The following is a 57671-nucleotide window of genomic DNA, read 5'->3' on the forward strand; positions in this document are numbered from 1 at the left end:
TTTTATCCAAATAAAATCCATATTTTAAATACTCCCTCAGCCTTGCATATGATTCCAGATAACATGATCGATATTTTAGTTCTTCCATGTGAAACCATTCATTGTATCTATTGATTTCTTATTTATATTCTCTAAAAGAATTTGATGAATGAAATGTAATTTATTAATAACCTTATCAGATAAAGTAAATGGATAAGCATCTGATAATCCCATACTACGATTTAATGCATTCAGAGAGTAGCTTAATGCAAACCAATTCTTTATTGTTAGTGTAAAGTCGGCACTGCATACCGGACAATCCTTAAACTTTAGTTCTGGATTATTAGGGTGTTGGGATTGGATAGACATTCCCGTGTAAAATGCAGTATCTAAGGTACTTATCATGTGTAAATAATGTGCCCAACTTTCAGCCCAGTCCTCCCAAGGATGGCTGGTTGCGTAGGCACTAATATAATTTTCTTGCCAGTTTTCTTGTGCGCCATTTTCGTAATAGTGTTTTAATGAATCAGCATAGTCAATACGTTCATCACCAAATAATTGCCGAAATTCATCTATCCATTTGCTGTTTTGAACCAAAGTATCAAAATAAAAATGACCACTTTCATGACGAAAATGTCCTAATAATGTGCGGTAGTTTTCTCCCATAGAAATGCGTGTTGTTTCACGATAAACAGTATCTGCCTCAAAAGCATTTAATGTGATTAAACCATTGGCATGTCCAGTAAGTACGGGTTGATCATCTGTGGGTACTAAGAATTGGAAACTTAAGCCTAAATGATCATCAGGATTTTTTTTGGCACGTGGAAATATTTTTAATCGCTGAGTCATATATAAAAAACGTCTTTTTGCCGTTTCTAATTTTGCCCAGTATTCAATATTTTTTTCTTCATGTAAGTCTGGGATGACTGTTGTCAGTTTACAAGATTCACATAAATCAGTATTTTCATGAATATCTATCATCCAGTTACAGACATGATAATCTTGATAATTTTTGCAAGCTTTGAAGTAAAGTCCATTTTCATCCAGTGATTGCCATCCTTTTTCAGTTTTTTTAAAAGTCATCATAGTTTCTAATGCTGGCACATAGCCCACAGGATGTTGACAATTATTACAAATATAATTGTGGAAAAAAATTTGTGCTTGGCAATTTGAGCAATAGAAAATTTTCATGTTTAAATTAAAAAGATTTAAGACAAAGATATTCTAGTAAGTTTTTGCAGTTTTGAAATATTTTCTCATGTAATCTTTTGTCTATTTAAGCAAGATTTGTAGTGATTGCTTGAGCAGTAGCTTAGATAAGTGATTTAACAATATAATTCAGCGTGTAATAATGTGTAAAAATAGCTGATATTTATTCATATATAATTGATAATCATTCCTGATAGTTACTGAATATGGAATAATGATATGTCTTCAAAAATAGTAAAAAATATCCTGTTGTTTAGTTGGATTATGGGTGCTTCATCTTTGGCAATAGCAGAATTTAAACAAGCACCTCTGCCTTATGCAACAAGTGCGTTAGAACCTGCTATTGATCAACAAACCATGGAAATTCATTTTGGTAAACACCATAAAACTTATGTTGACAATTTAAATGGACAAATTAAGACTTATCCTGAATTGGATAAAATTAATTTAATTACTTTACAAAAACAAATTTCTAAATATAACACTACTGTAAGGAATAATGGTGGTGGACACTTTAATCATGATTTTTTCTGGCAAAGTTTGGCACCTATAGGTAAAACAGGCGTACCTAGTCCAGCTTTGCTGAAAAAAATTAATGCGGATTTTGGTTCTTTAGAAGCATTCAAAGAAAAATTCAATCAGGCGGCTACAGGGCGTTTTGGTTCTGGGTGGGCATGGTTGGTTGTGACACCCGAAGGCAAACTGGCTGTGATTTCTACGCCTAATCAGGATAATCCACTGATGGATATTGCTGAAGATAAAGGTGTACCTCTACTGGCTCTGGATGTTTGGGAACACGCTTATTATTTAAAATATCAAAATCGCCGGGCAGATTATACTAAGGCATTTTGGCAGGTTGTAAACTGGAATACAGTAAATCAACGTTTTATTGAGGCAACACAAAAATAATTGGTTCTGTTACTATTTCTGTCAATACATCATTACTAGGCAATATGCTTATAGATGTTACTTTAGCAATATATCGTATGGATAGCTTGCATCCAAGTTTTTTGATTTTTTAATTATTAGGATAATGTGATTCTTAAATATTCTGGGATCATTGGCATTAAATAATAATGATCCCAATTTTTTAGATCTAGTGTCTTTGTTACACGATAATAGTTTTGCTCAACTTCTAAATTTTTTGTATTAAACCGGTTATAAAAATTTAAGTAGACTTCTCTAAAACCGTAATTTTCTTTTTAGATGGCTTAGAAAATCACGGTGATATTTTAAAAGATTATGCACATTTTTGCTGACAATGTGAGCAAAAATCTACGTTTAAAATTAAAGAATATGATGTCATATATAGTTGATGTTGCTGGCAAAATATTTGAATGGTTTGTTGTAAGTGTGGGTCATTGATAGTATCCATTGAGCCACAATGCTTGCAGCAGATGCGAATTGGGCCGTCAATATGAGTCAAGGAATACATGGCTTGCTCAAGATTAATTTTATAGCGTTGAATTAGCCCCGTATTTTGAAATAATTTTAACGTGGAATAAATTGTAGACAAATTAATGCGATTATTGATCATTAATGATGCATTCTCAATGTCATAAGCAGTCATGCCTTGTGGCGAGTTCTTTAGAATTTGAAAAATCATGATACGAGGTAAAGTTACTTTGATTTTGGCTCTTTTCAAAATATCCCGAATATCATTTATTTCTTGACGGTTGACCATTGTTATACCTAAACACCCATTTAAATTTAATAAATTAAGTTGGAATCCCAAATTTTTTTGCATAAAAAAACAGGATAAAAAATATTTCATTGTTCAAAAAGCAATATGTTTTTGCTGGGTAAAAATTGCCTCACTACACATCGCAAAAATCCTTGCTTTTATATAATAAGACGAATGAGATGAGAAAATAGCTCAATATTTTGTGTAATCTTTTGTTATCTTTAAATTTTAAACTTAAGAATTAGTAAGTCAAACCTAGGCTTTTGTATTCGAGGATTTCTTTTATATTATGGTGTTGAAATTATATTTGATATTTGTGTCTTAAAATTTCTGTAATGCGATTGACTGACATTAATATTATAAAGTGATCGTTAGGCTAAAGCTTAGTATTACAAATACAATTGTAATCAATGCCGTTTTACTGCAAATCTGACATGAAAAATCACAATATCTTACATGATTAAAGTAAAGAACGTTTTAAGATGATACCAAGTCTTTAATTATTGAGGATATTTCAATGCTGACTTTACATCATCTGGAAAATTCTCGTTCGTTGCGTATTCTATGGGCATTGGAAGAGTTAGGAGTAGATTATCAGGTCGAGTATTATCGTCGTTCGCCAAGCTTGACTGCACCCCCAGAACTTAAAAAAATTCATCCTTTGGGAAAAGCACCAATTTTGACAGATGGCGATCTAGTATTGGCAGAATCTGCAGTGATTCTGGAATTTTTACAGGAAAATTACGATTTACAACAGCAATTTAAACCATTACAACGGGAACAACAATTACAGTATCGCTACTGGATGCATTATGCAGAAGGTTCCTTAATGCCACTGATAGTTTTCCAATTGGTGATGTCGCAACTTGGCAGTAAAAATACACCATTGATTACCCGGCCATTTACCAAACAGGTTGGTGAACAGGTCAAGCAAAAATTTATTCAACCACGTTTGTTGGAGCATGTGCAATTTATTGAACAACATTTATCACAACACTCATATTTTGCTGGTACGATGTTTAGTTTCGCAGATATCCAGATGACCTTTGCACTTCAGGGTTTAGCCAAATTGAGCCATATACCGGATGATTTACCGTATTTACAGGCCTATTTGCAGCGCCTGACTGAACGACCTGCGTTCAAAATGGCGCAGCATAAAAGTCCAGATGGTGGTAAAGTAGCTTAGGGTGTGAAACTACATCCTTAAAATAAGTTGTAAACGCTGATTACATTCAATTTATTCCGTGTTGTACCATTCGTACAGTATGGGATAAATGAATGTACTGAAACTTTTAACATAGCATTAGAAAATAGATACTGGAATTTCTATGGCTGGAATCATTCAGTCCTTATTGGATACGGACTTATATAAATTCACGATGTTGCAAGTGGTTTTGCACCAATTTCCACAAACACATAGTGTACACTTATTTAAATGTCGCAATACTCATGAAACAGTTTACCCTTTGGCAGAAATTAAAGATGAATTAGATCAGGAAATTGATGATCTATGTCAGCTAAAATTTAAAGAAGAAGAATTACAATATTTAAGAAGCCTACGGTTTATTAAAAGTGATTTTGTTGATTATCTTGAACTTTTTCAATTAAAGCGGCGTTTTGTTGCGACAAGTATTGATGAGCATGGTGAACTTGGCATTCGTATTGAAGGCCCCATGGTTCAGTCATTATTTTTTGAAATTTTTGTTCTAGCAATTGTGAATGAATTATATTTTCGTCGATTAAATGTTGAGGAAGCGCTGGCCGAGGGTGAGAAACGTCTTCAAAAAAAGGCAAAATTATTAAGCTATTATGCCGAACATCAAATTGCTGGTGAACCACCATTTTTAGTTTCTGATTTTGGTACCCGGCGTCGTTATAGTTATACATGGCAACGTCATGTGGTTGAAACCCTTAGATCAGCAGCGCCTAATATTTTTCGTGGAACCAGTAATGTTTATTTAGCCATGCAACTGGGTATTACACCTATTGGCACGATGGCACACGAATTTATGCAGGCATTTCAGGCATTGGATGTGCGGTTACGTGATTTCCAGAAAGCTGCACTTGAAGCTTGGGTTCAGGAATACCGTGGGGATTTGGGGATTGCTTTGACCGATGTGGTGGGGATGGATGCATTCCTGCGGGATTTTGATCTGTATTTTGCCAAATTATTTGACGGTTTACGTCATGATAGTGGAGACCCTTATGAATGGGGGGACAAAGCTTATCAGCATTACAAGAATCTGAAAATTGATAGCCGTAGTAAAATGCTGACTTTTAGTGATGGCCTAACTTTGGAAAAAGCTTGGCAGCTTTATCAATATTTTAAAGATCGTTTTCAAGTCAGTTTTGGTATTGGTACCAATTTAACTAATGATATGGGGCAAACACCATTGAACATTGTCTTAAAGCTGGTTGAATGTAATGGACAATCCGTAGCTAAAATTTCTGATAGTCCTGGCAAGACCATGACGGATAATGATACCTTTTTGGCGTACCTTCGACAGGTGTTTCAAATTCCAGATGATGTGCATGCTTAATGCACATCTTTGCTAAGGATGTCTTAAAAATTAAAAACCACTAAAAAATTGATATGTTATGATCAAAACCATTCAGGAATCCCAAGAGATCATTAGACGTATGAACGCCAGTACTGCTGTACCATTCGGCTTGCTTGTTGAACCTGAGCAGGTTGTACCGTTTATTGATGACCCAGATATTCGTATTATTGATTTAAGTCGTGAGTCAATTTTTGAGCAAATTCATCTTCCACATGCAATTTTGGTCAAGCCCAAAGAATTACTTAAAGAGGAAGAGTTTGCTGCGGGAAAGTTACCAAACACTGAACAATTACAGGCTTTAATTGACCGTCTGGGGTTAACAGAACAACATCATGTTGTGGTGTATGATGATGAAGGCGGTGGTTGGGCAGGACGATTTATCTGGAATTTACATTGTGCAGGTTTTTATCAAACCAGTTTGCTTAATGGTGGGATTCATGCATGGCTGGCTGCTGGCTTAGCTACCAGCACAGAAATAACAGAAATTACACCAGTATTAGCCACATTTCAGGTCAACTGCCAGCAACAGCAACAATTTCGTATAGAATACGAGGAACTATCTACATTGGTTGAACAGCAAGCTGTACAGCTTTGGGACTGTCGTACTGAACAGGAATATACAGGTATTCGTCTGGCTGCACGACGTGGTGGACATATTGCTGGTGCAAAATGGTATGAATGGAGTACTGCCATTAATCGTCAGGATCATTTAAAATTGCATCCTTTAACCCGTACTCAGCAACAACTGGAACAACGTGGTTTTGATTTATCCCGCCCTGTGGTGGTGTATTGTCAATCTCATCACCGCTCAGGGCTTGCATATATTATTGGTCGACTTCTGAATTGGGAAATTCGAGCTTATGATGGTGCATGGAGTGAGTGGGGCAATCGTTCTGATAGTGCGATTATCAATGGAGAACAACCCTTTTGAGCAGCAGCGAAAAACTGATCAGTCAGGCATTTATTCAGGCACAGAAAATCTTACCACAGCATAAACTTAGCCGTTTAGTGGGTAAAATTGCTGCCAGTGAGCAGCCTTTGTTAAGAACAGCCGTAATTTATGCATTTAAACAAAAATATGGTATTGATTTATCAATTGCTGAAGCAGAAGAAATTAGTCGATATCCATCCTTTAATGCTTTTTTTACACGTGCATTAAAAGCAGGCACACGTCCAATTGATCCTGAAGAAACACATGTGGTGAGCCCAGCAGATGGTGCAATCTCCCAGTTAGGTACAATTAGTGCTGGTCAAATTTTTCAGGCAAAAGGACAAAGTTTTTCTGTAGAACAATTGATCGCTGACCCACAATTGGCACAACCATTTGAAGATGGTAAATTTATTACCGTTTATTTATCTCCCAAAGATTATCATCGTGTACACATGCCATTTTCAGGATGTTTGACTGAAACGTTATATGTGCCGGGAGAATTATATTCAGTCAATCAGGTCACTGCGGAAAATATTCCTAATCTATTTGCACGTAATGAACGTATGGTCTGTTTGTTTGATACCGATTTAGGCCGAATGGCGGTGGTGTTGGTGGGTGCCATGATTGTTGCAGGAATTGAAACTGTGGCTACAGGTAAAGTGAAGCCGACAGGCCATATCGAATTACAACAGCATGCTTTGCAATTGGAAAAAGGCGATGAGTTAGGCCGTTTCTATCTGGGATCAACAGCCATCGTGTTGTTTGAAAAAAATAAAGTCGAATGGTCTGCACAGCTTACAGCCAATAGTGAGGTACAAGTGGGCCGTCAGATTGGGCAAACGATCTAGGTAGTTAGATGTAGAGATTATTAACAAAATATTTATCATCCAAGTATTACAGAGTCTACGTTGCATAAAGGTCACGTAGACTTTTTATTCACCATCCATTAAATGGTCTGATGGATTTTCAGGTGGATGTAAACGATGTTTGGGGAAAACTGCTCTGAATATTGAACCTAACTGTTCTTTGGACTCAACTTCCAGATATGCATCATGTTGCGCCAATACGTGTTTTACAATAGCCAAGCCAAGCCCTGTTCCTCCAGTTTCACGACTACGACCACTATCTACCCGATAGAAACGCTCGGTTAGTCGTGGTAAATGCAGTGAATTAATGCCAATACCTGTATCCTGCACCGAAAAAATAGCTTCTTCGCCGCGATCCTGCCACGAAATGGTAACCGTACCATGTGGTGGTGTGTATTTAATCGCATTGGTAATTAAATTACCAAAAGCACTGGCTAGCTCCATATCCGAACCAATTAAATCATTATGGCTTTCAAGATTGAGATTGAGTGTATGACCATATTCAGTATTATAACCTTGAGCATCATCAAACAGTTGATTCATTAATTCAGCCATATCAATAATTTGATTTTTGCTTTGCAGTGATTCACTTTCTAGTCGAGACAGAAGTAATAAATCATTAACTAATGCATTCATCCGGCGAGTTTGTTGTTGCATTTGATCAAAAGCACGTCGCCAGCGTTGCGGCATTTCATCATTTTCATATAATGTTTCTAGATAACCACTCAGTACGGTAAGTGGGGTACGTAATTCATGAGATACATTATCGACAAAATCTTTACGCATTTGTTCTAGCTTACGGATGCGGGTAACATCATAGGCAACCAATAATCGGCTATCATAACCAAATCGTGTAATTTTAATTTGTGTATAACGCCCTGCTGCCAGCGAGGATTCAATCACTAGACCATCTGGAAAATCATTGACATGATTAAAATACTTAATGAATTCAGGATTACGCATGATGGTTTGCACTGGGCGTTTTCGATCACCAAATTTTAGACCTAATAAACGTTCTGCTGCCGGATTCCACCATTCTAAATAATGCTGTTCATCAACCAGTACCACAGCTTCTTCCAATGCCATCAGAGATGATTGTGCCCGATCAATTAGCCCAACCATTTCCGCCTGCATAGTACGCTCACGGCGCTGGGCACGGTAAACGTTGAACAGAAGTGCACCCCACACACCGGAAAGATCAGGCGGTGGTTCATTGGAATGTTGGCTGATCCATTGATTAACTAGATATAAAGAACGCAGTTGTAAGGCAAAGAAGACAATCAATCCCAAGCAAATACATAGGATAAAATAATTAATACCCAAACCAATAAAACCAGCAATAATCAGTATCAGTGCCAGTTTACGGATATCTTCAGAAATATAGGTTTTTAGCGCACTATAACGTTCATGTTGGGAATCGGAATCATCATTGAGGTCATCAGGCAATAAAGAAGAATCACTCATGCAACTGGTTGGCCTACAGCAAGATCAATGCGTGCAGAGAAGCGATAGCCAGTACCTCGAACAGTTTGTACATAGCGATCCGCAGAAAATGGTTCCAGGACTTTACGCAAGCGACGAATATGCACATCAATGGTACGGTCTTCAATATATACATTACCTCCCCAGACTTGATCAAGTAATTGTGCACGCGTATAAGCACGCTCCGGATGTGTCATGAAGAATGCCAGTAAGCGATATTCGGTTGGCCCCATTTCTAGGTCGGTACCTCGAAAGCTCACTCTTTGGCTGACAGGATCAAGGCTAAGGCCATTAATTTCAATTGATTTTTCACCTTTTAATGCATTAGAGCGGCGCAAGACGGCCTTAATACGGGAAACCAGTTCACGAGTGGAAAATGGTTTGGTCATATAATCATCAGCACCTGCATCAAGCCCTTGTACTTTATGATCTTCTTCACCACGCGCTGTGAGCATGATGACAGGAATTTCAGATAAACTTTCATCACGCTTTAAACGACGACATAAATCAATACCGCTGACACCATTCGGTAACATCCAATCGAGTAGAATAAGGGCAGGGCGTTGATCCACGATCATTTGATGGGCTTGTTTGGCATCTCCAGCCTGCTGACATTGAAAACCTGCCATATCCAGCGCAGTATGGATCATTTCCCGAATTGGTAATTCATCATCCACGATGAGAATGTATTCATTTTTCACAATAGAACCCTATGATTTTGGCCAAAGCCTGTTTTGTATACGATAGGACTATTACAAAGTGATAATATTACAATAATATTGCAGCACTTTGCTTTTTTGAAGAATTTTGCAATAAATATGTAATAAAAAAATCATAGATAAGAAATTGTATTTATTTTCAGGAAGTTAAGTTTTTTGAAAATAATTGGAAACTTGTTGACGAGTAGACAACAAGATTTAGAACTGATTAAATTTTGATAAATTGATGATATGAAAAATGAGAAAGGATCAATTTGAGATTGATCCTTCATGCAATCATGAACCTGCCTGTTTGACAATAATGGAGTCTATACCACCATTTTGCAAAGTTTGTTGAGCAATACCTGCAGCTTGTTGACTTGGATAAGGCCCAGAAATAACCCGATACCAGATTTTATTGCCTTCATTTGTCATGATCACATCTGCGGATAGCCCATTTAAGACAATTTCAGCACGTTTGGCATCTGCACTGTCAGGATCCTGATAGCTTTTTATCTGTAAAATATAGCGTGGTGTTACTGGAGTTTTTTCACCAGTCTCATCATTCTCGCCATGATTCGCTATGTTATCCTGACTACCTGGCGCTTCTATAACCGTGACGGGTTGTTGTGTTTGATGTTCCGGTACAGCTTGTTCCGGAATTGGTGTAACCTGTTGCTTTGGTAACATATCATAAAAGCGATAATCTTTGTTGGTTTCTTGCTCAGCATTCAGGTTTGCATTTGGATCGGCTTTAGCGACAGGTTGCCATGGTTGCCATAATGACAAGAAAATTGCCACACAGACACCCATGAGAATCAGTACAAATAACCATAGCCATGAAGGGACAGTTTTATTTGTTTTTGCGGGTTTGGGGCGTTCAGATACGCCTCGTTGTGTTTTACCAAACACGTCTGATCCTCATGTCGTAAAGCAAATATCGGATATGAATACCGATTTTTCAATGTTTGTGGCAATTAAAGCTTACTGCTGTTTATAGTAAGCTTTTGTAAGTGTCTTAGATATCTTCTACATTGTCACTGGCGCAGATACACCGAGTAATGTTAAACCATTTTTTAACACTTGTTGTACGTTTATTGATAATAATAAACGTGCCTGTGTGAGTTCAAGGTCGTCGCCCAATACTTTATTTTCGTTGTACCATGCGTGAAAAAGTGCAGCGAGTTCTTTGAGATAGTTGCCAACTTGGTGAGGTTCATAGGCGTTAGCTGCGCGAATGATAACTTCAGGATAAGCAGCAAGTTTGGCTAGAATTTCTGTTTCGGTATCCAGACTAAGTTTTTCAGCAAATTGGCGAGCGTTGCTCGCATCAAAAGAAAGATGTATTTCTTCGGCTTTGTCCAGCATGCGGCAAATTCTTGCATGTGCATATTGAATGTAATACACCGCATTGTCTTTGCTTTGTGATACAGCAAGATCGAGATCAAAATCAATGTGTTGTTCTGATTTTCGCATCACATAATAAAAACGGGCAGCATCATTGCCGACTTCTTCACGTAGTTCACGTAAGGTAACAAACTGTCCAGAACGGGAAGACATTTGTATCATCTCGCCACCACGCCATAAACTGACAAATTGCACCAGTAAAACGGTAAGTTTACTGGAGTCATAACCCATTGCATCAATCGCTGCTTTTACACGGGCAATATAGCCATGATGATCTGAACCCCAGATATCGACAATATGTGTATAGCCACGCTGTAATTTATCTAGATGATAGGCAATATCTGAGGCAAAATAAGTAGTCTGACCATTACGGCGTTTTACAACACGGTCCTTCTCATCACCAAATTCAGTAGATTTAAACCAAATATTGCCGTCTTTTTCATATAAGAAACCACGTTGCTGTAAGGTATCAAGTGCTTCATCAATTTTTTCCAGTAGTGAAGCTTCGCTAAACCAGCGATTAAATGTGACACCAAACTCTTCCAGATCATCTTTAATATCATTCAGAATGGCTTGTAACGCTGCCTGATGAAAAACCCGATAACTTTCGCCCAGTAATTTTTGGCTATTGGCAATCAAACCATCGATATGTTTTTCTTTATCGCCAGAAAGAATGACTTTATCACCATTGGCATCAGGTTCATCTGCATATTGCACATCTTCTGCAACATGTTTGTAGATATCACTGACGGTATGGACGTAAGCATCACCATCTTTATTTAAAATATTTTGGGCAATTTCTTTAACATAATCGCCCTGATAGGCATTTTTAGGAAAAACCAGTGTTTGTCCTTGTAGTTCCAGATAGCGTAAATAGGTTGATGTGGCGAGAATATCCATCTGACGTCCGGCATCATTGACATAATATTCACCATCCACTTGTGCACCTGTGGCACGTAATAGATTTGCAACTGTCATACCATAGGCAGCTCCACGACCATGTCCTACGTGTAGGCTTGAGGTTGGGTTAGCCGATACAAACTCAACCTGAATTTTTTGGGCTTGGTTGATGCAGCTTTGTCCGAATTGCTCTTGTTGTTGGGCAATTTGATCCAGAATAGCAAAACGTTGATCAGCATTAAGAAAGAAATTAATAAAACCTGGACCTGCAATTTCTGCTTTATGGATTTCTGTCGTAGCGGGTAAATTTTCCAGAATTTTTTTGGCAAGATCACGTGGTTTCATCCCGGCAATCTTTGCAGCGACCATGGCAATATTGGAGGCAAAGTCACCGTGGTTACGGTCTTTAGTACGTGTAAGTACACTGTTATTCTGCCAATCCTGAGGAAGGATGTCTTGAGTTTGTAACGCCTGTACTGCCTGCGCTAAAGCGTGTTGAATTGCCGTATTCATAACCAGTAAAAAGATTGCCTGTAAAGAGAGCAAATATAACAAATTTTACTGTGTTGGGGGAGAGAAAGATTGTTCTTTCTCTTTCGGGAGCCATTGTTGAAATAGTTATTTAATTCGTGATAAAAAACTGAATTTACGTAATGAATTCAGGCGTAATAATACAGGCATTAAATAATAAAACAGCATGTTAAGACTTAGTGCAACGATAATTGCACCAATGATGTCATAGGGAAAATGTACCCCTAGATAAATTCTTGACCAACCGACCATAAGGGCACAAAACATTAATGCGATTCCCAATTTATATTGGGCCGAAAACAAGTAGGATAATGCAATAGTACTGATAACCAGCATGTGGCTGCTTGGGAATGAATTATTGGCATCGTGATCAATCAACGGAATACCGATACCAAGTGTAAACGGTCGAGGAAGATATAAATAATCATCACATAAATTACCAATGGCAGAGGCAAATAATGTGATGACCAGTGCTTTAAGAAACAGGAGATGGTAAGGATGTCTAAATATAATCGCTGCGCCAAGCAGCATAATAATGATCAGTGTAGTGAGATAGTGTGAAAAAAATAAGGCAGGTTGAAGAAATAAATCGTGATTGGCTCCATCAGTATGGATTAAATGAAATAAAAAATAATTTAATTCCGATAAAGTCATGTTTTTGTAGTGCAATAAAAAATTGCTTTAGCTTAACGAATAAATTTTTTCAAAAAGGTGGCAAAATACTTTAAATTTGTTGTGATCGTGTAAGGCTAATGTGTAATTATGAATAAACTAAAGTTTTTATAAATTGAAAAAATATCTATTTAACTCTTCTAAACGGTTATTAAATGCTAAAGCCTTGATTTATTTTTACGATTGATTTTGAACTTATTAAAAGTTTTTTTATAATGCATTGAATAATATAGAAATAAAAAAATAAATACTTGTGTTAAAAATGCTCACAGAAAAACAACATGATGTAAAATAAAATTCATAAATGCTAATATTTTGCAGAAATTTTCCCACAGTACATGCCCATGTTTTCGTTCCTATCGATAGAATTTGGTTTATTCTTTCTGGTGTTTTTTTGTCTGTATTGGGCGTGTCGTCATCAACCTCAATTCCAGAATTTTTTACTTGTTCTTGCAAGTTACGGCCTGATTTATCTCATGGCAGGTACATTAGCTGTTGGAATGTTGTTTGTATTTACACTACTTATTTTTTTATTATCAATTGCGATGGATCGTTTTGAACATAATAAAAAACTCTGGTTAAGCTGCGGCATTGTGTTCACTGTGCTGAATCTAGGTATTTTTAAATATTATGATTTTTTTAAGCCACAGATTGCCGCTGTGCTGCAACAATTCCAGTTAGATAGTTCAGGACTGGCTGCAAATCTGATTTTACCTTTGGGTATTTCTTATTATTCTTTTCAAGCCATTAGCTATCTAGTCAGCCGTTATCGTAATGAAGTGGACGTCCCGCGTTTTAATCTGTCTCAGTTGTTACTGCATTTTTCTTGTTTTGCCACCATTACTGCTGGACCAATTGCCCGGGCGCAAAGTGCCAAAGGTTTGACCGATATCTATGGAAAACCTTGTGGATTAAGCCCTCAATTACGCCAAAAGGAAAAACGTCAAATTCTGACACCTACACTGGCATTCTTATTGATTGCGCTGGCTTTGGCAAAAAAATGGTGGTTGGCTGGCTATCTGGCTGATCATTGGGTCAACCCTGTATTTTCCAATCCGATGCAATATCACAGTTTGGAGGTATTGGCTGCCATCTATGGTTATACCGTGCAACTGTTTCTGGATTTTTCTGGATATAGCGACATGATGATTGCCTTTGGTTTATTGCTAGGTTTGCGATTACCTGTGAATTTCCGAGCGCCTTTGCTGGCACATAATATTCGCGATTTCTGGGATAGATGGCATATTAGTTTATCCACCTGGATCAGGGACTATATTTATATTCCTTTGGGTGGGAGTCGTGGCAGTTTTACGCGTACACAAATAAATCTGCTCAGTGCAATGGTTCTGTCAGGAATTTGGCATGGTTCTACGTGGAATTTTTTATTGTGGGGACTATTTCATGGTTTGGCGCTGGTTATCTTGAATATTTCAGACAAAATTTACGCGCGAATATTTAAAGTACCTTTAAAACAGGCCAGAGATACTGTTTACCGTTCCGGATTATTGGGCAAGGTTTTGAGTGTTTTTATCACCATTCATTTTGTCTGTTTTGCTTTTGTGTTCTTTCGAGCAAAAACCTTTAATGATGCTATAGATGTATTCCACGCCTTATTGAGCAATTATATCAATGTGCAATTTTCTGATAATCCTTTGTATTTACTTAGTTTGTTGTTAATTGCATGGGTTATTTATCCGTTTGTTCGGCAGTTACCTCACTATTTGAAACTTAATCTGCAGCATTTGCCTCGTTATGCGTTGGTTGTTCCTTTATTTATTGTTTTTATCGTGATCGTGATTTGTGCACCATCAGGTATTCCGGGATTTATTTATGCCAATTTCTAATCAACCCAATATACTTGGTTCACAGCTTGAAATAAAACAGATTCAGGCCAAACCACAACCAAAAAGCTCTCATTTTTATGATTTTGTCTATGTCTTTATCATTTTATTGAGTTTTGCGGTGATGGGAATATGGATCATGCAAAATTCAGTGAATGCCTACGTTCAGCAAACGTATCATCGTGATAGTCCATTGTTGTATTTAAATCGGTTTGCATGGTGGCAGTTGGGTGAGCAGATTGGCACGACACTGTATCAGGCAGATGATCATGCAAAGGTTGGTATTGCACAGGTCAATGCGCGGTTTGTAGAAAACTTTAATGCACAATATGCTTACACACCAGAGTACAAGAAGTATTTAGTAGAAAAAAATCGACAGGAACAAATCCGATTAGCACAAGAAGCACAAACAAAAGCGCTATTGGCGCTACAAAATCAGTTTGCTTTGGGCAAAAATGATCAGGTATTTTTTGCGGGTGATTCCATGATGCAGGGTGTGGCACCGTGGGTACAAAAATATTTGCAAGAAAATTTTGCCATTAAGACGGTAAATCTAAGTAAACAAAGTACAGGTTTAACCTATCCCAGCTTTTTTGACTGGCCGAAAACTATTCGGGATACTTTAAATAGTAATGCCAATATTAAAGTGATGGTGATCTTTTTAGGTCCAAATGATCCGTGGGATATTTCCAATCCTCAAGGTGGCGCTGCGTTAAAATTTCAATCTCCGGAATGGGAAACAGAATATCGTGCCAGAATCTCAGGTATTCTTCAGGATGCACAGAAACATCATGTCAGTGTGATGTGGGTAGGTCCACCTAATATGCGTAAAGATTTGCTGAATACACAGATGACATATTTAACACAGGTGATTGCTGATGAGGTCAAAAAACATCAGGCATATTATATCGATAGTCGCCTGATCGTAGGTGACAAACATAATATCTACAGTGATTATCTTATTCAGGGCAATAATTCGATTAAAATGCGCAGTGCGGATGGCATACATTTTTCTCCAGATGGACAAAAAACCATTGCACAAGTGATTGAGCGACATTTTAAAATTTTAAATTAACAAATCGAAGGCAGATTGCAGAAGATGAAGATAAATACCAAATTAACACTGACAGCGTTATTCATTGGAATCATCAGTCACTCAACTTTTGCAAATGATCTCAGTAATTTTAATGAACCCAACACTTTACATTTAATTCAAGCCTTGAAAAACCATCAGGTGCATATTGTTCAATTCGGCGATTCGCATACTGCTGCTGATGTAATGACGGATGCTTTAAGGGTACGTTTGCAGCAGACTTTGGGTAATGGTGGTATGGGTTGGGGAATGCCAATGTATTTTACTGGGCAGCGATTGGCACGATATGGTTATGACAATACTGGCTGGTTAGCGGTTTCCAGCCGAAGTCGTCAGGACGAAAATTATACGCTTGGTGGTTTTTTGGCTATACCCCGGTATGACGGTGCAACACTCACCATTAAAGCCAAGCAAATTGAACAACCGCAGAAAATCACTGTGAGTTTAAGACAGGCAGTCAATGATGCTGCATTTACCGGTGTAGATGCCAATGGGCGTAACTTTAGCATTGAAGCCCCTGTTAAAAATGGCCAATGGCAGACAACCCAGTTTGTGGCAAAACTACCATTTACCATTACTGCACATCATACTGAGCATTCCGCAATCGCCGGGTGGTGGGCTGAAAACGAATCTGGTCAAGGCGTTGTGGTTTCTGCATTGGGTATAAATGGTGCAGAACTAAGCCATTGGAACCGCTGGAATCATCAATGGCAAAATGAAATGCAGAAAATTGCACCAGATTTAGTAATTTTGGCTTATGGCACCAATGAGGCTTATAATAATCAGGTTGATGTGGCTGCGCAGAGACAGATTTTAATCAATAAAATTCGAGATATTCGCCGTGCAAGCCCACAAAGTTCGGTAATGCTTGTTTCTGCACCAGAAAGTCTGAAATCAACAGCTGAGCAATGTGGGATACGACCAACACAATTGACTGCATTTCAAATGATGCAAAAACAGGTTGCGCAGACAGAAAAAACCTTATTTTGGGATTGGCAACATGCTATGGGCGGTAATTGCTCCATGAAAGGATTGATTAAGCAGGGGGAAGCTCGTGCTGATGGCGTGCATTTTACTGCAAGTGCTTATCAGCGTTTTGGACAGTCAATCGCCGAAGCTTTATTGACACTGGCCGAAATAAATCCTAACACTTCTAGTACAATGCCAAGAGCATCAACCAGCAATTTGACAACAGGTTCAGCAACTATTTGTGATGTAACAAGCAATCAATGTAAAATTTTTTAATAGGTTTTAGAGTGTAAGCTGATAATAATTAAGTTTTTTGGATAAAAAGATAAAACGGTCATGATCATCTTTGTCCATTGCTTCGTAATGTGCTAAACAACAGATTGTTTATTGGGTATTCAAGGTGATGGCCTATAGAAAATTTTGTTGTGCTGTTTGTATGTTATGGTTTTTTCATACTTATGTGTTTCATCTTTGGCTGGTCATAAATATCCATTAGTATAGGATGGATGAAACGTCATGATGAAATGGAATAAGGAGAATATTTTGCAGCAATGGTGGTTAAAAATAAATGACTGGGTCGATCAATATCCTTGGCTAGAGATGTTGAGTTCATTATTTATTTTATTACTGGTGGCTTGTGTTCTCTATTTTGTCACCAAAAAAATTGTGATTGTTGGCTTACACCGATTGATCGGTAAAGTTTTTCCTTCAACCAATAACGACATCTTTGCTGATCATAGTGTGATTCGGCGTATTGCCAATATTATTCCGGCTTTAATCATTTTGAACGGTATTGGAACCGTGCCACATCTCACCGATAAAATTGTACAAATTGTACAAATGTTGGCACAGGCATGGATATTTTTGACCATTGCTTTATCGATTGCAGAATGTCTGAATATTTTTAATTTAATTTATCAACGTAACCCAAAATCTAGAAATAAGCCGATCAAAGGTTATTTACAACTGGTCAAGATGATTCTGTTTATTGTCTGTGGCTTAATGATTCTGGGAACATTTCTGAAAAAAGATGTATTTACCCTACTGGCCGGTTTTGGTGCAATGGCCGCAGTGTTAATGCTGGTTTTTCAAAATACAATTTTATCATTGGTGGCCAGCGTACAAATTTCATCTTATGACATGATTAGAATCGGCGACTGGATTGAAATGCCAAGCTTGGGGGCTGATGGTGATGTTATAGATATGTCCCTGCATACAGTAACCGTGCGTAATTTCGATAAGACCTATACCACCATTCCAACTAATCGGCTGGTGACAGACACATTTAAAAACTGGCGTGGAATGGCTGATGCAGGTTGTCGCAGAATTAAACGTTCCATTTTTATTGATCAGACCAGTATTCATTTTCTTACCGAGAACGAATTGGAAAAATTCAAACATTTCTTTTTACTCGAAGAATATCTGGATGAAAAAGATAAAGAGCTAACGTTATGGAATGAGCAATTTAAAGACAGTTTAAATCAGCGCCGTTTAACTAATCTGGGGACTTTTCGTGCCTATATATTGCATTATTTACGTCATCATTCCGGTATTGCAAAAAATCAAACCTTACTGGTTCGGCAAATGCAGCCAACTGCTGAAGGATTGCCTTTGGAAATTTATGCATTTAGCACGACTACAGTTTGGGCAGAATATGAAAATATTCAGTCGGATATTTTTGATCATTTGTTTGCCATCATCACAGAATTTGGTTTACGTGCTTATCAGGCACCCTCAGGCAATGATATGACTTTATGGCGACAGCAGAATCTTTAAACATTTTATACTTTTATGATCAGCCCTTGAAAAATCACGGTTTGAGCGCAATTTAAGCAATATCTTTTTAGCTTGAGAAAATCGTGAACCCAAACGCCACAGCGCATATTAATGCTTTATTGCATCACATGACTCAATTACCCGGTGTATATAAAATGCTGGGTAAGGAAGGTGAGCTACTCTATGTGGGAAAGGCGAAAAACCTTAAGAATCGGGTATCGAGCTATTTTGTCAAAACCATTGAACATCCTAAAACTCAGGCATTGGTGGCACGTATTTATGATATCGAAACTATTGTGGTACGTTCTGAAACTGAGGCACTATTATTAGAACAAAATCTGATTAAATTGCATCGTCCGCCATATAACATCATGTTGCGGGATGATAAATCCTATGTTTATATTTTTGTATCTGCAGATAAACCTTATCCCCGAATCGCTATAGGACGAGGACAAGGTAAGCATCAGACCGGAAAATTCTTCGGCCCTTATCCAAGTGCTTATAATGCAAGAGATATGTTGTTGACGTTACAAAAACTGTTTAATGTACGGCAATGTGAAAATTCTTTTTTTGCCCAGCGTAAGCGGCCATGTCTGCAATACCAGATTAAACGTTGTACTGCACCATGTGTTGGATTAATTTCGCCAGAAGATTATGCGCAGGATGTACAAAACTCCATACGTTTTTTGAATGGAGATACTAAGGCACTCAATACGGAATTGATTGATAAAATGGAGCAGGCTGCACAAAGCTATGAATTTGAGAAAGCTGCTTTTTTTCGGGATCGTTTATCTTTATTACGTGAAGTACAGTCGCAACAGGCAGTGTATCGTGTCAAAGGTGAAGCGGATATTTTGGCAATTGCTCATCAATCCGGTGTGACCTGTGTACAGATTTTATATGTTCGTAATGGACGAATGCTTGGTGGGAAAAGCTATTTCCCGGACTTAATGCATGATGATTTGGGTCAATTGCTCAGTGACTTTATTGCCAACTTTTATTTTCAGGTGGCAGATGAAATTCCTCAAGAATTGATCATCAATACTGAATTACCGGATCAGAGACAACTGCAACAAGCATTATCTCAGCATTTTAATAAGAAAATCGTCATTAAACATCATGTTCGAGAAACCCGTGCCGAATGGCTGGAACTGGCACAGATGAATGTTCAGCATGCGATTAAGGGACAGCTTTCCAGTCAACTGGAGTTGCATGAGCGTTTTTATCAACTGGAACTGGCGCTTGGGCGTAGCATTGATCGTATCGAATGTTTTGATATTAGTCATACAATGGGCGAATCACCGATTGCCTCCTGTGTGGTGTTTGATCAGGGCGGGGCACGTAAACGAGATTACCGGCAATTTGCTATTCAGGACATTACCGGAGGTGATGATTATGCGGCAATGCGTCAGGCATTGACACGCCGCTATAAAAAACAGATTTTACCCGATTTATTATTGATTGATGGTGGTAAGGGACAGCTTAAAATGGCAATTGATGTCATGCATGATCTGGGGCTGGATGCATTTATGGTTGGCGTGTCCAAAGGGGAAGGGCGTAAACCGGGATTAGAAACACTGCATTTTACGGATGGGCGTAAGATCCAATTGCCTGAAGACAATAAAGCCTTACATTTAATTCAACAGGTTCGGGATGAAGCGCATCGTTTTGCAATTACTCGCCATCGGGCAAAACGGGATAAAAAACGTGCAGGTTCCGTATTGGAAGTGATTCCCGGTTTGGGTGCGAAGCGCCGTCGGGATTTATTAACGCATTTTGGTGGTATACAGGGAGTACTCAAAGCTGCTGAAAAAGAATTGTTATTGGTGAATGGTATTGGGCCAGCCATGGCACGTACTATTTATAAGGTCCTGCACGAATAAGGGTTAAGCTCGACAGCTGCCTGATTTTGGTATAGAGTTTCACCCGTATATTTGCCATTATTGGCAAAATTATTTCTCCCATTTTTGCATTCGAGATAGCGCAACTGGCGGTGTGTATGACAGGACGAATCCTGAATATTCCTAATATTTTGACGATTGCGCGAATTATTCTAATTCCAGTTTTTTTACTCATTGCATATTGGCCACCTGCTTTGGGGGTGAATGGCTATGAAGGTAGTTTTGCACGACATTTACTGTTAACAGGGCTATTTGTTTTTGCTGCAATTACCGACTGGTTTGATGGTTATCTGGCTCGGCGTTTAAATCAATCATCTGCATTTGGACGTTTTCTGGATCCGGTTGCAGATAAACTTATGGTTGCAGCAGCATTGGTGGTATTGGTTCAATGGCAACCCACCATTTCAATGGCCTTTGCTGCGATTGTCATTATTTCCCGTGAGATTACAGTATCTGCTTTGCGTGAATGGATGGCAGAATTAGGCGCTAGAACCAATGTTGCAGTGTCTACGGTGGGTAAATATAAAACAGCATTTCAGATGATTGCGATTACAGTATTTTTACTTAACTGGCAGCCACTGGAATGGATTGCTTATATACTTTTATACACAGCCGTTATTCTGACGTTATGGTCAATGTTTATTTACTTAAAAGCTGCATGGCCTTATTTGAAACAACCATAGCAATATTGCAACCAATAACGATAAAAGAGCTCAGAACAGCTCTTTTTTTATGCAAAAAAGTTTTTGCTATCATGATTAGTTGCTACAAATCTCCATATATGGATTCGTTATGACACTTGATTTATTTCAGCCAGAACCCAAGCGTAATCTTCTGCCAAAAGATGGGGAGGTCGAAGATTTTGGTATTATTATACCTTTTGAGCAGGCAGAACAGTATTTACAATATTTTTTGCAACATTTGGCATGGCAACATGATGAAGCATACATTTATGGTAATCACTATATCACTACACGTCAGATGGTCTGGTTTGGTGATCAGGATTATCAGTATGTCTATGCAGGTATTAGTAGACAGGCACAGCAATGGAATTCGGTAATTTTACAACTTAAACAACAGATTGAAGCCCTGCTACAGATCTCTTTTAATTCGTGTTTAGCCAATTTATATTTAGACGGCACACAGGGAGTAAGCTGGCATCAGGATGATGAGCCATCTTTAGGGCAGCAATCTACAATTGCCAGTTTAAGTTTTGGTGCAACACGACAATTTGCTTTTCGACATTTAAGTACACAAGAAAAAGTGGAAATGTTATTACACAGTGGCCAATTAATTGTGATGCGAGGACAAACACAAACTTTTTGGCAGCATTGTTTACGTCCTAGTCAAAAAATCATCACACCAAGGATTAATCTCACTTTTCGCCAGTTTCAATAAAATTTGTAATCAACATAGTCAATATGAATGGTATGAGACAAGATAAAAATCAGATATTGATTTAATTTTATAATGAATTGATAATTATTCTTATTAAACTATAATGACATTTTATTGCTTATTCTAACCGTTGAGGCAAGGACCGCATGACATCACAGCCGATCGGATCACAACATACGGATCAAATATCAAAGTTGTATCAGGAGCATCATGTCTGGCTCCATCGCTGGTTATCACAACGTCTTGGCAATCAGGATGATGCAGCAGATTTGGCACAGGAAACCTTTTTTCGGTTATTAAGAAAACAATATCCCTATCATTATCAACAGCCAAGAGCATTATTAACCACAATTGCAAAAAATCTGGCCAATACTTGGTGGCAGCGTAAGCAAATTGAACAAGCTTATTATGAAACATTGGCACAACGCGAAGATGATTATGCCCCATCGCCAGAGCAGGAGTTGATTGCCATTCAGGTTTTACAGGAATTGCAGGATGTTTTAAATGCATTAAAACCCAGAGCAAAACAGATTTTTATGTTGTCACAGATAGAAGGTCTTAGCTACGCTCAAATTGCTGAACAACTGGATATTGCATTAATTACTGTAAAACGAGATATGCACCAAGCCATGTTGCAATGCCTTTTAACCATGCAACTTGATTGATGGATGATCGGCATGTCGGAGTCTGAAATTGATTCAAGGATTCTATCTGAAGTTGCATATTGGCTAATGTTAATGCAGGATCAACCACTTGATGCCGAACAGCAACAACAATTTGAGCAATGGAAGCATCAAAGTCCAAAACATCAGCAAGCTTGGCAAAAGGCTGAAAAATTACAACAACGTATGCAAGCTGTTCCCAAACAGATTAGCAAGAAAACACTGCAAGCCAGTCATCAGCGTCACATTCCCTGGGGTAAACTGGTGGTCGTGCTGGCATTGGGTTGTAGCATTGCCAGTATGATACATATTGCTAATCAACAGGCATGGATGGCAGATTATAGAACGCCTTACGGCGAACAACGTCATATTCAGCTTGAAGATGGCAGTATCATTATCTTAAACAGCAAAACAGCCATAGATATTCATTACACTGCCCAACAACGACAGATTATTCTACATTATGGTGAGATATTTATTGAAACAGGCAAAGAGCAAAGCCACTATCGGCCATTTACTGTACTCGGTAAACATGGTGTTATTCGATCTTTAGGTACACAATTTAATGTGGATCAAAAAGCACAACAAACTACCGTAGCTGTCATTGAGCATGCGATAAATGTCAAAACAGCAAATCAAAAACAGCAGAAACTTGTCTCTGAAGGTCAACAAGTCAGCTTTGATAACAGTCATATCCAGACAGTTCAAACACTTGAGCCGAATACATTGATGTGGCGGAAAGGTTTACTGGTGAGCAATCGTACCAGCTTGAAGCAGTTTGCCGAACAGATTCATCGATATTACGGCATACAAGTTGAGGTTGCCGCCGATAGTCAGCATATTCTGATATCTGGCACTTATTCTACGGCTAATCTTGAGCGATTGTTAAATAACCTTGAAGACACTTATCAATTGCATACCGAATATAATTTCTGGGGAAACAAACTCCTGATTAAAAAAGATAAATAGTATTTAAAAATAAAATTAAAAAATAATGATACTTATTTGAGTTTCTGTGGTTAAGGAGATGAAACACAACTTAAATAGATGGGGAATTCTTGTGATTCATTCAAATTTAAAACCGCTTTACAAAGCTGTAAAATATGCACTTGTGATTGCCACTGTCGGTATGGGGCAAATCATATGTCTGACTGATACACAGGCAAAAACTGTAACGACACATCAATATCAGGTTACAGCAGGTTCATTGGATGATGCTCTGGTACAATTTGCGGCTCAGGCCGGTGTCGAATTAAGTTTTGATCCTATCGAATTGAAAGGATTAAAAACACAGGGACTCAAAGGAAGTTATAACGTACAGCAAGGATTTACGACATTACTTGCACCACATCGCTTGCAGGCCGTTCCTACCAATAATGGTTATAAAATTATTAAAATAACTACACAACAGGTGCAATACGTTGGTGAATTAGCGACGATTGATGTCAAGGCACAATCAGGCTCTGCCAATAAATCTGTCTCTCAATTACCTGCAATTACTGTTCAGGCAATCAATCAGGATGGATCTGCCGAGAATGGTTATGTCACAAAAAGATTAAAACAAGTTGGTCCATGGGGTGAAAAATCTTTACAGGATACGCCATATTCAATGAGTGTCATGTCTAGTGACTTAATTGAAAATGCAATTGCTGGAGATATGGATCAAATTATTAAAATGAATCCAGTAGTTAAACTTTCAGCACCAAATACTGTCTACGGCACACCTTATGCCGTATTTCGTGGTTTTCATACACAATCAGGAATAATAGATGGTTTGAGATTATCTTCTACTTCGACCGGTATCGCTATGGAAGAGCTCGACCGTGTAGAGCTAATGAATGGCCTCACAGGTTTTATGTATGGAACAGGTAATGTCGGTGGTACTAGCAATTATGTGCTTAAACGCCCAACTTATCAGCGATTAACTAATCTAACATTAGGTAATTACGGTAATCAACAATGGTTTGGGCATATTGATTTAGGCAATAAAATTGATGATGACGGTATTTTTGCTTACCGAATTAATATCTCACATCAGAATGGAAAAACAGGAAAATCGGATCAAAATGTTGAACGTACATTATTCAGTGGGGCCTTAGACTGGAATATAAGTGATAAATTATTAGTACAATTCGAAGCCGCACATACAGAATATAAACTTGATGGTATTGATTCAAGATTTTATGCTTATGCAAACAGCAGTTACGGGACATTAAATTATTGGATCAGTCCATTAAAGAATGATCGAACTTATACCCCTAAATGGACGTATCTGGATATAGATACAAATCGTGCCGGAATAAATGCTACTTATAAAATCGATGATAATTTAACTTTTAGATCTGCATATATGTATAAACAGGACAAGTCAGAATCCAAAGGCATGTATCCTGCTTACTTTGCCGATTCTGGCTGGAAATCTGCGTGGAATTATTATAGTGCACCATCATGGAATATCGCAGAAAGTTTTTACAGCTTTCTTGATGGACAATTTAATACAGGAAGCATTCAACATAAATTGACAGTTGGACTGTCAGCTGATTATCTTGATACCAAAAGATATGTAAATAATAGTGTACCAGGTGCTAATTCTCCAGCATATACTACAGCTGATCAAATTGCTGATTATATAGAAACCGATCTTACGATCAGTAATTTGGGAAAAAAATATACCTCAAGTAAAGCCAGTAATACCAATTTTATTATTGGAGATGATATTACTTTTAATAAAAAATGGAGTGCTTTATTAGGATTAAATTACACAACAGTTAAGGCAAAGAATCTAAGTGTGGCAGGCGTAGCATCATCTGATTACAATAAATCAGAACTTACGCCTACTATTTCATTAATTTATAAACCAAGCGAAAAATTAACAACTTATGCAACATATATGGAAGGACTAGAGAAAGGTACCATTGTAACTGATAATACTGCTTTATATAAAAATGCAGGCGAAGTTCTAAAACCTTACCTCAGTAAGCAGTATGAAGTTGGCGCAAAATATGCGGTTTCTGATGATTTGTTTATTAGCTCTTCATTATTTAGAATTGAAAAAGCAAACTCTTATAATGAAGTAGATTCAGATGGACTGACTACAGTTAAACAAGATGGTCGACAAACTCATCAAGGTTTAGAATTAACCTTAACTGGGAAATTAACAGATCACTTCACAGTTATGACTGGTGGTACATGGATGGATGCAAGTGTTGATAAGGCTACAAATAAGGCATTTGAAGGGAAAAAACCAACAGGAGTTTCCGAAATACTGGCAAAGATTTATGCTGAATATCAAATTCCACAAATTGAGGGATTGAGTATTACTGGTGGAGTATATCATTCTGGTAAGATGTATAAAGATAGTGCAAACTTGCAAAAAATTTCCGGCTATACGATTTTTGATATAGGCGCTCGTTATAAAACTGTAATCCGTACCATCCCAACAACATTTAACTTCAATATCTCAAACTTAACGAATAAAGATTATTGGGCAACAACCTATTCCTTAGGTATTCCTCGAACCATTGCTTTTTCAATAAAAACGCAATTCTAATTTAGACAAAGATTCTCCCTTATCTTTCTGAAAAGCTGAGGGAGGATTGATGTTTTAGACTATAAAAATAATTTATAATTAATTCACTGATTATTTAAAAATTTGCGCTTATAGAGAACTTTATGCAACTACAATGGCAGTTACAACATAGCTCACAGCTTAGTCTACAACAACTTTACGAGATTTTGGCTTTGCGTAATCAGGCATTTATTGTTGAGCAAAACTGTCCTTATCAGGATTTGGATGGACTAGATCTACTGGCTTCAACCTATCATGTTCTTGCTTATCGTAAAGAAGGTAAATTAGTGGCCATTTCCCGCTTACTGGATGTTGGTCAGGCTCAACAGGATGTGCGTATTGGTCGAGTGGTTGTTACATCTGAGTATCGTGGTTATGGTGTGGGTGACCAATTAATGGCACAAAGTCTGCAACATGCACAGCAGTTAAAAATGTCACAACAAGGCATTTATTTGTCTGCACAAGCACACTTACAGCATTTCTATGCAAAATTCGGCTTTCAAACGGTTACTGAACCTTATCTTGAAGATGAAATTCCGCATGTTGGAATGCGAAATTCCAACCTTTAATTATGTTTAAAACGTTATTTGTTTAATAAAATTTTTATGGCTAAAAAAGAAAGGATACTTCCCATAAAGTATTTTTGTAACTGTGCCCAAGATTTATTTTGTTTTAAGAAAATTGAGATTTTGCTGGCAAAGATCACGATTAAACAATTTACAATTAAGCTAATGGTAATTTGCATAGAACCCAGCAAAAGAGATTGTTGAAAAAAGTTTTGTTCAGGATTGATAAATTGTGGCAACAAAGCCAAGTACATCATTGCAATTTTGGGATTAAGTAAATTTGTTAACAATCCTATGCTGAATAATTTTAGGTTTGAATCGGCTTCTAAAGGCTCTATTTTTTCAAAAATTGCAGGTGAGTTTGGTTTAAATGCATGCCAGGCTAGCCATAATAAATAAAGGGCACCTAATATTCTCATCGCATCAAATATATAAGGTACAGTCATCAAAGCTGCTGTAATTCCAAATGCAGCAAATAACATATAAATAATAAAACCTAATCCTACACCAGATAAGGAAATAAACCCGGCTTTTTTACCCTGACAAATCGATCTGGAGATTAAATAAATCATATTTGGGCCAGGTGTTAAAACCATGCAAAGCGACACAAATGCAAAACTTAATAAAGTTGTTAAAGTCATCAATTGTAAATTCCACCTGCATATTGTCTATGATTAATATATAGATTTAATCGCCATTCATTTAGCTATGGGTTTGTTCTTCCTCATCCTGATCTTCAAAGGTTTTGGCAATTTTTTCAATATTTAGGCTTTTTGCCATGGCATCAAAAATGGATTTATAGACTCCTTGTTGTTGATATAGTTCAAGATGTTCACCATGCTCGACAATTTCGCCATCCTGCATAACATAAGTATAATCTGCATCAATAATTTGTGACAAGCTGTGTGAAATAATGACTACAGTTCGCCCTTGTTTGATTTGATCCAAGCTATGTTTGATTTGCTCCGCAGCAATCGCATCCAGACTCGCCGTGGGTTCATCCAGAAAAATAATCGGGGGATTTTTAAGAAACATCCGTGCGATGGCAATGCGTTGTTGTTGCCCACCTGATAACATTGTGGCATCACTGTCGTAGCCTTTTTCCAGTTTTAGAATTTGCTCATGAATAGAGGCTTGCTGTGCTGCAAAAATAATTTCCTGCATACTGGCACTGGTTTTGCCATAACGAATATTTTCAGCAATTGTGCCTTGGAAGATATGATTTTTTTGTAGAACCAGACCAATATGATCACGTAAATAAACGGTGTCCATGTCCTGTAAGTCTATACCATCCAGGGTGATCTTTCCGTCATTTGGTACATAGAATTTATCCAGCAAACTTATTAGGGTGGATTTCCCGGCACCGGATAAACCAACCAAAGCAGTGATTTTATTGGGTTGAATGACCATGTTGATGCTTTTTAGTGCGTGGTGTCCGTTCGGATAGAAAAAATCGACTTGCTTTAATTCAAATTGACCTTGTAAGGGCTGGGGTTGTAATTGTCCTGAAGCTTCAATTTCCTGATCAGCTTCCAAAATATTGAAAAAACTTTCGGAATACACCATGGCATCATTGATTTCGTCATAAATGCGATGTAAAGAGCGAATCGGCGCAGAAACATTGTTAAATAACAAGACATGGTACATGATCATACCGATACTCATATAACCTGCCAACACAAAATAGGCAGTTAAAATAATGATGAGCACGACACCGATTTGTTCAATAAAAGTTTTTAATCCATCAAATAAAAAACTGATTTGGCGGGTGTGCATTTGATTTTGTGTGAGATCACTTTGTAATTTAAGTTGTTTTTCTGCTTCTATTTTTTCCCGATTAAATGATTTGATTACGGTAATTGAGGTGATGATGCTTAAGATACCCTGACTTTTTCTTTCCCTGCCATCTCGTAGGTTGCGCCGCCAGTTACCGAGTTTTTGTGCTTGTCGAAAGGTGAGCCAAAAATAAATAGGAACAATACATAAGGCGACTAGACCAACCCAGAAATTGGCATAAAACATTAGACCCAGTGCAATCACGGCACTACTAAATAGCGGTATAATTTCAATAAAAAAAATCTGTACCAGTCGGGTCAATGAACCGATACCCCGATCAATTCGGGTTTGTAGCTTACCTGCCTGATGGTCTTCCTGAGTAAAAAATGCCAAACGATAGGTGAGGAATTTTTCGATAATGTTTTGTGATAAATCCTGAGTGATCAAGATGCGTAATTTTTCACCATAAAATTTTTGACCAAACTGAATCAATAGATTCAAAATTTCTTTACTCAGTAGAATCAGTGAAATGGTGATTAAGAGTTGCCAGCCATGTGCCAACCCCTGACCTGATTTTAGTAAAGCATTAATATGATCAACGGCATATTGTAAGGTGAGCGCATTTACCTGTGCTGCAATTGCACCAAGCAATGTCAGAGTTAGCGTGATCAGAACCAGCCATTTATAAGGTGTGACAAAAGGTTTGATTTTTAGAAACAATTGCCAAAGTGTCATAAGAAACTTCGTGTTGCACGTTAGTTTGGAATCCTAACAAAATTATTGCTTTGGGGAAATGGATGGGATGATTTTGTATGTTGAACCATTTGGTGTAATTTAATGCTGATCATATTGGTTAAATATGTATTAGGGCTGAATACCGTGCGGATCAAGATACCAGTTTTCAATCAGTAATGCTGCGGCCAAACTGTCTGCTTGAAGTTTTTTTGCCTGACCATTTTGCTGTAAGCGCTGCAAGGTTTCCCGTGCGGTTCGGGTAGTCAGCCGCTCATCAATCATCCATGTCTGAATGTTGGTCTGATGACGTAAACGGCGGGCAAATTTTCTCGCGCGCGTGGATAATTCTGATTCACTGTCATCCATATTTAATGGTAATCCGACTAGAAAAATATTCGGCTGCCATTGCTGTACCAGTTTAAGTAATGTTGGCCAATCAGGAATGCCATCTTTCATTGGAAATAATGCAAGGGGATTAGTACTTTCAATCAGACTTTGTCCAACGGCAATGCCCATCTTTTGTGTACCAAAATCAAAGCTCATAATGGTGTGATGTTCAGGCATGACCGATCTCATGTGAAAGCCAGTTTCGATTAACGCCGATTTTTTGATAAGCAGCATCCCAGCGTTCTTCGTAAGGTAGGTTAAAAATCAAATCCATGTCAGCATCACAAACTAGCCAGTCACCTCGTGCGATTTCTTCCTCCAGTTGACTTTTGCTCCAGCTGGCATAGCCAAGTGCAACCTGATAATTGTCCACGCCTTCATTGTGAGCAATTGCATCCAGAATATCCTTGCTGGTGGTAATACAGACATTTTCGCCTACAGCAATGGATGAATGCCATGTGGGTTGTCCGGTATGCAGGACAAAACCAGCTTCCGGACGAATAGGCCCACCTTGTAGTACAGCATGAGGATGGACGTAATCCGCATCAATATCCAGATCGTTGAGTAATTCTTTAATTCCTACACCTGATGGTCGATTGAGAATAATGCCTTGTGCACCGTCTTCGTCATGGCGAGCAAGGTAGATAACAGTACTTTCAAAAAAAGCGTCATCCATATGGGGTGGGGCGATTAAGCAACGATGTGCTAGATATTGTTTTGCCACGTCATCCAGACTCCTTTTTAAATGTGTCATGTTTTCAACATACTAAACAATCAGGAAACTGCCAATCTTTTTTTCTACAAAAGCCCTAATCATGATTTGGTATGCTGAAATTTTAGTTCACGGAGTTGTTTTGCGTGTTGTAGCGTGGTTTCATTAATTTCTACGCCACCGGACATACGTGCCAGTTCATAGATACGTTGTTGCTCATCCAGAATGATGATTGTACTGCTTGCTGGATCAGTTTGCTGTTTTTTCACTAATAAATGTTGATCAGATTGGGCAGCAACCTGTGCCTGATGAGTGATACATAGAATTTGTACGTGTTGTGCCAGATTTGCCAATAAACGTCCGACAATTTCTGCTGTGCCACCACTGATCCCAACATCAATTTCATCGAATACCAATACTTCGGCATCGGTTCTGGTTGCATTCATCACTTGCATCACCAGAGCAATACGGGACAATTCTCCACCTGATGCAACACGTGCCAAAGGTTGTGCAGGAATACCCTTATTGGCGGTGAATAATAGTTGAATGTTGCTTAAACCATCGATAGTTGGGCTATCCAGTGATTCAAATTTAAATTCAAAATGTGCTTCGGGTAACGCCAGTGGTTTGACCTGCTCAGTTAATTGTTGTGCGGTTGGGATGGCGATTTCCTGTCGGGCTTGATCCAATTGTCTGGCCAGCGCAATAAAATGTGCATGTGCCTGTTCGGCTTGTTCGGCAAGATGTTCAGGATTTTCTAGTTCATGCAGTTGCTCAAGTTGATTTTGCCAGATCTGATATTCATTTAGCAATTCATGTGGTTGTAGACGATGTTTACGAGCCAGACGATGGAATTGTTCCAATTGTTGATTGAGTTCTTCCATACGCTCTGGGTCAAAATTTTGCCGATCAATAAATTGCCGTAATTCACTGGTGGCATCTTGCAGCTCACTTTGCGCATTCAGCAAGCTGTTATAAACTTGTTCAAGATGTTTACTGCGACCTTGTTGAGTTTCAGCACGGCGTACAATGCTATTAAGTTCGCCAAGAATATTCTGCTCACCATCATCCATGGCATATAACATGCTGCTACAGTCTTGCATCATACTTTCATGATGACTTAGGCGATCATACTCTTGTTCAATGTCTTGATAATTAAGTGCCAGTAAAGGCTCTAGATCTTCGAGTTGTTGTTGTAGTTGCTCTATTTTGGCCGCACGGGAATGTTGTGCTTCAAGTGCATGCTGGTATTGTCGTTCAATTTTTTGCCATGTCTGATAAGATTGTTTAAGTATCTGTGCCTGAGATTGTAAGCCACTATAGCGATCTAGCCATTGCTTGGGATAAGGTGGATTAAGTAATTGTTGCTGACTATGTTGACTGTACATTAATACCAATAGCCGTCCCAGTGTTCTTAATTCAGAGATGCTGGTTGGTCGCCCATTAATCCATGCTTTGCTTCGACCTGTAGCAAAAATCACTCTGCGAATAATTAATTCTTCAGTGTCTTCAAATAACTCATTTTCTTTTAACCATAATCCTTCGGGACTATCTGCCTGATAACTAAAACTGGCGATGACTTCAGCTTTGTCCTGACCATAACGAACCTGTGCTGTATCACTGCGCTCGCCAAGACAAATTGACAGTGCATCAAGTAATAATGATTTACCGGCACCTGTTTCGCCTGTAAGTACATTAAAACCCTGATTCAATTCGAGTTCAAGGTGATCAGCCAGTGCAAAGTTCATTAAGGTAATGTGTGTCAGCATACTGTTATTCTACAATCAGCATTTTTAGAGTAGTTGTTAGTATATCTTGAGATCAATAAAACTGCATTAGGCTGATATGGCATTAAATTTGTATGGAATTTGTCAGAAAAAACTATTGGAGAAAAGGTTTAGCTGTGCTAAAAATGGTGACCTAATATTGTGTAATGAAGCGTAAAAATCTATTTTGTATTTTTTGCAATTCGCAATAAGATTTAAATAATTCTGCGTTAAACTGCTTGAATCCGGACAAATTATTCTTGGCGAAAGTATTTTACGCATATCATTCATGACATTAAATGGAAATATTGGAGTGTCTACATGAGTTCAGCACAGTTTGACCATGTGTCTGTTTTAAAAAAGTCTAATGTGTACTTTGGTGGTAAATGCATTAGCCATACTGTTCAGTTTGAAGATGGTACAAAAAAAACGCTGGGTGTGATTTTACCAACAGAACAACCATTGACTTTTGAAACACATGTTGCTGAGCGTATGGAAGTTGTGTCAGGGGAATGCCGTGTAATCATTGCAGATAATGAAGAAAGTGAATTGTTCCGTGCAGGGCAATCTTTCTATATTCCGGGAAATAGCCGTTTTAAAATTGAAACTTCCGATGTACTCGATTATGTGTGCCATTTAGAAGGCTAAAGCACATTTTCTCGTGATATACTGATACCACAGATCAAATCCTGTAAACTTTATGTTACAGGATTTTTTATTTGATTTTGATTTAACCAAAGAGGTGGGCAATTCATGGCAAAGCCAGAATATTATTATGGTGTACATGCGGTGGAATCACTTCTTGAGTTAGAGCCAGAACGTGTCTTGACCTTATTTGTCCTTAAAGGACGAGATGATCAGCGATTAAAAAAAGTGCTGACATTGGCACAACCTTTTGGTATTAGCATACAACAGGCGAGTCGTGATCGTCTGGAAAAACTTGCAGGCTTACCTTTCCATCAAGGTGTCGTGGCTGCAGTACGTCCATATCCGGCATTGAATGAGCAAGATCTGGAACAATTGGTTGCACAGACATCAGATGTTTTGTTGCTGGCGCTTGATCAGGTGACCGATCCTCATAATCTGGGTGCCTGTATCCGTACTGCTGCTGCAATGGGTGTTCAGGCGGTAATTGTTCCACGGGATCGCTCTGCCAGCCTGACACCAACGGCACGCAAGGTTGCCGCAGGTGGTGCAGAGAAAGTAAAATTTATTCAGGTCACTAACCTCGGAAAAACTTTGGCTGCTTTAAAAGAACAACAAGTTAAAGTGGTTGGAACGTTATTGGATGAGCAGGCTTTACCTATTCAGCAATGTGATTTAACAGGAAATTTGGTGATTGTCATGGGTGCTGAAGATACTGGAATTCGCCCGATTAATCAGGCACAGTGCGATGAAAAAGTATATATCCCGATGTCGGGCGATCTGCAAAGCCTTAATGTAAGTGTGGCAACTGGTATGGCATTGTATGAGGCCTGCCGTCAACGCCTAAATTGATTGCTATCTATGTCCAGTAAAACCCAAGGTTATTTCTATGTCCTGATTACCATGAGTATCTGGGGCGGATTTACTATCTTGTCACGTCTGAATGCACAATGGCATATCTCAGCATGGGATATTACTGCAATTCGATTTGCTCTTGCTTCACTGATTCTAATGCCAATTTTAGTTTATCGTAAGGATACTGCTTTTTTATGGAAAAAAGAGCCTATCGTTCTGGCATTATTTGGTGGCGTTGGATATTGCCTGACAGTTTATAGTGCATTTTTATATGCGCCAGCCGCACATGGTGCTATCTTTCTTAATGGTTGTATTCCTTTATTTACTGCCATTGCAGCGTATGTATTGTATCGGCAGCCATTTGATCGGCACATGTGGTTAAGTTTGGTTATTATGTTGCTTTCTTTAGGCGGCATGGCCTATTTATTAACACTGCATAATCATACTGCTTTGGGTCTGGGGGATGCATTATTTGTGTTGGGTGCACTATGCTGGGGAATATTTACTTCGTTATTACGCCGAACACATTTAAGCGCCTGGCATGCCATGAGTGGTGTTGCGATTTGGTCAACCCTGATTTATCTTCCTTTATACCTGATTTTTTTCCCTAAACATTTGGATCAGGTTGAGCCTTTACATTTGGCCATTGAAGGTATTTTTCATGGTGTGTTTGTAGTATTGATTGCAACACTTACCTACGTTGAAGCCATTAAACGTTTAGGTGCCTTTAAGACAGGGAGCCTGGTGACACTTGCACCATTTATTTCAGCAGTATTGGCTGTACCCCTGTTAAATGAAGCACTTAATCCAGCCATTGTGCTGGGCTTAATCGGAATGGGCATTGGGGCATTACAACCCTGGCGCTGGTTTAGACGGAATCAGCTTGGTGATACCTAAGTGCGGTTTACTTTAGCCAAACTCAGGTAATATGTATGTAAAGGTTGTAATTGCTGATAAAGATGCTCAAGGTGACCATCATTGATCACGATATCGTCGGCAAGTTGCTGTTTTTTTGCGCGAGGCATTTGAGTTGCAATAATTTTGGCAATCTGTTCTGTACTTTGTACATCACGTTGTGTAGCACGTTGTAACTGCAAGGATTCTGGGACATCAATTAGCAATGTACGTTGAACAAGATGATGCTGTTTCGTTTCGAATAATAAAGGTGAAACCAGAATAACATACGGGCTTTGAGCCATTTGTAGCTGTCGTAAAATTTCCTGCCGGATGATAGGGTGTGTGATTTCTTCAAGTTGTTGGCGAGCTTCTGGATGGTTAAAAATATATTCTCTTAGTGCCTTACGATTTAATTGTCCATCATCCAGTAATACCCATTCACCGAAAGCATGACAGATCCGTTGTAATGCCAATGAATCGGGTTGTACAACTTCTCGTGCGACAATATCTGCATCAACAACGGTAATGCCTTGTTGTTCAAACCATTGACTGGCAGCAGTTTTACCACTGCCAATACCACCTGCCAGTCCGATGATTAAATGCATATTATCCACCAAGATAAATGTGCATGATTTTTTCACCCCAGATTAGGGCAATCCAGCCAGCAATTGCCAAGTAAGGGCCAAAAGCAAAAGGTCGATTTTCTTTAGTGATTTTTAGTAGGATAATTCCAATAATTGCACCAACCAATGAAGATAATAAAATGATCAATGGCAATTGTAATGGCCCCATCCATGCACCTAATGCTGCCAACAATTTAAAATCTCCATAGCCCATGCCTTCCTTGCCAGTAATGATTTTAAACAGGATGTATACAACCCATAGACAGAGAAAACCAATCAAACAACCCCAGATGGCTTGTGTTGGACTGACAAAAACTGCATAACTGTTTACAGCTAACCCTAATCCTGCCAGTGGAAAGGTCAGGCGATCAGGTAATAATTGGGTATCGAAATCAATGCCTGTCAATGCGATTAATACCCAAGTAAACAGGATTGCAAAAATACCTTGTATACTTGCGCCAAAGTGCCAGGCTACTATCAGAGAGCCCAGCATGGTGACGATTTCCACCAATGGATAACGAATGGAAATAGGTTGATGACAACCACGGCATTTGCCTTTCAGTACTAACCAGCTTATTACTGGAATATTTTCATACCATCGAATCTTGTGTTGGCAATTCGGACAGGCGGAAGCAGGCGTGCTTAAACCATAAGCAGGTTGTGGTTCAGGCGGCTGTTCAGGATACAGGTAACTCTGGCATTCCAATTGCCATTCCCGTTCCATAATTTTGGGTAAACGGTAAATAACGACATTGATAAAACTACCCACACATAAACTAAGTAGGGCAACAACGAAATAAAATAATCCGCTGTTTTCTTGTAAAAGTTGAATAAACTGCATTAGACCACAGAACCCATCTGGAAAATTGGCAAATACATGGCAATCACCAGACCGCCGACAAGTACCCCTAGAATTGCCATGATTAATGGCTCCATCATGCTGGTTAAACCATCTACAGCATTGTCGACTTCATTTTCATAATGTGTGGCAACTTTATCCAGCATAGCATCCAGTGCACCAGATTCTTCACCAATAGCAACCATTTGAATGGCCATACTTGGAAATCTTTGAGTTTGGCGCATTGCAAACTGTAATTGCTGTCCGGTTGAAACATCTTCGCGGATACGCATTACCGCTTGTTCATAGATTACATTATTGGTCGCACCGGCTGTAGATTCCAAAGCATCAATTAATGGCACACCAGCAGCAAAAGTAGTGGCAAGCGTGCGACTATAACGTGCAATGATTGCCTTATAGACCAGATCGCCAAAAATCGGTAGTTTCAAAGCAGTTTTGTCCAGAAAATCCCGAAATTTTCGACTACGTTTTTTAGCTTCCAGAAAAGCAAAAACTAAACCACCGATACCGACAATCAGAATAAACCAGTAGCTTTGCATCCATTTGGACATATTGACGACCATTTGAGTGAAAAAGGGCAGTTCTGCACCAAATGAGCTAAATAAATCCTGAAAGACAGGAACAACTTTCACCATCAAAATAATGGTAACGATAATGGCAACCACCACAACAGTTGCAGGATATTTGAGGGCTTTTTTGATTTTTTGTTTCAGTAATTCACTTTTTTCCTTATAAATTGCAACACGATCCAGCATAGTTTCCAGCGCACCGGATTGTTCACCAGAAGCAACCAGTGAGCAAAATAATTCATCAAAATATTGTGGGTATTTGCGTAAAGCTCCGGCAAAGGTATTCCCACCTTCCACATCCGTTTTAATGCCCAGTACCACATCACGCATGGCAGGATTATCCAGACCTTCAGCAACAATTTCAAAACCCTGAACCAATGGTACACCAGCTTTCATCATGGTGGCCAATTGACGGGTAAAAATGGTAATGTCTAGTGTCGAGACTCTTTTTTTGAGTAATTTATTAATAAATTCAATTTCACGTTTTTGCGAAATTTTACGAACAATAATGCCTTGCTTGCGCAAATATACCTTGGCGAGCGCCATGTTTTTCGCAGGAATATCTCCTTTGATTTTTAGGCCTTTGCGATCTACCCCTTCATATTGAAATGTCGGCATCAATTGTGCTTTCTTAGCTGCCATGTTGTACCCCGGATAATTTATTATTCACTTGTAACACGATTGATTTCTTGCAATGATGTGACGCCCTGCATGACTTTTAATAGGCCTGATCGTCTTAAATTATTGAATCCTGCCCGTTGTGCAGCATGTGCTAATTCGAGCGCATTACCGTCTTCCATAATAATTTTTGAGATTTCAGCATTTACCTTCATGACTTCATAAATCCCAACACGTCCTTTATAACCTTCACGACATTCTGAACAGCCCACTGCTTCATAAATCATAAACTCTGGATGATTCAGGTCATTTTCAGTAAATCCCATTTCCAATAGGCTTGGACGTGGAATCTCAATTGGGCGTTTACAGTGCATGCATAAGCGCCGGGCAAGACGTTGTGCAATCACAAGATTAACAGAAGTGGCAATATTAAAAGAGGGTACCCCCATATTACGTAAGCGTGTCAGGGTTTCTGGCGCACTGTTGGTATGTAGTGTTGATAGTACCAAATGGCCGGTTTGAGCAGCTTTGATGGCAATTTCTGCGGTTTCCAGATCACGAATCTCACCAACCATGATGACATCAGGATCCTGGCGCAAAAAAGAACGTAATGCATTGGCAAAGGTAAGGCCGACTTTATTATTGACGTTGACTTGATTAATTCCTTCCAGATTAATTTCTACAGGATCTTCCGCGGTAGAAATATTGGTGTCTTCAGTATTTAGAATATTTAAACCAGTATAAAGACTGACGGTTTTACCAGAACCTGTTGGACCTGTAATTAAAATCATGCCTTGTGGACGTGCCAGTGCATCCATAAAAAGTTGTTTTTGTTCAGGTTCATATCCTAAAGCATCAATTCCCAGCATGGCGCTGGAAGAGTCGAGAATACGCAGTACAATTTTCTCGCCAAATAATGTTGGTAAGGAGTTGACACGGAAATCAATAGATTTGGTTTTGGATAATTTAAGCTTGATGCGACCATCCTGAGGTACACGTTTCTCAGAAATGTCCATTTGTGACATGACTTTTAACCGTGCAGCAAGGCGTGTTGCAAGTTGCTGTGGCGGACGAGCAACTTCTCTTAAAACACCATCAATACGGTAGCGTACCCGGTACATTTTTTCGTATGGCTCAAAGTGTAAATCAGAAGCACCTAAACGAATGGCATCTATCAGTAATTTATTAATATACCTGACAATGGGTGCTTCATCTTCATTGGATGCTTCATCGTCTACTGACTCATGATTTTCTGAAATCTCAAGATCAAAATCTTCTTCACCAAAGTTAAAATTATTTTCTTCTTGAAAATGTGTGCCCAGAAATTTAATCAGTTTGTTGTGTTCAACAATAATAAATTGAATATTTAATTTGCTGTTAAAACGTAGATTTTCAAAAGTATCCAGACGGGTTGGATCACTTGTAGCCACATATAACATGTGGCCACGTTGGAACAATGGAACGACCTGATGTTTGATAATCAGTTTTTCTTCAACCACATTTCGCAATAAATTCGCAGCATCGTAACTATTTAGATCAAAAAAAGGTTCTGCAAACTCTTCCGAAATTGCGGTTGCAATATTAATTGATGGAACTTTGTATTCATCCACTAAAATTGCAGGCAAGGAAAGTTTGTTGCGTTTTGCTTCATCTTGAGCACGCTGTAATGAATCCGCACTGATCACCCCATCAGTAATTAAGCGTTTCAAATAACCTGAAAAATGAGTATGTTCTGACATAGCAATGCAACTCAAAGTTAAAATGACGGTATAAAATTACACTTTTTATCTTGACTACTATAGCATAGATTAACCTGTGCATAAGAAAAAACTATTCAAAGTAAAGATTTAACAATTGAACAGGTTAAGTATGCTGTAGTTCGGTGTTTTTCAGTGTAAAATGAACAGGATATATTGAGAGTTCTTAAGATAATGACAGCATTGACACCACAAAACTGGGTAATTGGAAACTGGAAGCTAAACCCATATTTCAATGAGGCCAAACAACTTTTTTCTGCAATTGCACAACAATACCAAAATCAAGCAGAACTGCAAACATGCCATGTTGCAATTGCTCCCCCAGCTCCTTATTTAAGCTTTTTTGCTACACAACAGACATTACCGATTGTTGCACAGGATGTATCAACTATTCGTGGTCAAGGTGCATATACAGGAGAAGTTAGTGCAGATTTACTTAAAGAAACAGCAGTAGAATTAGTATTAATCGGACATTCAGAACGTCGTGAACTCTTTGGTGATGATGCCGAAAAATTACAGCAAAAAATTAAAAATGCATTACAAGCTGGCCTCACTATTGTTTACTGTGTCGGAGAAAGTCTGGTACAACGTGAGGCTGGGCAAGCGCAGTCGGTAGTGATCCGGCAATTACAGGAGTTGGCTGATGTCACTCATGATACAGAATGGAAGAATATAATCATTGCTTATGAGCCAATTTGGGCGATTGGTACTGGAAAAACGGCTTCCCCTCAAGATGCTCAGCAGATGCATGCTGCTATTCGGGTATATCTGCAAACGCTAACAACAACGGCAAATCGTATTCCGTTACTTTATGGTGGTAGTGTTAAACCTGAAAATGCGGTAGAGTTAGCAGCTTGCGCTGATATCAACGGTGCATTGGTCGGTGGTGCATCACTGGATGCAGCAAGTTTTATTTCTATTATTCAGGCATTTGCGCAATAAATTAAGGTGGTTTCATGTATACCTTTGTATTGGTGGTACATATTATTCTTGCAGTTTTAATGATTGCGTTAATTCTGGTTCAACAAGGTAAAGGCGCAGAAGCGGGCGCTTCTTTTGGTGGCGGTGGTGCAGCAACTGTATTTGGTGCATCGGGTTCAGCCAATTTTATGACTCGATTAACCGCAGTGTTAACAGCATTATTTTTTGTGACAAGTCTAACGCTTGCAGTATATGCAAAAAAACAAACCCAGTCGGTCTATACTTTACCTGGTGCTGAGCAAACCCAGCAGACACCAGTGTCGAGTGAATCTTCGTCAACTACGCCTGTGAAACAACAATAATATGAAAATAGGACTTTTCTTTTAAAAAGGAAAAGTCTAGAATTCATTCCAGTTTGCGGTGGTGGTGGAATTGGTAGACACGCTACCTTGAGGTGGTAGTGCTTTCGGGCGTGGGGGTTCAAGTCCCCCCTTCCGCACCAATATTGCAGAAACATGCAATATTGTTACTAGACATAAAGGCTTTAACCTACATGGTTTAAGCCTTTTTTGTTGTCTGTATTATTTCCCTGTTAAAGCGTAAATAAGCTAATACCCCATAAGATCATTGTCATGATGAGTGCCAGCATTTGTGCGGCGGAACCTGCATCTTTAGCCCGTTTGGCAAGAGGGTGTATTTCTGATGAAATTAAATCTACATTTGCTTCGAGAGCAGTATTTAATAATTCTGTTACTAGTGAAATAAAAGACAAAGCAATTAATAGCATTTGTACAGATGTTTTAAAAGGTAATATAAATGCCAGCAAAATCAAGCAGCCATGCAACCATAATAATTGTCTAAAGGCAGCTTCATATTGGTAAGTTGCTTGCAAACCACTTTTTGAATATCCGAAGGCATTAATAATTTGCCGAATTCCTTTCTTGCCTTTTAAGTGCTGAGCATCAAACTGTTTAGGTGACATGAGGTTGCTCCAATTGATCATCAAATAAATTTTTCAGCTTCTGCATGTTCTAAAATACCAAGCTTTAAATCATACATTTGAGTTATGACATTCATAATACCGGGGATGAAATAGAAGATATTATCTTGAGAAAAATGATTTTGAGCGGCTTGTTGAGCCCTTTTAGGGTTGTAATATTTAATAATAAAAAAGAATTATTGTTGGATGTTTGAACAGATGAAATAAAAAAATTATACTTTCCCTTGTGAATTTAAAAAAGTGTGTTAAGATGCGCACCTCAGTTAGAAAGCACCAGTGATCTAACTGAGGTGCAAAACAATGTTGATGCGGGATGGAGCAGTCTGGTAGCTCGTCGGGCTCATAACCCGAAGGTCGTTGGTTCAAATCCAGCTCCCGCTACCAATTTCTGAGTATATTGCAATGCACTCGGATAGATCAATCACATTGACTTTTGCAGTTTTAGCACTATAATGCAGTGCATATTGATGCGGGATGGAGCAGTCTGGTAGCTCGTCGGGCTCATAACCCGAAGGTCGTTGGTTCAAATCCAGCTCCCGCTACCAAGTTTCTGATTAGAGGCTCACAATAAAGGTGGGCCTTTTTGCACAGTGGGTTTTAAAAACTGTGTGAAACAAGGGGGCGATATGCGCCCTTTTTTGTTGGCTATTGTGAGTCAAGACAGGAGTTGTATGTATAAAAAGTATGCATGCAGCACAAAAATAAATAGTCATGCTTCACTCATAGCGAATTATTCAGATTGTGTTGAGTAATGTCATGAACCCTTAACACATTTTGAGTCCAATAGATCTAGCAGTGACGAGTAGAAATGAAATTATCCAGTAAGACTCAAGCATTATATGAATTAATCGCACCTGCTGTTGCAGCCTGTGATGTGGAACTGTGGGGAATTGAATTTATTCCTCAGGGTAAAAAATCACTTTTACGAATTTACATTGATAAAGCAGTCGATGAAAATGCTGAACCTGTGATGAATGAAGATGGTGAATTGGAAAAAGGTCGTGGTATTGGTGTACAAGACTGTGTAAATGTCACGCATCAGGTTGGTGGGACGTTGGATGTACATGATCCAATTTCAGGTGAATATGCACTGGAAGTTTCTTCGCCAGGTTGGGATCGTCCATTTTTTAATTTAATACAAATGCAGGCATATATTGGTCAGCAAGTGGCTTTGCGTCTGATCAGTGCTGTTGAAAATCGCCGTAAATTTCAGGCTAAATTAGTAGCAGTAGATGTGGAAAAAGACTTGATCCAGGTTGAAGTTGAAAAGCAGCACATTCTGGAAATCGATAGCCATAACATTGATAAGGCAAATTTAGTTTATCAGGATTAATTTTATTACATTCAATCAGATTATTTAGAATAAAGGTGACTTATGAGCCGTGAAATTCTTACCGTTGTTGAAACGGTTAGTAATGAAAAAGGTGTTAGTCGTGAGGCAATTTTTCAGGCCTTGGAACAAGCTCTGGTTGCTGCGACTAAGAAGAAATTCTACGAAAACACAACAGCATCAGAAGCACGATTGCGTGTGGAAATTGATCGTAAAACCGGTGACTATCGCACTTTTCGTCAATGGGAAGTTGTTGCTGATGAAGACCATGAAATGCCAGCATGTCAGGATGCCATTTCTGATGTAGATCCAAGTGAATGGTCAATTGGTGATATTCGTGAACTTGAAGTTGAGTCCATTGAATTTGGTCGTATTGCGGCACAAATTGCTAAACAGGTGATCGTTCAGAAAATTCGTGAAGCAGAACGAGCATTGGTCGCTGATGCTTATGAATCCAAAGTGGGCGAACTTATCTACGGTGAAGTGAAAAAACAGACTAAAGAAGGTTTTATCATTGATCTAGGGGATGGAGCGGAAGCATATTTGGCGAAAGACGAAACAATTCCTAAAGAAATGTTACGTCCGAAACAGCGTATTAGCGCTATTTTATACAATGTGAATCGTGAAGGTCGAGGTGCACAGCTTTTATTATCCCGTGCCAAACCGGAAATGCTGATTGCATTGATGAAAAAAGAAGTACCGGAAATTGCTGAAGAAATCATCGAGATTAGAGCAGCTGCACGTCAACCAGGTGTTCGAGCCAAAATTTCTGTAAAAACCAATGACCACCGAATTGATCCGGTAGGTGCTTGTATTGGGATGCGTGGTACACGTATTCAGGCTGTTCAGCAGGAATTAAATGGTGAACGTATAGATGTTGTAGTGTGGTCTGATGATCCAGCACAATATATTGCCAGCGCATTGGAACCTGCCGATGTATCGGGGATTGTGATTGATGAAGATGCACATAGTGCAGATATCATTTTTGCAACTAACGAACAATTGGCACGTGCTATCGGTTCACAAGGACAAAATGTTCGCCTTGCATCCGAATTAACTGGTTATAAACTGGATATGATGCTGGAAGATGAATATCGCTCACGTCAGGAATCAGAAGCACAACAATATGTAGATATGTTTGTTCAACGTCTGGATATTGATCAGGAACTTGCTGCTGCACTCGTTGAAATGGGCTTTACTTCATTGGAAGAGGTTGCTTATGTGCCAGCAGAAACTTTTGATGAAATTGGTTTGGATGAAGAAACAGTTGTTGCCTTGCAGGAACGTGCAAAAGAAGCCGCTTTGACTGATGTATTACGCCAACAGGAAAGTATTAAACAGGCTACCGAAGAGTTATTGGGAATGGAAGGTATGACACCTGAAATTGCTCAGGCACTGGCACAACGTGGCATTGCAACATTGGATGATCTGGCAGATCAGGCAATTGATGATATCGTAGATATTGACGGCCTGAATGAAGCGAAAGCAGGCCAACTCATCATGAAGGCACGTGAATCATGGTTTAACTAAGAGGAGTTTATCAATGACGGACAAAACGATCCAGGAATTGGCAGAAAGCGTAAATAGTCCAGTTGACAAGCTCCTTGAGCAAGTTCGCCACGCTGGTTTACCACAACGTAAAGCTGATGATGTCATCAGCACTACGGAGCAAGAAAAACTTGCTGCGTTTAGACAAACAACGACAGGTGCTAAATTGGGTTCAGGTAAAATTACCCTTAAACGTAAAACCACAGGTACGGCAAAAGTTGCAGATACCTCTGGTCGTGCCAAAACAATTAATGTAGAAGTACGCAAAAAACAGACTTTTGTTAAGCCTGATCCTGCAAAAATTGCAGAAGAAGCCAAAGCTAAAGCGGAAGCAGAAGCTAAAGCTCGTCAGGAAACAGAACTAAAATCCAAAGCAGATGCAAAAGCCAAGGCAGAAGCAGATGCGAAAGTCAAACAATCTGAGAATAAAGCCAAAGCAACTTTAGAAGCAATGCGTGCATCGCAGAAAAAGGAAACGGCAAAATCGGATACCAAAACTGCTGTTGTGGTAAAAAAACGTAATAGCAATGCTAAAGTTGAAATTAAAAAAGTTGAAACACCTGAGCAACGTAAAGCACGTGAAGCACAGGCAGCACAGCTTAAAGCAACAGAAGAAGCAGCGCGCCGTAAAGCAGCGGAAGAAGCCCAACAACGTACACTTGAACAAATGCGTAAAATGGCATCGAAGTATAACAACGATGAACATACCACCACAGTTCGGGTAATTGATGATTCGCCATTAGCAGCAGGCCTGGTTGGTCAGGCTTACGAAGATTCTTTCGCGCAAGAAGACCGTGAAATTAAACGTGGTGGCGGAACAAACCAGCGTAGTGGCAAAAAAGGTGGACGTAATGGTCAGGAAGAGCAATCTTTTACTAAAAATCATCATAAACGTGGTTTAAAGACTTCACAGTCAAATAAACATGGTTTTGAAAAACCTGTTAAAAAACAAGTGTATGATGTTGAGATTGGTGCCACTATTGTCGTGAGTGATCTTGCGCAAAAAATGGCAGTGAAAGTTCGTGAAGTCATCAAAGCATTAATGAAAATGGGTGAATTGGTTAATCAAAACCAATCCATTGAACAGGAAATTGCGGCACTTGTTGTTGAAGAAATGGGTCATAATCCAGTTCTTGTTTCTGAAACTGCCGCAGAAGACAATCTGCTTGAAGCAGCAGAAGAAGCACGTGGTGAACAAACCACTCGTCCACCAGTTGTTACCATCATGGGTCATGTTGACCATGGTAAAACATCATTGCTAGATCGTATTCGCCGCTCGAAAGTCGCTGCTGGTGAAGCAGGTGGAATTACTCAGCATATTGGTGCTTATCACGTTACTACAGATAAAGGTATTATTACCTTCCTCGACACACCGGGACACGCTGCATTTACATCAATGCGGGCACGTGGTGCCAAAGCGACCGATATCGTAGTGTTAGTTGTTGCTGCAGATGATGGTGTAATGCCACAAACTGCTGAAGCGATTGATCACGCCCGTGCAGCAGGTACACCAATTATTGTTGCCATTAACAAAATGGACAAAGAATCTGCTGATCCAGATCGTGTACTAAATGAATTAACTGCTAAAGAAATCGTACCCGAAGAATGGGGCGGTGATGTGCCAATTGCCAAAGTGTCTGCACATACTGGCGCAGGAATTGATGAATTATTAGATCTTATTTCAATTCAGGCAGAATTAATGGAGCTTAAAGCTTCTGCTGAAGGTGCTGCACAAGGTGTGGTTATTGAAGCGCGTGTTGATAAAGGTCGTGGTGCAGTCACTTCTATTTTGGTACAAAATGGTACCTTAAATATTGGTGATCTAGTACTTGCAGGCTCATCTTATGGTCGCGTACGTGCCATGAATGACGAAAATGGTCAGCCAATTAAATCGGCAGGGCCTTCTATTCCAGTTGAAATTCTTGGCTTACCAGAAGCACCAATGGCAGGTGATGAAGTTCTTGTTGTCAATGATGAGAAAAAAGCCCGTGAAGTTGCTGATGCCCGTGCTGATCGCGAACGTCAAAAACGTCTTGAGCGTCAAAGTGCAATGCGTCTGGAAAACATCATGGCCTCTATGGGCAAAAAAGATATTCCAACAGTCAATGTGGTATTAAGAACAGATGTTCGTGGTACGCTGGAAGCATTGAATGTTGCATTGTCTGAATTGTCTACCGATGAAGTAAAAGTACGCATTATTAGCTCAGGCGTTGGTGCAATTACTGAATCTGACGTTATTCTAGCCGAATCTTCAGAAGCAGTATTACTTGGCTTTAACGTTCGTGCGGATGCAACTGCCCGTCAAAAAGCTGATGCCGATGGAATCGACATTCGTTATTACAGTATCATTTATGAGTTAATTGATGATGTAAAAGATGCCATGAGCGGTAAGCTTGCACCTGAACATCGCGAAACTATTCTGGGTGTTGCACAGGTTCGTGAAGTATTCCGTTCCAGTAAATTTGGTGCAGCCGCAGGTTGTATGGTCATGGAAGGTGTAATTCATCGTAACAAGCCAATCCGTGTATTGCGTGATGATGTAGTTGTGTTCCAGGGTGAACTCGAATCTTTACGTCGTTACAAAGATGTTGTTGATGAAGTTCGTGCAGGTATGGAATGTGGTCTTGCAGTTAAGGGCTATAATGACATCAAAGCATTGGATAAAATTGAAGTCTATGATGTACAAACCATCAAACGGAGTCTTTAATGTCAGGTCAACGTTTAAAGCGCATGGCGGATACAGTACAGCGAGAGCTGTCAGAATTAATCCGTCTTGAGCTTAAAGACCCACGTCTGGGTGGTCTGGTGACCATCTCCAGCGTGAAAGTTAGTCCAGACTTGGGGTATGCTGATGTTTATGTCACTGTTATGGGACGTGAACTTGATGATGAGCAATCAGAATCTGCACATAAAGAAACACTAGATGTATTGAATAAAGCATCTGGATTCCTGCGTCAGGAGTTGAGTCGTCGTATCAAAACACGAATCACACCACGGTTACGGTTTCATTACGATAAAACCAATGCATATGGGAATTATATGTTTGGTTTAATCGCTGAGGCAGTGAAAGACTTACCACCTCAAGACAAAAAAGATGATGAATAATCATAAAAAGGCCACTCAAAATTGAGTGGCTTTTTTTTATTATTAAAATATTTAACTGAGTTCAATTCAGTACTATTTTACAATAGGTTATTTATTCTATAAGGAAAAATATCATCAGTGAGGTAAAATAAAGAATCAAAGCTGATCTTTATCTTCTTTTGGGGTTAATTCAGGATGTTTTTGGTTACGTGTATTCTTATATACAGGACGTCTAATTTTTTGCCAAGGTAAAGGACGGTTTAAAGCTTCAGGTACATCACCACTGCGAGAGCGCAAATTTAAATGAATGGCTGCTTGTGCCAGCAAATTTGCAGATACGGGTGCAGTAATAAATGCCAATAATGTAATTAAAAGTTCAGGGAAACCAAAACGCCCATGAAATGCAGAATAAATAATAGATGCAATTAAAAAACTACCTAATCCCAGTGTACTGGCTTTGGTTGGTGCATGCAGGCGCATAAATAAATCAGGCAGACGGATCATGCCGACACCCCCTACAAACAGGAAGAATGCACCAGTAAGTAAAAAGAAGGCAACCAGAATTTCCATCAATAATTGCATTATGTTCTCCTAATCAATCACATGACCAGTGGTAAAATAACGTGCCAGTGCAGTGGTTGATACAAAACCTAACATGGCAATGACAAGTGCTTCTTCGAACATGGTAGTGGTTGACCAATAGATTCCTAATACAACAATTAAACAGGTAGTATTTAAAAATAAAGTATCCAATGCCAATAAGCGATCGACAACTGAAGGGCCGAGAATCAGACGAATCAGGCAGCTGGCTACAGAAATTGCAATGATAAAAATGCACAGCATCAATACATAAGGCAAAATAATCATGATCACTGCTCCCGATCGGCTTTTTTCATGGCATGAAAAATTTGAATTAGAGGTTGTTCATAACGTTGTTTAATCTCATCAATTTCAGCTTGTTCATCAACAGTATCCAGACTATGTACCAGAATGTCGCCACGCTGTTGATCGATCCCTGCTGAAACTGTACCGGGTGTTGTGGTAATAATCATGGCCAGTAAAGTATTCACCTGTTCATGTTGGGTATCCAGTGGAACCCGAAACCATTTTGGGTGTAAACGGTGTGCTGGTCCTAAAACTAGTTTTGCTACTCGAATATTACTTAAAATAATATCCTTGAGAACCACGAAAAATAATTTCACTGCTGCGAGCCAGTTAAGATCAGGTGTGCGCACAATAAAATTTTGCATTAATTTTGGAATGAGCCAACCCAGAAATAATGCCAGTAGTAGATTGCCGCTGGATACACTGTGTTGCAACATCAGCCACGCCAATACAACGATACCAGATACCAAAGGGTGCGGAAAAACTTTGAAAATAAAATGATTAACTGCCAGTTTTATCATAATTTTACTCCGCTGGTACCAATTTAGCATCTTGATCAGGCGATGCAGCATGTTGTTCTGCAATTTTCTTTAATTTTTCCTCAGGAATATGCTCACCTTGTAAAGTTTTTGGTGAGATAATGTAAGGAATATATTGTTGATATGGATCATCTGAGGTTGCACCATATTTCAATTCAGGCAGATAGTTCGAATCAAAGGGTTGAACACTGATGACATTTTGTGTTGCATCTGTTTTAAGAATTGTTTGCTGGTACAATGTTTTATCCATGAGCTGTTCAGCCGTGGCATAGGTATAACGGTACACGGGATCTGCACATACTGCATAGAGTATAAGTGTCGCTAGAAAAACATATATGACATGGTTAGCCCGAGCGGTCGGTTGATCCGGCAAAGTCTGGTATTGTGCAAAAGTCTCATCTTCAGGGTTGTTTTCAGCAGGAGTTGCCCGCCAGAATAGAATGAAACCGTTGCGTACAAAAGCCAGAATACTGAGCAAACTGACCAATAAAATGGCCAAAATAATCCAGATTTGCTGTGCATGATAGCCTGTACCCTGTAATAGTAAAACTTTACCTAGAAAACCACTGAATGGGGGTAACCCTGCCATTATCAGGGCAATCAACAAATATAAAAGACTGAGTAAACGCTGTTGTTTGACGACTGGTGCCAATTTAAGATGATCTTTAAATGTACCTCGTTGTACAGTAATCCATTCTGCCAGTAGGTAAAAACAGGCTGCAATCAGGGTACTGTGAACCAGATAATATAATGCAGCAGCCCAGGTTTGTTGTGTGAATAAGCTGATTCCAATCAGAATGGTACCTAATGAAGAGATGATCATAAAACCAATCATGCGGCGTAAGCGTTCTGCACCAATTGCACCAATCACCCCGTAAATACTGGTAATAACGCCCAATATTAATAACCACTGTTCGAATAAACGTTGACCTTCAGGATCGCTAAAAACAGTGCCATTAACTCGTAAAATTGCATAAATTCCGACTTTGGTCATTAAAGCAAAAATTGCTGCAACTGGGGTTGCTGCAACAGCATAGGTTTTTGGTAGCCAGAATCCTACCGGAAAAATAGCGGCTTTAATGGCAAAAACCACCAGTAACAACATGCTGCCAGCCAATGCCATTTGATGTTGGCTATCATCCAGATTTGGAAATAGGCGAGCAACATCGGCCATATTCAGACTGCCAACATTTGCGTAAATCAAGCCTAGCCCGATCAGGAAAAAAGAAGAAGCCAACAGGTTGATAATGACGTAGTGTACGCCCATGGTAAATCTGGATTTGCTGTGGCCATGTAATAATAAAACATAAGAAGCCATCAGCAAAATTTCAAAGAATACAAATAGATTGAACAAGTCTCCTGTCAAAAAGGCGCCACACATACCCATGAGCAAAAAATGGGACATAGCATGGAAATAACGGCCACGTTGATCCCATTCAGCACTGGCATACCACAACACAGGTACAGCCAAAATATAGGTCAGCATCACCATGAGTGCTGATAGGCGATCGACCACCAGTACAATACCAAAAGGTGCTGACCATTCACTGAGTTCGTAATGCTGAATTTGTCCAGAATTGGCAAAAATCAACATCATTACTGCTAAAATAAAACCAAGTATGGTAGAGCTCAGGCTAATTAAATGTCTTAAAGGTTGGCGCCAATCTGTTTTGAGTGTACCGGCACCTGGATTCCCCAATAAAATTAAAATAAAACCGGTAATGGCGGGTACAAGAATGCTCAGAATCGGAAAATGTTGCTGCCAGAAATCTACAAATATATTCATCAAGGCGTATCCTCTCGTGGATCATATCCGGATTCAGGATCTTCCTTGGCATCGACATGATCATTTCCAGATTCATAGCGACTTCTTAATGCCAATTGAACAATAAACGCTGTGGTGGCAAAGCCAATCACAATCGCTGTAAGAACTAGCGCTTGTGGTAGAGGGTCAGTAATTTTGCTGGTTTCAGTCAAAATTGCAGGAGAACTCAATTGCAACCGTCCCATACTGAATAAAAAGATATTGACGGCATAACCGATCATCACCAAACCAAGCACTACAGGAAAAGTACGACGGCGAAGTAATAAGTAAATTCCGGTAGAGGTAACAATTCCAACACCTGAAGCGATTAAAAACTCTAGACTAATCATGGTTTATTCTCCGGTACAGGGCCAGACATTGAGGAATGGCGGGAGTCACCTAAAATGGAAATCAGTAACATGGTTGCACCGACAACAGTAATATAGACACCCACATCAAATGCTGCTGCCGAGGCCAGATGCAGCTCGCCAATCACAGCAGGATGGACGTGAATATGTGCACTGGTTAAGAATGGCCGTTCCCATGCCCATGCAGCCATACCGGTAATACCTGCAATACACAAACCTACACCAATCCAGATTTCATATAATCGCCCTGAGTTGGCTTTGAGTCGGCGTTCGGCTTCATCTTGTCCTAATGCGATATATTGGATAATCAATGCCATGGCGGTGATCAGACCAGCAATAAAGCCACCACCTGGTAAATTATGTCCACGCAGGAAAATATACAAACTGACGACCATGGCCAGTGGTAATACCCATGACATTGTAATTCTCACCATCAACGGCGATGGATTAAAACGATAAGTTAAACCTTGCGTCATGGTGGTACCATGTGCCCGCATACCATCCATCATGCATAAAGCACCAATTGCTGCAATACCCAGTACGGTGATTTCACCAAAAGTATCGAAACCACGGAAATCTACCAAAATGACATTGACCACATTAGAACCGCCACCTAAAGGCAACGATTGCTGGATAAAAAACCATGAAATGGATTGATGTTCACTGGTCAGGACTAACCATGTTAACCAACCTAATCCCAAACCACCGATGATGGCCAAAATGGCATCTCTCCAGCGTTGCGAACGTTTTGATTCATAGGGCGTCAATTGTGGTAAGAGAGATAAACTCATCAGTAATAATACGGTTGTTACCGTATCAACTGTAATTTGAGTCAGTGCCAAATCTGGAGCTGAAAGGGTAATAAATACAAGCGTGACGACTAACCCAACTGCACCACTGATCAATACTGCTTTAATTCGTTCGTGATGAAACCACAGCATCATCCAGCATGCAGAAATTAAAATAAACCAGAAAATAATGGCGATGATAGGGGCATGAATTAATTCTCGATTGCCTTGTTGTAGTGGAGAATCATATAAAGGCAATAAAACCAGTAATATACAAAAGCATAAGATGGTAAACAGATAACGTTGCAGGGAGCCAGTCTCGGTATTTTTTTTGATTTTACGACTGGTCAATAATAAGGATCTTAGAAATAAATCAAATAAAATTAATCCTCTGAACTTACCTAGCACAGGATCAAGATCAATATGACGAATACGTCCGTCTTTTGCCAGAATAAAATAAAATAATGCACCACCTAATAAAGCTGTGATACTCATGATCAATGGCATATTTACACCATGCCAGATTGCCAGATGTACCGGGTCAAAAGCTGTATGTGCAACCGTAGCCGTGGTCACAATATTAACAATATCTTCAGCAAAAAAAGCAGGTGCAATGCCAACAAGAAGACATAAACTGGCCAGTAGTGCTACGGGCGCCAACATACCTTTGCCCGGTTCATGAATATCTGATTTTGGCAGAGGCTGTTTACCGTGTTTTTGATCCAGAAATACGCCATGAAACATGCGTAAGGAATAGGTTACGGCAAAAATACCTGCCATTGTTGCTGCGGCAACGATTAATCCCAAAATGATTCCAGACTGGCTATGCAGTAATTCGGTAAAAAACATTTCCTTAGAAATAAAACCGTTGGTAAACGGTACGCCTGCCATTGCCGCACAGGCAATCATAGTTAAAGTTCCTGTGATGGGTAAAAATTGCCAAATACCACTCAGTTTGCGTAAATCTCGTGTTCCAGTTTCATGATCTACAATTCCGGCAATCATGAATAGTGAAGCCTTAAATGTAGCATGATTTAAAATATGAAAAATTGCTGCGGCAATGGCCAACGGTGAGCCAATACCAATGAGTGTCATGATTAATCCCAGATGACTAATGGTAGAGTAGGCCAGTAAGCCTTTCAAATCTTCCTTAAAAATGGCAAAAAAGGCACCCATACAGAAGGTGATAAGTCCGATTGTGGTCACGAGGCCATGGAACATGGCTGAACCAACAAAAATTGGCGAAAGCCGAAGTAATAGAAAAATTCCGGCTTTGACCATTGTGGCAGAATGTAAATAGGCGGAAACCGGTGTTGGGGCTGCCATAGCATTAGGTAGCCAAAAATGAAAAGGAAACTGGGCACTTTTGGTGAAAGCACCTACTAAAATCAAAAGTAGAATCGGCACAAAATATGGGCTTGCCTGAATCAGATCGGCTTTGGCAAAAAGCTGATCAATTTGATAGGTTCCGGTAATTTGCCCAAGTAGAATAAATCCCCCAAGCATACATAAACCACCTAATCCGGTAATGGTTAATGCCATGCGCGAACCACGTTGGGCGGCTTCATAACGTTGCCAGTAACCGACCAGTAGAAAAGAGGAAATACTGGTTAATTCCCAAAATACCAGAAGTAACAATAAGTTATTTGAAAGTGAAATTCCCAGCATTGCAGCCATAAACAGCATTAATAAGCTATAAAGTTTGGCAAGCGAATTTTTTTCACTTAGATAATAATAGGCATAAATAAAAATTAAAGTTCCAATACCACTGATCAGCATGGCAAACATTAAACTTAATGCATCCAAGCGCAAATCCAGATTCAGTCCGGCACCCGGTAACCAGTTAAGTTGATATAAAATGGCGCCTTGTTGTTGTAAGGTGGGCAAATAACTTGCCAATAAGACAAAACACAAAAGGCTGATACCTATTGCTGCAATTGCCGTGATGGCACGTGAAATTTTATCTAATCCCCACACCAGGGTTGTCCCTAAGATTAGCGGTAGTAGAATAATTATCAGCAGCACTGTTTTATCCCATTTTAAAAGTGATGAATAAAAATTTGGAATGCAGCAACTCTGATCATAGAGAAGTACATTCGATATATAAAGCAATTAAGTAAGATAAAAAAACATCAAACGCATGGTCATGGATTGTATTGCGCAAACTTGACAAAGCGATAAAGATTAACCAATGCAAAAAGAATTTTATATTGGAAAAATCGATAATAATATAGATTTAAATCTCTGACAAGCTGAAAATTTCAGCAACTTGTATATAAATGAATAACATAAAAATTCATTCCCAGCAATGCCATTACAGCATTGTGGTAGATCTCCTGACCAATCATTGTTATTTTTTGAAATTTTTTGAAATCTGTAAAACTTGATTAAGTTCAGATAAGACTTTGATTTTTTTAACGTGTTGCCAGAGTTGCTGTGCTTCAGGATAGGCTTTGCTCATCATGCCAAGCCATTGTTTATAGCGACCAATCAAGCCAACTTCAGTTTTATACACGCCATTTAAAAAAGCCAGTTGGAGTTGCAATAATTCAGACCATGCCAAGCGTTGTTGATCATGTCCTTGACGAATACAATTCACCAGATCAGGGGTGGTGACTGCACCACGTCCAATCATCAAATCGACACATGCAGATTGTTGTTGGCAGGCTTTGGCATCAGCAACACTCCAGATCTCGCCATTGGCGATGATGGGTATTGTTAATTGCCTTGTAATGGGCAGAATTTTTTCCCAATAAGCAGGTGGTGTATAACCATCTGCCTTGGTACGGGCATGTATGGTAATCCAGCTTGCCCCTGCATTTTGTAATGCAAATGCATTGTCCAATGTATGTGCTTCATCCAGATAACCCAGACGCATTTTTGCAGAAACCGGAATATGGGCAGGAACAGCATCACGGACAGCTTTGACGATGTCATGTAGTGTTTCCGGCTCATCCAGTAATACTGCACCGCCACGATGACGATTGACAGTTTTTGCTGGACAACCAAAATTTAAATCAATGACGGGAGCACCGAGTTCAACAGCTCTGATGGCATTGGCTGCCAGCATTTCCAGATTATTTCCCAGAAATTGTACGTGGACAGGTGTGCCAGAAGCGGTTTTTCCACCGTGTTTTAATTCCGGGCAATAACCATAGTAAACATGATCTGGTAGAACACTATCAGTCACACGGATAAATTCGGTCACACACCAGTCGTATTGTCCGACTTGCGTCAGAATGTCCCGCATTAACGGATCGGTTAGGCCTTCCATTGGTGCAAGTACAAGTTTCACAAGTAGACACTCCACAAAATTTGTGCCGTTATACGGATTTTTGACTTAAAAGTCTAGTGACTGTGTTGACGGTTAAATTTCGCTTGGGATCAGGCAGTTTTTTTGAGTAGATAGGTTCGTTTGAGTTGTTGGATTAGATCGTAAATATAATGAATATTCAGACTGAGCTTGGCTCGGGTACAGGCCACATAAAGTAAGCGCAATTCCTCTGGCGCAATTTTGTGATCCAGTTGGTTCAGTTTAAACTGATAATCATCTTCCAGATGGACACGATTCCACTCCAGTCCTTTGGCTTTATGGGCTGTGGAAATCACATAATCTGCTTGTTCGATCGGTGTGATTTTCTGTAAGGCGTTTTTAAGCGGTGTTGTGCCATGATCATCAACCAGTTTAACCAAAGGCTTAATGTCACTGCCATCACTGGTTTCACAATATTCATGAACATCATGCCATGAATTAAACCAAGCCAATTCAGGAACATCAGTGACTTTTTTGCCTTGCTTTAATGATGTTGCTGCATCAATAAATCGATTTAAACGAGCATGATCCGCCTGTAGGCTGACTTTATCACCATTGATTAAACCACTGAGTAATAATTCCATCGCACGGGCATTGGTACGGCATAAAATCGCATCACGCATTTTGGTATGCGGTTTGTTGACGACTTTGGATTGAATTGCTTCAAAACCATGAAGTGGAACAGTTTCTTTGAGCGCATATAGTAAGTAATTGGCAATTTCTGCAATATCTTCACCGAAACGAAAAGATGTGGTTAAGCGACTTTCGGTAAGCGGCAATTGTTGCATGGCATTGACTGCCCCACGCCAGGCATAAATTTGTTGATGAGCATCGCCAACATAAATAACTTGGGTATTTTTTTGTTTAAGCAAAATTCCCAGCATCAATGGATCAGCATCTTGTGCTTCATCGAATAGAACATAATCGCTATGAATCTGTGGATCAGATAATGCCCAAAGTTTTAGATAAACATCATGGCCAATGCCTGCCTGATGATTGGGATTGATCGAATCCAGCCAGCGCTTTTCCAGTGTAGGATAAAGCGCTTTTTGTAATTCTTCGGCATCATCTGGATGTAACCATTCTGGTACAGGAATATGCCGAGGTGCAGGATATTGTGAATTTGTGGCACAGAATTGGCTAACCCCATTGGCAACCAGACTGCCTAGGCGGCTTGGCATCAATACATAATTTTCGTAGCGGTTACCCATCATGCGGCGTAAGGTGATGGGATGTAACTGATGTTCGTTGGCCAGATAGCTTGGGCTTAAGCGGGGCAGACGTAATTTATCAGTAATGTTGCGTGGCACACTACGATAGGCTAATGAGTGAAAAGTACGACAATCGACACGTTGATTAAATTTCTGTTGTGCATGACTAGCAATGGCTTTATTGAAAGCAAGATATAGACCACGACGTTCAGGCATGGCTTGACTGATCATTTGCAGTGTTGTGGTTTTACCTGTGCCGGCATAGGCCACAATTTTAAATGAATGGCCAAGCCTTGCTGTATCAATGGCAATGGCTTGTTCCTTGGTGGCGTGCATGATTATTTGCCCTCAAGACGGTAGAGGGAAACAGGAAAGTTCATCAACGGCTCGCTTTCTCGACAATTCCTGACAGGCCTTGACGGCGAGCCAGTTCATCCAGCACGACTTGCGGATCAAGATCAAAATAACCCAGCATGACAATGGTATGAAACCAGACATCTGCCACTTCATAAATTACATCGTTTTTATTCTCAGTTGTGGCATGTGTGGCAAAATCTTTAGCAGAAATAATGGTTTCTGTAGCTTCTTCACCAATTTTTTCCAGAATTTTATTAATGCCTTTTTTGTATAAGCTGGCAACATAAGATTGATCTGCATCAGCAGCCTTGCGTTGTTGCATCAATTGCCCTAAGTGGGTTAATACGTCTATTTGTTCTGATTTTGCTGTGGATGCCTGCATCAAAGCAGTATGACGATGTTCGCTGTGAGATTTGTCTGCATAGATACTATCAGGATCTTTTAGTTGAGGATCCACGATTTCCCAACCATTCGCAGTAAGTTTGCGATAGAAGCAGGATTCACGACCAGTGTGGCAAGCGATACCACCATGTTGTTCAACTTGTAAAATAATGACATCAGCATCACAATCCAGACGAATTTCATGTACGGTTTGAAAATGTCCAGATTCTTCACCTTTATGCCAGAGTTTCTGACGTGAACGGGAATAATACACGGCCTGTTTTTTATCTGCGGTTAGCTGAAGTGCTTCACGATTCATCCATGCCACCATTAATACACGACCGGTCTGATGATGTTGTGCAATCGCTGGAATTAATCCGTTTTGATCAAATTTAACTTCATCTAACCAGTTTGACATTGTGTGTAATTTCCATGCTGAAAAGTGGGGAATAGCGACTTATTATAAGCATTCCTGATCAGGCTGGGGAAAATAAATTTCAATCTACAGAGAAATAGGCGTGGGTGAAAAAAGACAAAAAATTACAAAGTGGTGAAATAAAAAATAATGATATAAACCATAGTAATTTGTATTTAATATTTTGAATAATATGAATTTATTATCCTTTTTTTGGTTTTTATGATGCAACAAAAATATTTCAGTGAACGATTGTATTTAAATTTTTACTCCCTAGAATAAAAATTAAAGTAGTTAATCGCAAATTTTAGCTGAGTCGGGATATTATTCTTGTTGCTCATCATCTATTGCTTCTAGCTATCTGAAAAAGTGATTTTATGGTCATTATTTGTTTAGTAAAATCATTGATATAGCATAATTTGATATAAGTAATATGCAGACAACAGTAAAAAATACGCAGCGTTATAATATTGTTTCAGCCATATTTGCCTTTTGTTTATGGGGTGGATGGTCGTTTTATGTCAATTCTCAGTCTACGGACTGGCATACTGGTGTAATTTCCGGATTAGCACAGGGAATTTGTAGTTTTATCATCACCTTATGTATGACATTTTTGATTGAAAAACAGTTTAACTTTTATCAGGATAAACTGGCAAAATCGATTTTACCACCTTTGTTGACTGTGATATTGACAGGTTCCTGTCTATTTATGATTCATTATCTCATTGCTACGCCCAATATTATCAAAACCATTAGCCCTGCTTTAACTGTAGCTCTGCTTTTTGCTTTTTTTACCAATTTTAAGCTGTATCAGCAGAGCAAATAACAGAATCA

Annotated in this window: 52 protein-coding genes and 3 tRNA genes; 29 read left to right on the forward strand and 26 right to left on the reverse strand. The window is 39.2% G+C overall.

What is annotated here, in order from left to right; translation table 11 throughout:
• Positions 1–75: 75 nt before the first annotated feature.
• Positions 76–1170: a zinc-binding metallopeptidase family protein gene (locus tag F4V57_RS06330; protein WP_070069100.1), complete on the reverse strand. Its 1095-nt coding sequence runs from the start codon at positions 1168–1170 to the stop codon at positions 76–78.
• A gap of 237 nt (positions 1171–1407) precedes the next feature.
• Between F4V57_RS06330 and F4V57_RS06335 the strand changes: the two genes are divergently transcribed.
• Positions 1408–2097: a superoxide dismutase gene (locus F4V57_RS06335; protein ID WP_081409161.1), complete on the forward strand. Its 690-nt coding sequence runs from the start codon at positions 1408–1410 to the stop codon at positions 2095–2097.
• A gap of 331 nt (positions 2098–2428) precedes the next feature.
• Here F4V57_RS06335 and F4V57_RS06340 read toward each other — a convergent pair whose 3' ends face one another.
• On the reverse strand, positions 2429–2872 hold the full coding sequence (locus F4V57_RS06340) for a Fur family transcriptional regulator (RefSeq protein WP_171257522.1): 444 nt from the start codon (positions 2870–2872) through the stop codon (positions 2429–2431).
• Between the two features lie 517 nt (positions 2873–3389).
• On the opposite strand from F4V57_RS06340, the gene F4V57_RS06345 reads away from it, so the two are divergent.
• From F4V57_RS06345 to asd, 4 genes are all read left to right on the forward strand, one after another.
• On the forward strand, positions 3390–4058 hold the full coding sequence (locus F4V57_RS06345; RefSeq protein ID WP_070069098.1) for a glutathione S-transferase family protein: 669 nt from the start codon (positions 3390–3392) through the stop codon (positions 4056–4058).
• 142 nt (positions 4059–4200) lie between these two features.
• Positions 4201–5412 carry a nicotinate phosphoribosyltransferase gene (gene pncB / locus F4V57_RS06350; RefSeq protein ID WP_070069097.1) on the forward strand — a complete coding sequence of 404 codons (1212 nt, stop codon included), beginning with the start codon at positions 4201–4203 and terminating at the stop codon, positions 5410–5412.
• Positions 5413–5512: 100 nt separating this feature from the next.
• Entirely contained in the window at positions 5513–6364 is an 852-nt protein-coding gene (locus F4V57_RS06355) for a sulfurtransferase (RefSeq protein WP_081409162.1), read from the forward strand.
• Positions 6361–7212: an archaetidylserine decarboxylase gene (gene asd, locus F4V57_RS06360; RefSeq protein WP_070069095.1), complete on the forward strand. Its 852-nt coding sequence runs from the start codon at positions 6361–6363 to the stop codon at positions 7210–7212. Before F4V57_RS06355 ends, asd begins: the two co-directional genes overlap by 4 nt.
• An 84-nt stretch (positions 7213–7296) precedes the next feature.
• Here asd and phoR read toward each other — a convergent pair whose 3' ends face one another.
• From phoR to F4V57_RS06385, 5 genes are all read right to left on the reverse strand, one after another.
• Positions 7297–8694 (reverse strand): phosphate regulon sensor histidine kinase PhoR, encoded by a 1398-nt coding sequence (phoR, locus tag F4V57_RS06365; protein ID WP_070069094.1) that lies wholly within the window; start codon positions 8692–8694, stop codon positions 7297–7299.
• A complete protein-coding gene (gene phoB, locus F4V57_RS06370) occupies positions 8691–9413 on the reverse strand; it encodes a phosphate regulon transcriptional regulator PhoB (RefSeq protein WP_070069093.1) in 723 nt (240 codons plus the stop codon). The genes phoR and phoB overlap by 4 nt, the downstream gene beginning before the upstream one ends.
• A 294-nt stretch (positions 9414–9707) precedes the next feature.
• A complete protein-coding gene (locus F4V57_RS06375; RefSeq protein ID WP_070069092.1) occupies positions 9708–10322 on the reverse strand; it encodes an SPOR domain-containing protein in 615 nt (204 codons plus the stop codon).
• A 117-nt stretch (positions 10323–10439) separates the two neighbouring features.
• Positions 10440–12230 (reverse strand): arginine--tRNA ligase, encoded by a 1791-nt coding sequence (argS, locus tag F4V57_RS06380; protein ID WP_070069091.1) that lies wholly within the window; start codon positions 12228–12230, stop codon positions 10440–10442.
• 105 nt (positions 12231–12335) lie between these two features.
• Positions 12336–12902 carry a phosphatase PAP2 family protein gene (locus F4V57_RS06385; protein WP_070069090.1) on the reverse strand — a complete coding sequence of 189 codons (567 nt, stop codon included), beginning with the start codon at positions 12900–12902 and terminating at the stop codon, positions 12336–12338.
• A gap of 362 nt (positions 12903–13264) precedes the next feature.
• Here F4V57_RS06385 and F4V57_RS06390 point away from each other — a divergent pair, with 362 nt between their 5' ends.
• The 11 genes from F4V57_RS06390 to F4V57_RS06440 all read left to right on the forward strand — a co-directional run bounded on the left by F4V57_RS06390 (position 13265) and on the right by F4V57_RS06440 (position 26697).
• Positions 13265–14764, forward strand: coding sequence for an MBOAT family O-acyltransferase (locus F4V57_RS06390; protein WP_081409159.1), 1500 nt, complete (start codon positions 13265–13267; stop codon positions 14762–14764).
• On the forward strand, positions 14751–15836 hold the full coding sequence (locus tag F4V57_RS06395; protein ID WP_070069088.1) for an SGNH/GDSL hydrolase family protein: 1086 nt from the start codon (positions 14751–14753) through the stop codon (positions 15834–15836). The genes F4V57_RS06390 and F4V57_RS06395 overlap by 14 nt, the downstream gene beginning before the upstream one ends.
• Before the next feature lie 24 nt (positions 15837–15860).
• Positions 15861–17099, forward strand: a complete 1239-nt coding sequence (locus F4V57_RS06400; RefSeq protein WP_070069087.1) for a GDSL-type esterase/lipase family protein — start codon at positions 15861–15863, stop codon at positions 17097–17099.
• Positions 17100–17342: 243 nt separating this feature from the next.
• Positions 17343–18599, forward strand: a complete 1257-nt coding sequence (locus F4V57_RS06405) for a mechanosensitive ion channel family protein (protein ID WP_070069103.1) — start codon at positions 17343–17345, stop codon at positions 18597–18599.
• Between the two features lie 83 nt (positions 18600–18682).
• A complete protein-coding gene (gene uvrC / locus F4V57_RS06410; RefSeq protein ID WP_070069086.1) occupies positions 18683–20482 on the forward strand; it encodes an excinuclease ABC subunit UvrC in 1800 nt (599 codons plus the stop codon).
• A gap of 116 nt (positions 20483–20598) precedes the next feature.
• Complete coding sequence (pgsA, locus tag F4V57_RS06415; RefSeq protein WP_070069085.1) at positions 20599–21183, forward strand: CDP-diacylglycerol--glycerol-3-phosphate 3-phosphatidyltransferase; 585 nt, start codon at positions 20599–20601, stop codon at positions 21181–21183.
• A 109-nt stretch (positions 21184–21292) separates the two neighbouring features.
• Entirely contained in the window at positions 21293–21898 is a 606-nt protein-coding gene (locus F4V57_RS06420) for an alpha-ketoglutarate-dependent dioxygenase AlkB family protein (RefSeq protein ID WP_070069084.1), read from the forward strand.
• 146 nt (positions 21899–22044) lie between these two features.
• Entirely contained in the window at positions 22045–22563 is a 519-nt protein-coding gene (locus tag F4V57_RS06425) for a sigma-70 family RNA polymerase sigma factor (RefSeq protein WP_070069083.1), read from the forward strand.
• 12 nt (positions 22564–22575) lie between these two features.
• Entirely contained in the window at positions 22576–23529 is a 954-nt protein-coding gene (locus F4V57_RS06430; RefSeq protein ID WP_070069082.1) for a FecR family protein, read from the forward strand.
• A 58-nt stretch (positions 23530–23587) separates the two neighbouring features.
• Positions 23588–26110, forward strand: a complete 2523-nt coding sequence (locus F4V57_RS06435) for a TonB-dependent siderophore receptor (RefSeq protein WP_070069081.1) — start codon at positions 23588–23590, stop codon at positions 26108–26110.
• Between the two features lie 122 nt (positions 26111–26232).
• Positions 26233–26697 (forward strand): GNAT family N-acetyltransferase, encoded by a 465-nt coding sequence (locus F4V57_RS06440; RefSeq protein ID WP_070069080.1) that lies wholly within the window; start codon positions 26233–26235, stop codon positions 26695–26697.
• A 14-nt stretch (positions 26698–26711) separates the two neighbouring features.
• Here the strand turns inward: F4V57_RS06440 and F4V57_RS06445 are convergent, their stop codons facing one another.
• The 5 genes from F4V57_RS06445 to recN all read right to left on the reverse strand — a co-directional run bounded on the left by F4V57_RS06445 (position 26712) and on the right by recN (position 32073).
• Positions 26712–27338, reverse strand: coding sequence for a LysE family translocator (locus F4V57_RS06445; protein WP_070069079.1), 627 nt, complete (start codon positions 27336–27338; stop codon positions 26712–26714).
• 58 nt (positions 27339–27396) lie between these two features.
• Positions 27397–29205, reverse strand: a complete 1809-nt coding sequence (locus F4V57_RS06450) for an ABC transporter ATP-binding protein (protein ID WP_070069078.1) — start codon at positions 29203–29205, stop codon at positions 27397–27399.
• A gap of 129 nt (positions 29206–29334) precedes the next feature.
• A complete protein-coding gene (gene ruvX, locus F4V57_RS06455; protein WP_070069077.1) occupies positions 29335–29769 on the reverse strand; it encodes a Holliday junction resolvase RuvX in 435 nt (144 codons plus the stop codon).
• Complete coding sequence (locus F4V57_RS06460) at positions 29762–30316, reverse strand: YqgE/AlgH family protein (protein ID WP_070069076.1); 555 nt, start codon at positions 30314–30316, stop codon at positions 29762–29764. The genes ruvX and F4V57_RS06460 overlap by 8 nt, the downstream gene beginning before the upstream one ends.
• Before the next feature lie 89 nt (positions 30317–30405).
• The gene (gene recN / locus F4V57_RS06465; protein ID WP_070069075.1) at positions 30406–32073 is read right to left on the reverse strand and encodes a DNA repair protein RecN; all 1668 of its coding nucleotides are present in this window, start codon (positions 32071–32073) and stop codon (positions 30406–30408) included.
• Positions 32074–32391: 318 nt separating this feature from the next.
• On the opposite strand from recN, the gene ppnP reads away from it, so the two are divergent.
• The 3 genes from ppnP to F4V57_RS06480 all read left to right on the forward strand — a co-directional run bounded on the left by ppnP (position 32392) and on the right by F4V57_RS06480 (position 34467).
• Positions 32392–32718, forward strand: a complete 327-nt coding sequence (gene ppnP / locus F4V57_RS06470; RefSeq protein WP_070069074.1) for a pyrimidine/purine nucleoside phosphorylase — start codon at positions 32392–32394, stop codon at positions 32716–32718.
• A 105-nt stretch (positions 32719–32823) separates the two neighbouring features.
• A complete protein-coding gene (rlmB, locus tag F4V57_RS06475; RefSeq protein ID WP_070069073.1) occupies positions 32824–33567 on the forward strand; it encodes a 23S rRNA (guanosine(2251)-2'-O)-methyltransferase RlmB in 744 nt (247 codons plus the stop codon).
• Between the two features lie 9 nt (positions 33568–33576).
• A complete protein-coding gene (locus F4V57_RS06480; protein ID WP_070069072.1) occupies positions 33577–34467 on the forward strand; it encodes a DMT family transporter in 891 nt (296 codons plus the stop codon).
• Here the strand turns inward: F4V57_RS06480 and coaE are convergent.
• Genes coaE through pilB form a run of 4 tightly spaced genes read right to left on the reverse strand, consistent with a single transcriptional unit; the run spans position 34464 to position 38875 of the window.
• A complete protein-coding gene (gene coaE, locus F4V57_RS06485) occupies positions 34464–35072 on the reverse strand; it encodes a dephospho-CoA kinase (RefSeq protein ID WP_070069071.1) in 609 nt (202 codons plus the stop codon). The genes F4V57_RS06480 and coaE overlap by 4 nt on opposite strands.
• A gap of 1 nt (position 35073) precedes the next feature.
• On the reverse strand, positions 35074–35931 hold the full coding sequence (locus tag F4V57_RS06490) for a prepilin peptidase (protein WP_070069070.1): 858 nt from the start codon (positions 35929–35931) through the stop codon (positions 35074–35076).
• Positions 35931–37160: a type II secretion system F family protein gene (locus F4V57_RS06495; protein WP_070069069.1), complete on the reverse strand. Its 1230-nt coding sequence runs from the start codon at positions 37158–37160 to the stop codon at positions 35931–35933. Before F4V57_RS06495 ends, F4V57_RS06490 begins: the two co-directional genes overlap by 1 nt.
• A 20-nt stretch (positions 37161–37180) precedes the next feature.
• Positions 37181–38875 carry a type IV-A pilus assembly ATPase PilB gene (pilB, locus tag F4V57_RS06500; RefSeq protein WP_070069068.1) on the reverse strand — a complete coding sequence of 565 codons (1695 nt, stop codon included), beginning with the start codon at positions 38873–38875 and terminating at the stop codon, positions 37181–37183.
• A gap of 192 nt (positions 38876–39067) precedes the next feature.
• Between pilB and tpiA the strand changes: the two genes are divergently transcribed.
• From tpiA to F4V57_RS06515, 3 genes are all read left to right on the forward strand, one after another.
• On the forward strand, positions 39068–39835 hold the full coding sequence (gene tpiA / locus F4V57_RS06505) for a triose-phosphate isomerase (RefSeq protein ID WP_070069067.1): 768 nt from the start codon (positions 39068–39070) through the stop codon (positions 39833–39835).
• Between the two features lie 14 nt (positions 39836–39849).
• A complete protein-coding gene (gene secG / locus F4V57_RS06510; RefSeq protein WP_070069066.1) occupies positions 39850–40176 on the forward strand; it encodes a preprotein translocase subunit SecG in 327 nt (108 codons plus the stop codon).
• 55 nt (positions 40177–40231) lie between these two features.
• Positions 40232–40316 (forward strand) — tRNA-Leu (locus tag F4V57_RS06515).
• A 90-nt stretch (positions 40317–40406) separates the two neighbouring features.
• On the opposite strand, the gene F4V57_RS06520 is transcribed toward F4V57_RS06515, so the two are convergent.
• A complete protein-coding gene (locus tag F4V57_RS06520) occupies positions 40407–40796 on the reverse strand; it encodes a diacylglycerol kinase (RefSeq protein ID WP_070069065.1) in 390 nt (129 codons plus the stop codon).
• A 325-nt stretch (positions 40797–41121) separates the two neighbouring features.
• Between F4V57_RS06520 and F4V57_RS06525 the strand changes: the two genes are divergently transcribed.
• The 6 genes from F4V57_RS06525 (at position 41122) to F4V57_RS06550 (ending at position 46797) form a co-directional block, all read left to right on the forward strand.
• Positions 41122–41198 (forward strand) — tRNA-Met (locus tag F4V57_RS06525).
• Between the two features lie 84 nt (positions 41199–41282).
• Positions 41283–41359: transfer RNA gene (locus tag F4V57_RS06530), tRNA-Met, on the forward strand.
• A gap of 263 nt (positions 41360–41622) precedes the next feature.
• Entirely contained in the window at positions 41623–42147 is a 525-nt protein-coding gene (gene rimP, locus F4V57_RS06535) for a ribosome maturation factor RimP (protein ID WP_070069064.1), read from the forward strand.
• A 42-nt stretch (positions 42148–42189) separates the two neighbouring features.
• Complete coding sequence (gene nusA / locus F4V57_RS06540; RefSeq protein ID WP_070069063.1) at positions 42190–43674, forward strand: transcription termination factor NusA; 1485 nt, start codon at positions 42190–42192, stop codon at positions 43672–43674.
• Positions 43675–43687: 13 nt separating this feature from the next.
• A complete protein-coding gene (gene infB / locus F4V57_RS06545) occupies positions 43688–46399 on the forward strand; it encodes a translation initiation factor IF-2 (RefSeq protein ID WP_070069062.1) in 2712 nt (903 codons plus the stop codon).
• Positions 46399–46797 carry a ribosome-binding factor A gene (locus F4V57_RS06550; protein WP_070069061.1) on the forward strand — a complete coding sequence of 133 codons (399 nt, stop codon included), beginning with the start codon at positions 46399–46401 and terminating at the stop codon, positions 46795–46797. The genes infB and F4V57_RS06550 overlap by 1 nt, the downstream gene beginning before the upstream one ends.
• A 135-nt stretch (positions 46798–46932) precedes the next feature.
• On the opposite strand, the gene F4V57_RS06555 is transcribed toward F4V57_RS06550, so the two are convergent.
• The 9 genes from F4V57_RS06555 to hisIE form a co-directional block, all read right to left on the reverse strand.
• Positions 46933–47358: a Na+/H+ antiporter subunit G gene (locus F4V57_RS06555; RefSeq protein WP_070069060.1), complete on the reverse strand. Its 426-nt coding sequence runs from the start codon at positions 47356–47358 to the stop codon at positions 46933–46935.
• A gap of 9 nt (positions 47359–47367) precedes the next feature.
• Positions 47368–47643 (reverse strand): monovalent cation/H+ antiporter complex subunit F, encoded by a 276-nt coding sequence (locus tag F4V57_RS06560; protein ID WP_070069059.1) that lies wholly within the window; start codon positions 47641–47643, stop codon positions 47368–47370.
• A gap of 2 nt (positions 47644–47645) precedes the next feature.
• Complete coding sequence (locus tag F4V57_RS06565; RefSeq protein WP_070069058.1) at positions 47646–48182, reverse strand: Na+/H+ antiporter subunit E; 537 nt, start codon at positions 48180–48182, stop codon at positions 47646–47648.
• Positions 48183–48186: 4 nt separating this feature from the next.
• Positions 48187–49986, reverse strand: coding sequence for a monovalent cation/H+ antiporter subunit D (locus F4V57_RS06570; RefSeq protein WP_070069057.1), 1800 nt, complete (start codon positions 49984–49986; stop codon positions 48187–48189).
• Entirely contained in the window at positions 49986–50354 is a 369-nt protein-coding gene (locus tag F4V57_RS06575) for a Na+/H+ antiporter subunit C (RefSeq protein WP_070069056.1), read from the reverse strand. The genes F4V57_RS06570 and F4V57_RS06575 overlap by 1 nt, the downstream gene beginning before the upstream one ends.
• Positions 50351–53185: a monovalent cation/H+ antiporter subunit A gene (locus F4V57_RS06580; RefSeq protein ID WP_070069055.1), complete on the reverse strand. Its 2835-nt coding sequence runs from the start codon at positions 53183–53185 to the stop codon at positions 50351–50353. Before F4V57_RS06580 ends, F4V57_RS06575 begins: the two co-directional genes overlap by 4 nt.
• A 325-nt stretch (positions 53186–53510) precedes the next feature.
• A complete protein-coding gene (locus F4V57_RS06585) occupies positions 53511–54455 on the reverse strand; it encodes a tRNA dihydrouridine synthase (protein ID WP_070069054.1) in 945 nt (314 codons plus the stop codon).
• A gap of 89 nt (positions 54456–54544) precedes the next feature.
• Complete coding sequence (locus F4V57_RS06590) at positions 54545–56020, reverse strand: UvrD-helicase domain-containing protein (RefSeq protein WP_070069053.1); 1476 nt, start codon at positions 56018–56020, stop codon at positions 54545–54547.
• 43 nt (positions 56021–56063) lie between these two features.
• Complete coding sequence (gene hisIE, locus F4V57_RS06595; RefSeq protein WP_070069052.1) at positions 56064–56840, reverse strand: bifunctional phosphoribosyl-AMP cyclohydrolase/phosphoribosyl-ATP diphosphatase HisIE; 777 nt, start codon at positions 56838–56840, stop codon at positions 56064–56066.
• Positions 56841–57270: 430 nt separating this feature from the next.
• On the opposite strand from hisIE, the gene F4V57_RS06600 reads away from it, so the two are divergent.
• Positions 57271–57663 carry a hypothetical protein gene (locus F4V57_RS06600; RefSeq protein ID WP_070069051.1) on the forward strand — a complete coding sequence of 131 codons (393 nt, stop codon included), beginning with the start codon at positions 57271–57273 and terminating at the stop codon, positions 57661–57663.
• The last annotated feature ends 8 nt before the right edge of the window (positions 57664–57671 follow it).

The sequence above is a fragment of the Acinetobacter qingfengensis genome (assembly GCF_008693185.1).
Lineage (GTDB): Bacteria > Pseudomonadota > Gammaproteobacteria > Pseudomonadales > Moraxellaceae > Acinetobacter > Acinetobacter qingfengensis.

Excerpts from the sequence above, each read along its gene's own strand:
- F4V57_RS06330 (WP_070069100.1), bottom strand. The coding sequence starts at position 1,170 with ATGAAAATTTTCTATTGCTCAAATTGCCAAGCACAAATTTTTTTCCAC.
- F4V57_RS06335 (WP_081409161.1), top strand. The coding sequence starts at position 1,408 with ATGTCTTCAAAAATAGTAAAAAATATCCTGTTGTTTAGTTGGATTATG.
- F4V57_RS06340 (WP_171257522.1), bottom strand. The coding sequence starts at position 2,872 with ATGGTCAACCGTCAAGAAATAAATGATATTCGGGATATTTTGAAAAGA.
- F4V57_RS06345 (WP_070069098.1), top strand. The coding sequence starts at position 3,390 with ATGCTGACTTTACATCATCTGGAAAATTCTCGTTCGTTGCGTATTCTA.
- pncB (WP_070069097.1), top strand. The coding sequence starts at position 4,201 with ATGGCTGGAATCATTCAGTCCTTATTGGATACGGACTTATATAAATTC.
- F4V57_RS06355 (WP_081409162.1), top strand. The coding sequence starts at position 5,513 with ATGAACGCCAGTACTGCTGTACCATTCGGCTTGCTTGTTGAACCTGAG.
- phoR (WP_070069094.1), bottom strand. The coding sequence starts at position 8,694 with ATGAGTGATTCTTCTTTATTGCCTGATGACCTCAATGATGATTCCGAT.
- argS (WP_070069091.1), bottom strand. The coding sequence starts at position 12,230 with ATGAATACGGCAATTCAACACGCTTTAGCGCAGGCAGTACAGGCGTTA.
- F4V57_RS06385 (WP_070069090.1), bottom strand. The coding sequence starts at position 12,902 with ATGACTTTATCGGAATTAAATTATTTTTTATTTCATTTAATCCATACT.
- F4V57_RS06390 (WP_081409159.1), top strand. The coding sequence starts at position 13,265 with ATGTTTTCGTTCCTATCGATAGAATTTGGTTTATTCTTTCTGGTGTTT.
- F4V57_RS06395 (WP_070069088.1), top strand. The coding sequence starts at position 14,751 with ATGCCAATTTCTAATCAACCCAATATACTTGGTTCACAGCTTGAAATA.
- F4V57_RS06400 (WP_070069087.1), top strand. The coding sequence starts at position 15,861 with ATGAAGATAAATACCAAATTAACACTGACAGCGTTATTCATTGGAATC.
- F4V57_RS06405 (WP_070069103.1), top strand. The coding sequence starts at position 17,343 with ATGAAATGGAATAAGGAGAATATTTTGCAGCAATGGTGGTTAAAAATA.
- pgsA (WP_070069085.1), top strand. The coding sequence starts at position 20,599 with ATGACAGGACGAATCCTGAATATTCCTAATATTTTGACGATTGCGCGA.
- F4V57_RS06420 (WP_070069084.1), top strand. The coding sequence starts at position 21,293 with ATGACACTTGATTTATTTCAGCCAGAACCCAAGCGTAATCTTCTGCCA.
- F4V57_RS06425 (WP_070069083.1), top strand. The coding sequence starts at position 22,045 with ATGACATCACAGCCGATCGGATCACAACATACGGATCAAATATCAAAG.
- F4V57_RS06430 (WP_070069082.1), top strand. The coding sequence starts at position 22,576 with ATGTCGGAGTCTGAAATTGATTCAAGGATTCTATCTGAAGTTGCATAT.
- F4V57_RS06435 (WP_070069081.1), top strand. The coding sequence starts at position 23,588 with ATGAAACACAACTTAAATAGATGGGGAATTCTTGTGATTCATTCAAAT.
- F4V57_RS06440 (WP_070069080.1), top strand. The coding sequence starts at position 26,233 with ATGCAACTACAATGGCAGTTACAACATAGCTCACAGCTTAGTCTACAA.
- F4V57_RS06450 (WP_070069078.1), bottom strand. The coding sequence starts at position 29,205 with ATGACACTTTGGCAATTGTTTCTAAAAATCAAACCTTTTGTCACACCT.
- ruvX (WP_070069077.1), bottom strand. The coding sequence starts at position 29,769 with ATGCCTGAACATCACACCATTATGAGCTTTGATTTTGGTACACAAAAG.
- recN (WP_070069075.1), bottom strand. The coding sequence starts at position 32,073 with ATGCTGACACACATTACCTTAATGAACTTTGCACTGGCTGATCACCTT.
- ppnP (WP_070069074.1), top strand. The coding sequence starts at position 32,392 with ATGAGTTCAGCACAGTTTGACCATGTGTCTGTTTTAAAAAAGTCTAAT.
- rlmB (WP_070069073.1), top strand. The coding sequence starts at position 32,824 with ATGGCAAAGCCAGAATATTATTATGGTGTACATGCGGTGGAATCACTT.
- F4V57_RS06480 (WP_070069072.1), top strand. The coding sequence starts at position 33,577 with ATGTCCAGTAAAACCCAAGGTTATTTCTATGTCCTGATTACCATGAGT.
- coaE (WP_070069071.1), bottom strand. The coding sequence starts at position 35,072 with ATGCATTTAATCATCGGACTGGCAGGTGGTATTGGCAGTGGTAAAACT.
- F4V57_RS06490 (WP_070069070.1), bottom strand. The coding sequence starts at position 35,931 with ATGCAGTTTATTCAACTTTTACAAGAAAACAGCGGATTATTTTATTTC.
- F4V57_RS06495 (WP_070069069.1), bottom strand. The coding sequence starts at position 37,160 with ATGGCAGCTAAGAAAGCACAATTGATGCCGACATTTCAATATGAAGGG.
- pilB (WP_070069068.1), bottom strand. The coding sequence starts at position 38,875 with ATGTCAGAACATACTCATTTTTCAGGTTATTTGAAACGCTTAATTACT.
- tpiA (WP_070069067.1), top strand. The coding sequence starts at position 39,068 with ATGACAGCATTGACACCACAAAACTGGGTAATTGGAAACTGGAAGCTA.
- secG (WP_070069066.1), top strand. The coding sequence starts at position 39,850 with ATGTATACCTTTGTATTGGTGGTACATATTATTCTTGCAGTTTTAATG.
- F4V57_RS06520 (WP_070069065.1), bottom strand. The coding sequence starts at position 40,796 with ATGTCACCTAAACAGTTTGATGCTCAGCACTTAAAAGGCAAGAAAGGA.
- rimP (WP_070069064.1), top strand. The coding sequence starts at position 41,623 with ATGAAATTATCCAGTAAGACTCAAGCATTATATGAATTAATCGCACCT.
- nusA (WP_070069063.1), top strand. The coding sequence starts at position 42,190 with ATGAGCCGTGAAATTCTTACCGTTGTTGAAACGGTTAGTAATGAAAAA.
- infB (WP_070069062.1), top strand. The coding sequence starts at position 43,688 with ATGACGGACAAAACGATCCAGGAATTGGCAGAAAGCGTAAATAGTCCA.
- F4V57_RS06550 (WP_070069061.1), top strand. The coding sequence starts at position 46,399 with ATGTCAGGTCAACGTTTAAAGCGCATGGCGGATACAGTACAGCGAGAG.
- F4V57_RS06555 (WP_070069060.1), bottom strand. The coding sequence starts at position 47,358 with ATGCAATTATTGATGGAAATTCTGGTTGCCTTCTTTTTACTTACTGGT.
- F4V57_RS06560 (WP_070069059.1), bottom strand. The coding sequence starts at position 47,643 with ATGATTATTTTGCCTTATGTATTGATGCTGTGCATTTTTATCATTGCA.
- F4V57_RS06565 (WP_070069058.1), bottom strand. The coding sequence starts at position 48,182 with ATGATAAAACTGGCAGTTAATCATTTTATTTTCAAAGTTTTTCCGCAC.
- F4V57_RS06570 (WP_070069057.1), bottom strand. The coding sequence starts at position 49,986 with ATGAATATATTTGTAGATTTCTGGCAGCAACATTTTCCGATTCTGAGC.
- F4V57_RS06575 (WP_070069056.1), bottom strand. The coding sequence starts at position 50,354 with ATGATTAGTCTAGAGTTTTTAATCGCTTCAGGTGTTGGAATTGTTACC.
- F4V57_RS06590 (WP_070069053.1), bottom strand. The coding sequence starts at position 56,020 with ATGCACGCCACCAAGGAACAAGCCATTGCCATTGATACAGCAAGGCTT.
- hisIE (WP_070069052.1), bottom strand. The coding sequence starts at position 56,840 with ATGTCAAACTGGTTAGATGAAGTTAAATTTGATCAAAACGGATTAATT.
- F4V57_RS06600 (WP_070069051.1), top strand. The coding sequence starts at position 57,271 with ATGCAGACAACAGTAAAAAATACGCAGCGTTATAATATTGTTTCAGCC.